Source organism: Saccharothrix sp. NPDC042600 (assembly GCF_040647305.1).
Taxonomy (GTDB): domain Bacteria; phylum Actinomycetota; class Actinomycetes; order Mycobacteriales; family Pseudonocardiaceae; genus Actinosynnema; species Actinosynnema mutabilis.
This window is the reverse complement of record NZ_JBEZBW010000010.1, coordinates 57,672-115,342: the sequence shown is the minus strand read 5'-3', so window position 1 is coordinate 115,342 and position 57,671 is coordinate 57,672. Positions and strand designations below refer to the sequence as shown.

Annotated in this window: 44 protein-coding genes (2 of these 44 cut by a window edge); 11 read left to right on the top strand and 33 right to left on the bottom strand. The window is 73.3% G+C overall.

Features of this window, described 5'->3' with window-relative positions:
- Both AB0A74_RS10230 and AB0A74_RS10225 read right to left on the bottom strand, forming a co-directional pair.
- Positions 1-795 carry the 5' portion of an MFS transporter gene (locus tag AB0A74_RS10230; RefSeq protein ID WP_358248507.1) on the bottom strand. The gene continues 411 nt to the left of window position 1, outside the view, so 795 of the gene's 1,206 nt are visible here — the first part of the coding sequence; the start codon lies at positions 793-795; the stop codon falls past the left edge of the window.
- Between the two features lie 70 nt (positions 796-865).
- Positions 866-2,167: an FAD-dependent oxidoreductase gene (locus tag AB0A74_RS10225; protein WP_358248506.1), complete on the bottom strand. Its 1,302-nt coding sequence runs from the start codon at positions 2,165-2,167 to the stop codon at positions 866-868.
- A 99-nt stretch (positions 2,168-2,266) separates the two neighbouring features.
- On the opposite strand from AB0A74_RS10225, the gene AB0A74_RS10220 reads away from it, so the two are divergent.
- On the top strand, positions 2,267-3,118 hold the full coding sequence (locus AB0A74_RS10220) for a metalloregulator ArsR/SmtB family transcription factor (protein WP_358248505.1): 852 nt from the start codon (positions 2,267-2,269) through the stop codon (positions 3,116-3,118).
- 3 nt (positions 3,119-3,121) lie between these two features.
- Here the strand turns inward: AB0A74_RS10220 and AB0A74_RS10215 are convergent, their stop codons facing one another.
- Positions 3,122-3,817, bottom strand: coding sequence for a flavin reductase family protein (locus AB0A74_RS10215; RefSeq protein ID WP_358248504.1), 696 nt, complete (start codon positions 3,815-3,817; stop codon positions 3,122-3,124).
- A gap of 162 nt (positions 3,818-3,979) precedes the next feature.
- Here AB0A74_RS10215 and AB0A74_RS10210 point away from each other — a divergent pair, with 162 nt between their 5' ends.
- Positions 3,980-5,377, top strand: coding sequence for an ATP-binding protein (locus tag AB0A74_RS10210; RefSeq protein WP_358248503.1), 1,398 nt, complete (start codon positions 3,980-3,982; stop codon positions 5,375-5,377).
- A 44-nt stretch (positions 5,378-5,421) separates the two neighbouring features.
- Here the strand turns inward: AB0A74_RS10210 and AB0A74_RS10205 are convergent, their stop codons facing one another.
- Genes AB0A74_RS10205 through AB0A74_RS10170 form a run of 8 tightly spaced genes read right to left on the bottom strand, consistent with a single transcriptional unit; the run spans position 5,422 to position 14,048 of the window.
- Positions 5,422-6,069 (bottom strand): class I SAM-dependent methyltransferase, encoded by a 648-nt coding sequence (locus AB0A74_RS10205; protein WP_358248502.1) that lies wholly within the window; start codon positions 6,067-6,069, stop codon positions 5,422-5,424.
- Positions 6,066-7,274, bottom strand: a complete 1,209-nt coding sequence (locus tag AB0A74_RS10200; protein ID WP_358248501.1) for a hypothetical protein — start codon at positions 7,272-7,274, stop codon at positions 6,066-6,068. The genes AB0A74_RS10205 and AB0A74_RS10200 overlap by 4 nt, the downstream gene beginning before the upstream one ends.
- Positions 7,271-8,455 carry a glycosyltransferase family 4 protein gene (locus AB0A74_RS10195; RefSeq protein ID WP_358248500.1) on the bottom strand — a complete coding sequence of 395 codons (1,185 nt, stop codon included), beginning with the start codon at positions 8,453-8,455 and terminating at the stop codon, positions 7,271-7,273. The genes AB0A74_RS10200 and AB0A74_RS10195 overlap by 4 nt, the downstream gene beginning before the upstream one ends.
- Positions 8,452-9,378, bottom strand: a complete 927-nt coding sequence (locus tag AB0A74_RS10190) for a UbiA prenyltransferase family protein (protein ID WP_358248499.1) — start codon at positions 9,376-9,378, stop codon at positions 8,452-8,454. Before AB0A74_RS10190 ends, AB0A74_RS10195 begins: the two co-directional genes overlap by 4 nt.
- Positions 9,378-10,508, bottom strand: a complete 1,131-nt coding sequence (locus tag AB0A74_RS10185) for a glycosyltransferase family 4 protein (protein ID WP_358248498.1) — start codon at positions 10,506-10,508, stop codon at positions 9,378-9,380. Before AB0A74_RS10185 ends, AB0A74_RS10190 begins: the two co-directional genes overlap by 1 nt.
- 21 nt (positions 10,509-10,529) lie before the next feature.
- A complete protein-coding gene (locus tag AB0A74_RS10180; protein ID WP_358248497.1) occupies positions 10,530-11,597 on the bottom strand; it encodes an endonuclease/exonuclease/phosphatase family protein in 1,068 nt (355 codons plus the stop codon).
- A 1-nt stretch (position 11,598) separates the two neighbouring features.
- The gene (locus AB0A74_RS10175) at positions 11,599-12,627 is read right to left on the bottom strand and encodes an NAD-dependent epimerase/dehydratase family protein (protein ID WP_358248496.1); all 1,029 of its coding nucleotides are present in this window, start codon (positions 12,625-12,627) and stop codon (positions 11,599-11,601) included.
- Positions 12,624-14,048, bottom strand: coding sequence for an aspartate aminotransferase family protein (locus AB0A74_RS10170; protein WP_358248495.1), 1,425 nt, complete (start codon positions 14,046-14,048; stop codon positions 12,624-12,626). Before AB0A74_RS10170 ends, AB0A74_RS10175 begins: the two co-directional genes overlap by 4 nt.
- Before the next feature lie 117 nt (positions 14,049-14,165).
- Between AB0A74_RS10170 and AB0A74_RS10165 the strand changes: the two genes are divergently transcribed.
- Positions 14,166-16,424, top strand: coding sequence for a tetratricopeptide repeat protein (locus AB0A74_RS10165; protein WP_358248494.1), 2,259 nt, complete (start codon positions 14,166-14,168; stop codon positions 16,422-16,424).
- On the opposite strand, the gene AB0A74_RS10160 is transcribed toward AB0A74_RS10165, so the two are convergent.
- The 7 genes from AB0A74_RS10160 to AB0A74_RS10130 all read right to left on the bottom strand — a co-directional run bounded on the left by AB0A74_RS10160 (position 16,403) and on the right by AB0A74_RS10130 (position 27,140).
- Entirely contained in the window at positions 16,403-17,095 is a 693-nt protein-coding gene (locus AB0A74_RS10160; protein ID WP_358248493.1) for a glyoxalase, read from the bottom strand. The genes AB0A74_RS10165 and AB0A74_RS10160 overlap by 22 nt on opposite strands.
- A gap of 55 nt (positions 17,096-17,150) precedes the next feature.
- Complete coding sequence (locus tag AB0A74_RS10155) at positions 17,151-17,909, bottom strand: maleylpyruvate isomerase N-terminal domain-containing protein (protein WP_358248492.1); 759 nt, start codon at positions 17,907-17,909, stop codon at positions 17,151-17,153.
- A gap of 41 nt (positions 17,910-17,950) precedes the next feature.
- Positions 17,951-19,321 (bottom strand): HAMP domain-containing sensor histidine kinase, encoded by a 1,371-nt coding sequence (locus AB0A74_RS10150; RefSeq protein WP_358248491.1) that lies wholly within the window; start codon positions 19,319-19,321, stop codon positions 17,951-17,953.
- Positions 19,318-19,989, bottom strand: coding sequence for a response regulator transcription factor (locus AB0A74_RS10145; protein ID WP_358248490.1), 672 nt, complete (start codon positions 19,987-19,989; stop codon positions 19,318-19,320). The genes AB0A74_RS10150 and AB0A74_RS10145 overlap by 4 nt, the downstream gene beginning before the upstream one ends.
- Positions 19,990-20,164: 175 nt before the next feature.
- Positions 20,165-22,210, bottom strand: a complete 2,046-nt coding sequence (locus AB0A74_RS10140) for a ThuA domain-containing protein (protein ID WP_358248489.1) — start codon at positions 22,208-22,210, stop codon at positions 20,165-20,167.
- 11 nt (positions 22,211-22,221) lie between these two features.
- Positions 22,222-25,023 (bottom strand): PQQ-dependent sugar dehydrogenase, encoded by a 2,802-nt coding sequence (locus tag AB0A74_RS10135; RefSeq protein WP_358248488.1) that lies wholly within the window; start codon positions 25,021-25,023, stop codon positions 22,222-22,224.
- A gap of 137 nt (positions 25,024-25,160) precedes the next feature.
- Positions 25,161-27,140: a hypothetical protein gene (locus tag AB0A74_RS10130; protein WP_358248487.1), complete on the bottom strand. Its 1,980-nt coding sequence runs from the start codon at positions 27,138-27,140 to the stop codon at positions 25,161-25,163.
- 155 nt (positions 27,141-27,295) lie between these two features.
- On the opposite strand from AB0A74_RS10130, the gene AB0A74_RS10125 reads away from it, so the two are divergent.
- Complete coding sequence (locus AB0A74_RS10125) at positions 27,296-27,787, top strand: Gmad2 immunoglobulin-like domain-containing protein (protein WP_358248486.1); 492 nt, start codon at positions 27,296-27,298, stop codon at positions 27,785-27,787.
- A gap of 114 nt (positions 27,788-27,901) precedes the next feature.
- Here AB0A74_RS10125 and AB0A74_RS10120 read toward each other — a convergent pair whose 3' ends face one another.
- Complete coding sequence (locus tag AB0A74_RS10120) at positions 27,902-28,477, bottom strand: dihydrofolate reductase family protein (RefSeq protein WP_358248485.1); 576 nt, start codon at positions 28,475-28,477, stop codon at positions 27,902-27,904.
- Between the two features lie 497 nt (positions 28,478-28,974).
- On the opposite strand from AB0A74_RS10120, the gene AB0A74_RS10115 reads away from it, so the two are divergent.
- Positions 28,975-30,516: an acyl-CoA carboxylase subunit beta gene (locus AB0A74_RS10115; RefSeq protein ID WP_358248537.1), complete on the top strand. Its 1,542-nt coding sequence runs from the start codon at positions 28,975-28,977 to the stop codon at positions 30,514-30,516.
- A gap of 31 nt (positions 30,517-30,547) precedes the next feature.
- Here the strand turns inward: AB0A74_RS10115 and AB0A74_RS10110 are convergent, their stop codons facing one another.
- Complete coding sequence (locus AB0A74_RS10110; protein WP_358248484.1) at positions 30,548-31,273, bottom strand: TetR/AcrR family transcriptional regulator; 726 nt, start codon at positions 31,271-31,273, stop codon at positions 30,548-30,550.
- A gap of 85 nt (positions 31,274-31,358) precedes the next feature.
- Here AB0A74_RS10110 and AB0A74_RS10105 point away from each other — a divergent pair, with 85 nt between their 5' ends.
- Positions 31,359-32,492 carry a carotenoid oxygenase family protein gene (locus AB0A74_RS10105; protein ID WP_358248483.1) on the top strand — a complete coding sequence of 378 codons (1,134 nt, stop codon included), beginning with the start codon at positions 31,359-31,361 and terminating at the stop codon, positions 32,490-32,492.
- Positions 32,493-32,667: 175 nt separating this feature from the next.
- Here the strand turns inward: AB0A74_RS10105 and AB0A74_RS10100 are convergent, their stop codons facing one another.
- Together AB0A74_RS10100 and AB0A74_RS10095 are read right to left on the bottom strand one after the other, a co-directional pair.
- Positions 32,668-33,459 (bottom strand): TIGR03084 family metal-binding protein, encoded by a 792-nt coding sequence (locus AB0A74_RS10100; RefSeq protein ID WP_358248482.1) that lies wholly within the window; start codon positions 33,457-33,459, stop codon positions 32,668-32,670.
- Positions 33,460-33,538: 79 nt separating this feature from the next.
- On the bottom strand, positions 33,539-34,012 hold the full coding sequence (locus AB0A74_RS10095) for a flavin reductase family protein (RefSeq protein ID WP_358248536.1): 474 nt from the start codon (positions 34,010-34,012) through the stop codon (positions 33,539-33,541).
- A 480-nt stretch (positions 34,013-34,492) separates the two neighbouring features.
- On the opposite strand from AB0A74_RS10095, the gene AB0A74_RS10090 reads away from it, so the two are divergent.
- Entirely contained in the window at positions 34,493-35,491 is a 999-nt protein-coding gene (locus tag AB0A74_RS10090; protein ID WP_358248481.1) for a DUF1702 family protein, read from the top strand.
- A gap of 221 nt (positions 35,492-35,712) precedes the next feature.
- Here AB0A74_RS10090 and AB0A74_RS10085 read toward each other — a convergent pair whose 3' ends face one another.
- Positions 35,713-36,498 carry an AraC family transcriptional regulator gene (locus AB0A74_RS10085; RefSeq protein WP_358248480.1) on the bottom strand — a complete coding sequence of 262 codons (786 nt, stop codon included), beginning with the start codon at positions 36,496-36,498 and terminating at the stop codon, positions 35,713-35,715.
- A 328-nt stretch (positions 36,499-36,826) separates the two neighbouring features.
- Between AB0A74_RS10085 and AB0A74_RS10080 the strand changes: the two genes are divergently transcribed.
- Together AB0A74_RS10080 and AB0A74_RS10075 are read left to right on the top strand one after the other, a co-directional pair.
- Positions 36,827-37,318 carry a DUF5987 family protein gene (locus tag AB0A74_RS10080; RefSeq protein ID WP_358248479.1) on the top strand — a complete coding sequence of 164 codons (492 nt, stop codon included), beginning with the start codon at positions 36,827-36,829 and terminating at the stop codon, positions 37,316-37,318.
- Positions 37,315-38,949 carry a GMC family oxidoreductase gene (locus tag AB0A74_RS10075; RefSeq protein WP_358248478.1) on the top strand — a complete coding sequence of 545 codons (1,635 nt, stop codon included), beginning with the start codon at positions 37,315-37,317 and terminating at the stop codon, positions 38,947-38,949. The genes AB0A74_RS10080 and AB0A74_RS10075 overlap by 4 nt, the downstream gene beginning before the upstream one ends.
- A 49-nt stretch (positions 38,950-38,998) precedes the next feature.
- Here the strand turns inward: AB0A74_RS10075 and AB0A74_RS10070 are convergent, their stop codons facing one another.
- The 7 genes from AB0A74_RS10070 to AB0A74_RS10040 all read right to left on the bottom strand — a co-directional run bounded on the left by AB0A74_RS10070 (position 38,999) and on the right by AB0A74_RS10040 (position 48,207).
- Positions 38,999-39,802: an AfsR/SARP family transcriptional regulator gene (locus AB0A74_RS10070; RefSeq protein ID WP_358248477.1), complete on the bottom strand. Its 804-nt coding sequence runs from the start codon at positions 39,800-39,802 to the stop codon at positions 38,999-39,001.
- A gap of 769 nt (positions 39,803-40,571) precedes the next feature.
- Positions 40,572-41,618: a carboxymuconolactone decarboxylase family protein gene (locus tag AB0A74_RS10065; protein ID WP_358248476.1), complete on the bottom strand. Its 1,047-nt coding sequence runs from the start codon at positions 41,616-41,618 to the stop codon at positions 40,572-40,574.
- A gap of 13 nt (positions 41,619-41,631) precedes the next feature.
- A complete protein-coding gene (locus AB0A74_RS10060; RefSeq protein WP_358248475.1) occupies positions 41,632-42,804 on the bottom strand; it encodes a class I SAM-dependent methyltransferase in 1,173 nt (390 codons plus the stop codon).
- Positions 42,805-42,838: 34 nt separating this feature from the next.
- Positions 42,839-44,218 carry a cytochrome P450 gene (locus AB0A74_RS10055; protein ID WP_358248474.1) on the bottom strand — a complete coding sequence of 460 codons (1,380 nt, stop codon included), beginning with the start codon at positions 44,216-44,218 and terminating at the stop codon, positions 42,839-42,841.
- Positions 44,215-45,243: an enediyne biosynthesis protein gene (locus AB0A74_RS10050; protein ID WP_358248535.1), complete on the bottom strand. Its 1,029-nt coding sequence runs from the start codon at positions 45,241-45,243 to the stop codon at positions 44,215-44,217. Before AB0A74_RS10050 ends, AB0A74_RS10055 begins: the two co-directional genes overlap by 4 nt.
- 8 nt (positions 45,244-45,251) lie before the next feature.
- Positions 45,252-47,213, bottom strand: coding sequence for a CRTAC1 family protein (locus tag AB0A74_RS10045; RefSeq protein ID WP_358248473.1), 1,962 nt, complete (start codon positions 47,211-47,213; stop codon positions 45,252-45,254).
- A gap of 4 nt (positions 47,214-47,217) precedes the next feature.
- Positions 47,218-48,207: a DUF1702 family protein gene (locus tag AB0A74_RS10040; RefSeq protein ID WP_358248472.1), complete on the bottom strand. Its 990-nt coding sequence runs from the start codon at positions 48,205-48,207 to the stop codon at positions 47,218-47,220.
- Between the two features lie 293 nt (positions 48,208-48,500).
- On the opposite strand from AB0A74_RS10040, the gene AB0A74_RS10035 reads away from it, so the two are divergent.
- Together AB0A74_RS10035 and AB0A74_RS10030 are read left to right on the top strand one after the other, a co-directional pair.
- The gene (locus tag AB0A74_RS10035; RefSeq protein ID WP_358248471.1) at positions 48,501-54,323 is read left to right on the top strand and encodes an SDR family NAD(P)-dependent oxidoreductase; all 5,823 of its coding nucleotides are present in this window, start codon (positions 48,501-48,503) and stop codon (positions 54,321-54,323) included.
- Complete coding sequence (locus tag AB0A74_RS10030) at positions 54,323-54,766, top strand: acyl-CoA thioesterase (protein WP_358248470.1); 444 nt, start codon at positions 54,323-54,325, stop codon at positions 54,764-54,766. The genes AB0A74_RS10035 and AB0A74_RS10030 overlap by 1 nt, the downstream gene beginning before the upstream one ends.
- Positions 54,767-55,093: 327 nt before the next feature.
- Here AB0A74_RS10030 and AB0A74_RS10025 read toward each other — a convergent pair whose 3' ends face one another.
- The 3 genes from AB0A74_RS10025 to AB0A74_RS10015 form a co-directional block, all read right to left on the bottom strand.
- Positions 55,094-56,119: an NAD-dependent epimerase/dehydratase family protein gene (locus AB0A74_RS10025; RefSeq protein WP_358248469.1), complete on the bottom strand. Its 1,026-nt coding sequence runs from the start codon at positions 56,117-56,119 to the stop codon at positions 55,094-55,096.
- Positions 56,120-56,191: 72 nt separating this feature from the next.
- Entirely contained in the window at positions 56,192-56,605 is a 414-nt protein-coding gene (locus AB0A74_RS10020) for an SgcJ/EcaC family oxidoreductase (protein WP_343936516.1), read from the bottom strand.
- A 34-nt stretch (positions 56,606-56,639) separates the two neighbouring features.
- Positions 56,640-57,671, bottom strand: the 3' portion of a protein-coding gene (locus AB0A74_RS10015; RefSeq protein ID WP_343936641.1) for an acyl-CoA dehydrogenase family protein. 150 nt of this gene lie beyond the right edge of the window; only the last 1,032 of its 1,182 coding nucleotides appear in the window; the start codon falls outside the window, past its right edge; it ends in the stop codon at positions 56,640-56,642.

Here is a 57,671-nt window from a genome sequence, read left to right as displayed (position 1 = left end):
CCCGACGCCGGCCAGGCCCAGCGCCCACGCCGCGACGGTCGTCGGCATCCCGCGTTCGGCGAACAACGGCACCGTCGCGACCACCACCGCGTACACCGCGACCCCGCCCAGGCTCATCGCCACGACCAGCACCGCGAACGGGCGGCTGCGCGCGATCACGGTCGGGTCCTCGGACCGGTGCGCCGCGACCGGCGGCGCGGGCCACGGCCGGCGCAGGCCGAACAGGTGCGCCGGCACGGTCAGGACGGCGAGCACACCGGCCAGCAGCAGGTAGGTCCGCCGCCAGTCGAGGTGTTCGGCGAGCAACGCGGTCAGCGGCGCGAAAACCGTGCTGGCCAGCCCGCCGACCAGCGTCGACACGGTCAGCGCCGCGACCCGCCGGTCGCCGTGCCAGCGGGTCAGCGCGGCGAACGCGGGCTGGTAGAGGGTCGCCGACATGCCCGCCCCGACCAGCACCCACCAGGCGAAGAACCACGGCAGCGACGGCGCGGACGCCATCCCGACCAGCGCGCCGACCGCGACCAGCGACCCGGCCGTCATCACCGGCCGCGGACCGACCCGGTCCAGCAGGCGGCCGACCGGCACCCGGGCCGCCGCCGACACCAGTTGCGCCACCGAGAACGCCCCGATCACGGCGGTGGCCGACCAGCCGGTGTGCGCGGCGATGCCGGGCGCCGGCACGGGGAAGGCGTAGAACAGCACGCCCCAGGCGGTGATCCGGGTCAGGCACAGCACCGCCAGGACCCGACGCGGCCCCACCACCGCGCCGGGCCGCGCGTCCTCAGCCGCCCGCACGCCACGCGCCTTCAGCGAGCCGCGCGCCGCGCATCCCCGGCGCGCACCGCGGCGCATCCCCGGCGCGTCCTCAGCAGCGCGCGCCGGGGGCGGACAGGGTCAGGACCTGCGGGGTGCCGCAGCAGCCGCCCGACGAGGCCTCGGGCTCGGCGTCGAACACCCCGGACCCGCCGCACACCCCCGTCTCGGGCAGCGTCAGCTCCACCCGCCCGGCGGACTCGTGGTCGCCCGCGATCTCCGCGACCACGCTGCGGACCTGCTCGTACCCGGTCAGGGTCAGGAACGTCGGCGCGCGCCCGTAGCTCTTCATCCCCACCAGGTACACGCCCGGCTCCGGGTGGCGCAGCTCGTTCGCGCCGTGCGGGTAGACCGTGCCGCACGAGTGGACGTTCGGGTCGATCAGCGGCGCGAGCCCGACCGGGGCCTGCAACACCGGGTCCAGCTCCAGCCGCACCTCCGACAGCCACGACAGGTCCGGCCGGAACCCGGTCAGCACCACGACCTCGTCCACCGGCTCCAGCCGGTGCCCGTCCTGCGACTCCAGCACCAGCCGCTCCCCGTGCCGCTCGACCACCGCCGTGCGGAACCCGGTGACCACCTCGACGTTGCCCGCCTTGGCCGCGGCCTTGGCCCGCAGCCCCAACGCGCCGCGCGCCGGGAGCTGGTCGGCCTCGCCGCCGCCGAAGACGTTGCCCACCGCGCCCCGGCGCAGCAGCCACGTGACGTGCGTGCCGGGGTGCCGCTCGGCCAGCTCGGCGAGCACGACCAGCGCGGTCAACGCCGAGTGCCCGCTGCCGGCCACCGCGATCCGCTTGCCGGCGTACCGCTCGCGCTCCGCCGCCAGGTCCGGCACCCGGTAGGCGATCCGGTCCGCGGCCTCCCGCTCCCCCAGCGCGGGCAGCCCGTCGCCGCCCAGCGGGTTGGGGTCACCCCACGTGCCGGACGCGTCGATGACCGCCCGCGCCGCGATCCGCTCCCCCGCCAGGTGCACGGTCAGCGGCTCGGTCTCGCGGCCCGCGTCCACCACCCGGTCCCGCCCGCGCCGGGCCACCCCGACCACGCGCGAGTCGTACCGGACGTACCGGTCCAACTCCTCGGCCAGCGGCTCCAGGTAGTCCGCGACCCACTCGCCGCCGGTCGGGTACCCCTCGGGCGCCCGCCACCCGGTCGGCTCCAGCAGCCGGCGCGCCGCCGGGTCCACCAGCTCCGACCACCGCGAGAACAGCCGCACGTACTTCCACTGCGCCACCGCCGCGCCCGCCCGGGGACCGGCCTCCAGCACCAACGGCCGCAGACCCCGCTCCAGCAGGTGCGCCGCGGCGGCCAACCCCACCGGACCCGCACCGACCACGACCACCGGAAGCTCGCTCACGCCACTACCCCTTTCATCGACGTCCTTCTATCAATGCAAGGGGACTCTATAGACCGACATCTATGGGCGCAACCTCTCCGGCCCTCTATAGTCAGCACCATGACGACCACGCTGACGCCCGCCACCCTGCCGGTCGAGGACGCGACGACCTACGCCCAGTGGTTCGCCTGCCTGGCCGACCCGACGCGGGTCCGCCTGCTGCACACCGTCGCCGTGTCGCCCGGCGAGATCGCCGTCGGCACCCTGGCGGAGGCGATCGGCGTCAGCCAGCCCACCTGCTCCCACCACCTGCGCAAGCTCGCCGAGACCGGGTTCGTGCGCCTGCGCAAGGAGGGCACCCAGACCCTCGTGTCGGTCAACCAGGCGTGCTGCACCGGCCTGCCGCACGCCGCCGACGCCGTCATGGGCACCGTCGTCACCCGACCGTGCTGCCCGAGCGACCTGCCCGCCGACGTCACCGTCCGCGCGATGACCGAGGACGACTGGACCGACGTCCGCCGCATCTACGGCGAGGGCATCGCCACCCGCAACGCCACGTTCGAGACCGAGACCCCGAGCCGCCGCACCCTGGACGCCAAGTGGCTCCCGGACCACCGCTGGGTCGCCGAGATCGACGGCGAGGTGGTCGGCTGGGCGGCGGCCACCCCGGTCTCCGCCCGGGAGTGCTACGCGGGCGTGGCGGAGACGTCGGTCTACGTGGGCGACGGCGCGCGCGGTCGCGGTGTCGGGAAGTCGTTGCTGCACAAGCAGGTCACCGCCGCCGACCAGGCGGGGCTGTGGACGCTGCAGACGGCGGTCTTCCCGGAGAACCGGGCCAGCATCGCCCTGCACCACGCGGCCGGCTTCCGCACGGTGGGCGTGCGCGAACGCATCGCCCAGCACCACGGCGTGTGGCGCGACACCGTCCTGTTGGAACGCCGCAACGACACCGCGGCCGACTGCGCCTGCTGAGGTTCACGCGCGGGCCGGCACGCTCCGGGCGCGCTCGATGTCCGGTCCCCGGTAGAGCCGTTCCGGGATCCGGGCCAGCGTGGACGGGTGCACCTGCGGGCCGAGCCCGTAGAACTTCTGGAAGCTCATGATCAGCGGGCGCCAGCGGTCGGGGTCGATGCGGTCCGCCGACCCCGGCGCCCTGATGTCGTCGTGCACGAACACCCGCTGCACCCGCACCTCGACGGCCAGGATCGACCCGCGCTGCCGCTCGTCGCGGTCGGCCACCGGGTGCACCGCCTCGACCACGACCTCCATGGCCACCGGGCACTCCGCCACCCGCGGCGGCCCGACGGTCTCCGACGCCACCGCCGTGAACCCGGCCCGCGCGAACTTGTCGGCCACGTGGGAGTACCCGCGCTCGACCTTGCCCGGCGGCACCGGGTCGGCCCCGGTGGTCAGGGCGAGCCGGTCCACGTGGGCCGCCAACCGGTCGGAGGGCAGGTTGAGCACGGCTTCGCCGGTGCGCAGGAGGTTGCGCGCGGTGTGCGCCCTGGCCCCGATGCCCAGGACCGCCCGCCAGCCGAGCCAGAAGGCGGAGGAGATGGGGGCGAGGTTGGGCGTGCCGTCCTCGTTGTCGGTGGAGACCAGGATGACGGGCGTGCCGAAGTACAGGATGCCGGGCTCGATGGGCTGGTGGAGGGGGATTTCCGAGGTCACGGGCACCAGTCTCGACGTCCGCGACGGCCCGCGGCCGGCGGGAATCGGCCCTTGGGCCGGGGAGCCCCGTGGCGGTGACGCACCAGGGAACCGGGGGTGTCTCGGGGTCTTCCCGGATGCACCTCGACCGTTCGACGCAAGAGACTCACGCTCGTGGAGGACATGGGGGATGTGAATCCCGAAGATGTGAAAGCGCTGGCCCTGGGGTTGCGGCGGCTGCTCGCCCTCGCCGACGGGCTGGTCGAGGCCGACGACCGACCACCGCCGCTGATCGCCAAGGTCCTCGAACACCTCGGGTGCGACATGGGCGAGGTCGTGTCGGTGGTCAGCCGGTTCGAGGTGTGGGAGCACGTCAACCTGCACCGCGGCGTGGAGGCGTATCTCGGCGACCACACCCCGGACCCCGAGTGGTTCGGGATCAGCGGGCAGCAGCGGGGGCACGAGGACATCGTGGACATGCTCGTCTCGGCCCGGCACCAGAAGGTCTACGACCTCGGGGCGGCGGAGTTCGCGACCACCGCGGTCGGGCCCGACGAGAGCGTGGACGTCGTCCAGCTCGGCCTCGCGCCGACCCGCGCGCCCGACGGCACCCCGGTGTTGGTGGGCATCCGCGGCTACAACGAGTACGGGCCGCCGGCGTGCAAGCTGGAGGTCCTGGCCGCCGACCGGGCCGCCGCCCGCGCCACCGGCGTCGAGGTCGAGCGGCTGATGCGGGAGCACAACGCGCTGCGCGGCCAGGTGCTCGCGTTCGGGGTGAGCGAGCACCGGGGCAACGACCTGGTGACGTTCCTGCCGCGGCCCGCCCTCGGCCCCGACGACGTGGTGCTGCCCGAGGGCCTGCTCGACTCGATCGAGCGGCACGTGGTCGGCATCGCCGAGCACTCGGAGCAGCTGCTCGCCGCCGGTCAGCACCTCAAGCGCGGCCTGCTCCTGCACGGCCCGCCGGGCACCGGCAAGACCCACACCGTGCGCTACCTGATGAGCCGGCTGCGCGAGTGCACGGTGATCCTGCTGACCGGCCCGGCGATGCGCTTCCTCAACCAGGCCGCCGCCCTGGCCCGGCGGCTGCAACCGTCGATGGTCGTCATCGAGGACGTGGACCTGATCGCCATGGAACGCGGCCACGGCCCGACCGGCTCGTCCCCGCTGCTGTTCGCCCTGCTGGACACGATGGACGGGGTGGGCGCGGACGCGGACGTCACGTTCGTCCTCACCACCAACCGGGCGGACGAGCTGGAACGGGCGCTGACCGACCGCCCCGGCCGCGTGGACCTGGCGGTGGAGGTGCCCCGACCGGACGCGGAGGGCCGGTCGCGGCTGCTCCGCCTCTACGGCCGGGACGTGGACCTGCGCGCCGACCTCGCCCCGGTGGTCGAGGCGACCGAGGGCGTGACGGCGAGCTTCATCAAGGAACTCCTGCGCCGGGCGGTCCTGGAAGCGGTGCGGCGCGACGGTTCGGCCGTCCCGGTGGTGGGTGACGAACTGCTCGACATCGCCCGTGAGATGACCGACCAGCGCCAGTCGCTCACCAGCGCGTTGCTGGGCGGCAGGACGACCTGATCCGGCGGCCGTGGGGGCGGGCCGCGTCCCGCCCCCACGGGGCCTCACCCGTTGCGCAACCGCAGCCCGGTGTAGAGCCGCAGGGCGCTGCCGCCGGCGTTGGGCACGCGGACCTCCCCGACCACCCGGAACCGGCTGCGCAGCGCGGGTTGCAGCGTCTGCCGCCGGTCGCCGTACTGGCCGGGGCCCTGCCGGGTGAGCAGCCGCAGCGGCAGGTCCCACACCGAGGTCGCGCCCGGCGTGCACACGACCAGCGTGCCGCCGGGCCGCAGCACCCGCCGCATCTCCCGGCACGCCGCGTCGATGTCGGGCACGTACTCCAGCGTGCTCACCGACACCAGGCAGTCGAAGTACCCGTCGTCGTAGGGCAACGACTCGACGCCGGCGGTCGCCAGGGACGCGACCACGCCGTGCCGCGCCAGGTTCGCCGCCACCCGCTCGCGCATCGGGTGCGGGTCCACGCCGTGCAGCTCGTCGCAGTGCCGGGCCAGTTCCGGCAGGAACACCCCGCTGCCGTACCCGATCTCCAGCAGCCGCCCGAAGCGCGTGCCGCCGAGCAGGTCCACGACGATCCGGAACCGCCGCCGCTGGACCGCGCGCAGCACCGGCAGGTGGTTCCACTGCGGGTGGTCCACGTCGCTGGTGGGCGTCAGCCCCGCCCTGGGCAGCAGCTTGAGCTGTGGTGACATCATCGGTTTCCCCTTGTGGTAGAAGCGATCGGCGAGCGGCGGAGCACCGCCAGGAACCACCACGCCAGCACGGTGTTGACCGCGGCGAAGGCGGCGATCATGCCCGGCGCGCCGGCCAGGACGGCCCCCGCCGCCTGCACGCCCAGTCCGGGCGCGAAGGCCACGGCCAACGCCCGGCGGACCCGGGCCAGCCCCAGGTCCGGCTGCACGGTGAAGACGCAGAACACCACGATCACCACCGCGTGCGCGGTGCACCCGACGGCCGTGAGCACCAGCCATCCGACGACCAGGTGCTCCAGCGCGTCCGCGGCGGCCAGGCCGACGACGACCAGCGCCGACGCCCCGAGCACCGACGCCGCGACCAGGCGGGGCGCGTGCCCGAGCACGGCCCGCCGGCCGGTCGCGGCGTCGCGCCGGGCCAGCCGCGAGATCAGCACCGACGCCAGCGAGTCGGTGAACAGCACCCCGACGACCCGGCGGCAGGCGCCGACGTACAGGGCGTAGACGCCGACCGCCGCCGGGCCGGCCGCCTGCGCCAGCAGGATCACGTCGAACCCGAACAGCAGCGCCAGCAGCGACTGGCCCGTGCTGTACGCCCACCCCTCGCGCAGGAACGTCCGGGCCAGGCCCGCGTCCCCGCGTTTGGGCGCACAGCCCAGACCGGCCATCATCAGCGCCGCACAGGCGGTGTTGCCACACATGATCAACACCGAGTAGAGCGCGGGACTCCCCTGTCCCGCGACCACGAGCACCGCGGCGAGGTACGCCGCGCCGTACCCCAGCCGCAGCCCGGACGCCAGCGCCTGCCGCCCCCGGATCCGCAGCAGCGACTCCGCCAGCGTCATCACCGCCGCCGACGCCCCGAGCCCCGCGGCGTGCCACAGCGGCGCAGCCGCGCCCACCACCGCCACCACCGCGAGGTACGCCCCGGCCGTCAGCACGCAGGCCGCCAGGACCACGGCCACCGCCGTCCCCACGACCACGCCCGCGTCGGACCCGGCCGCGATGGCGCGGCTCGCGCCGACGTGCACGCCCCACAGCATCGGGATGCCGAGGACCACGCCGACCGCCTGCACGGCCACGAACTCGCCGAACACCGCGAACCCGTCGTGCCGGGCGATGAGCAGACTGGCCGCGGTCACCAGCACGCTCGCGCCGGCGGACACCAGCGCCGGGGTCCACGACCGGGCTCGGACCAGGACGGTCACCGGCCGACCGCCCCGGCGTAGGCCCGCAGCGTGCGGGCAGCCGCCGCCTCCCAGGAGTGGTGGGCCAGGACGTACCGCCGGCCCCGGTCGCCCGGGTCCTCCTCGAACGCCCGGACGATCGCCCCCGCCAACTCCCCCGGCTCGACGGTCGCCGTGCGCAGGCACGCCCCCTCCGCGCTGCCCACGACGTCCGGGTCGAACCCGGGTCCCACGACGGTCCGGGCCCGCAGCGCCATCGCCTCCAGCGCCACGAACCCGAACGGCTCGTAGGTCGAGGGGAACACGCACGCGTCGGCGGCGACGAGGTGGTCCCGCAGGTCGTCGGTGTCCAGGAACCGCCCGAGCACGTGCACCCGGTCGTCCAGGCCCAGCCGCCGCACCCGGTCGTGCACCCGGTCGTCGAACACCGTGTCCGGCCACCCGGACCCGGCCAGCACCAGGGTCGCGTCCACGCCGTCGTCCAGCACCCGCCGGAACGCGTCCAGCAGGTCGAGCACGCCCTTGTGCGCCGCGTACCGACCGGCGTACACGACCAGCCGCCGCCCCTCCCCGACCCCGTACAGCGCCCGGACCTTGTCCCGCACCACGGCCCGCTCGTCGTCGTCCGGGCACGCCATCCGCCACGCCTTGCCCGCGCCGTGCGACACCACGGCCACGTCGTCACGGCCGGCCAGGTGCGGCACGGCGGCCACCGTCTCCGCCGACGGGACCACGACCAGCCGGGCGCACCGGCTCAACGCCCGGTTGAGCAGCCGCCCGAGCGCGGCGACCGGCCCCCGGCTCCCGTCGCCGTGGAAGGTCTCGGCGGAGTGCACGTGGTAGCAGACCGGGACGCGCAGCAACACCGCGCAGACCAGCCCGGCGGGCGCGCACATCCAGTCGTGCACCGCGACGACGTCCACCGCCTTCCGCAGCCGCCAGACCTCCGCCACACCGGCGAGGTTGAGCCGTGCGACCGCGACCGCCATCCCCCACCGCGACCCCGGCAACCCGGTGGGCACCCGCCGGACCGTCACCCGACCGTCCCGCGACACCAAGGGCAGGTCGCGGTGCCGGGACGCCCCGACCAGGTGCACCTCCGCGTCCGCCGAGGCCATCCCCCCGAGCAGCCCTTCCACGTACGTCCCGATCCCGCCGAGCGGATCGGGCGGCGCGCCCGTGGCGACCACCACCACCTTCACAGCAGCCTCCCCAGAGCCAGACAGGCCAACCACAGCACCGCGTTGACCACCAACGGCACGTCGGTGAGCACGTCCCTGCCGGGCTCACCACCCCGGTGCTCCGCCAGCAGGTAGGCGTACCGGCACAACGCGAACACCACGAACGGCACCGTCACCACCGCGAGCACCGCCGCCCCCGGTTGCGGCCCGGACAGCACGAACATCTCGTAGGACACCAGGGTCGCCGCCAGCAGCACGGCGATGAGCTGGTCCAGCAGCGGCACCGAATACCCGGTCAGGGCGGGCCGTTGCGCCGCTGCGCGCCCCCGCAACCCGGCCAGCTCGTGCCGCCGCTTGCCCAACGACATCAGCAGGCACGTGAAGTACACGCAGAGGATCAGGGCCGGGTTGAACGGCGCGGCCACCACCAGGCACCCCGCCACCGCGCGCAACACGAACCCCAGGGCCACCGCGCTCACGTCCACCAGCGGGTAGTGCTTCAACCGCAGGCAATAGGCCAGGTTCAGCACGGCGTACCCGGCGACCGCCGCCTGCACCGGCGGCGGCAGCAGCGCCCCGCACCCCACCAGCGCCGCGAGGCACCCGGACCCCAGCAGCGCGGCCCGCACCGGCCCGACCCGGCCGCTGGCGACCGGCCGGTGCCGCTTGACCGGGTGCAGCCGGTCCTTCTCGCGGTCGAGCCAGTCGTTCAGCACGTACACGGCCGCCGAAGCGGCGGTGAAGGTGACCATTGTGGACAGTGCGGGCACCAGGTGCGCCCACAACGCCACCGGGTCCACCGCCAGCGGCACGATGAGCACGAAGATGTTCTTCACCCATTGCCGTGGCCGCAACAACGCCAGCGCCGGTAATCGCGACCGCGCGGGCACCACCAGGGCCGGCGTCCGGTGGCCGGCCGCGAGGTCTTCGCCGCTGAGCCCCATCACGGCCGCCCCCGCAGCCGCGCGAACGCCTCTTCGTGCGCGTCCAGGGAGGTCTCGCCGCCGAACAGCTTCGTCGCGGCCTCGCGTCCCGCCTCCCGGTCCTCGGCGGGCAGCCGCGCCATCTCCAGCACGGCCGCGCGCAACGCCACCGGGTCGCGCGGCGGCACCAGCTTCCCGAACCCCGTGGCCAGCACGGGGTGGTCGGCCCCGGGGATCGCGGTGGTCACCGGCGGGACCCCGGTCATCATCGCCTCCACCTGTACGATCCCGAACGACTCGGCGATCGACGGCAGCGCGAACACGTCGATGGACGCGTAGAAGTCCCGCACCTCGTCGCCGCGCAACAACCCGGTGAACCGGATCCGGCGGTCGTCACCGGCTTCGTCCCGCAGTTGCGCGATGTTGCTGCCGCCGGCCACGGACGTGCAGTCCCCGGCGACCAGCAGCCGCGCGTCCGGGTCCGGGATGGACCGGAACGCCCGGATCAGGTACTCGATGCCCTTCTCCACGGTGATCCGGCCCATGAACCCGACGTGCAGGCCGTCGCCGTCGCGCAGCCGCGGCGTGCCGCCGGTGCGGTCCAGGCACGGGGACGGGATCGGCAGCAGGGCGCGGCGGCGGATCGTCGGCCAGATCCGCGAGCCCCGGGCCTGCTCCTCGCTGTTGGTGATGACCAGGTCCGCCCTGCGCACGGCCGCCGCGCACACCCGGTCCACCAGCCACAGCCCGAAGCGGTTGACCACGCCCTCGGGCAGGAACGCGTCGATGTGGTAGGTCACGACCAGCTTGGCGTTCCCCCGGCCCGCGGCCACGAACGCGGCTTCGGGGTTGGGCAGGTGCACGTGCAGGATGTCCGAACGGGCCGCGAGCCGCTTGGCCAGCAACGGAAGCTGCGGGCTGAGGAACCCGCGGCTGACCCGCGCCAGCACCGGAGCGCGGAACACGTGGACGCCGTTGAGCACCTCATGGCGCGGCAGCGCCGGGTCGTGCCGGGCGCACACCACCGCGACCTTCCAGCCGCGCCGGGCGAGCCCTTCGGCGGTCAACCGCGCGGACTCGGTCAGACCGGAGACGTAAGGGGCGTAGTAGTCGAGCATCACCGTCACGTCGAACCTGTCGGGTTGCAACACGGTGCTCCTCTTCCTCGGAAGTCATCGCGGCGCGGGCGGGACGACGACGCGGACCTCCTGGGCCGCGTGGTCGGAGAACGCCTCGCCGCCGCCGAAGCGGTAGCCGGGGACGGCCAGGTCCCCGGAGGTGTAGAGCCAGTCCAACCGCCACAGCCGCGGGAACGGGTAGTCGGAGACCGGCCAGGACGGGGAGGACGCCACGCCGTCCCCGGGGTGGTGCGCGCGCGTGCCGCCGCCGATCCCGGTCAGCTCCATCCAGGGCGAGTTGAAGTCGCCCGCCACGACCGCCGGGTTCGGGTTGCCCGCCAGGTCCGCGCGCAGCCGTTCCAGCTCGCGCAGCCGCCAGGTGCCCTGGTCGTGCAGGAACCGGTGGAAGCGGGCGCTGAACGGGTGGTCGCCGATCCGGAACGGCACCGGCAGGTGCACGTTGTAGAAGGAGACCGTGCGGTCGCCCACGCGCAGGTCGGTGCGCTGGGACTTCGTGCCCTGCCAGTACCAGCCGGTGTCGGTGCCCGGGTCGGGTCGGTGGTGGGTGGCGACCACGGGCAGCCGCGTGAGCGTCAGCAGCTCGCCGTCCACGGACAGCTCGTAGCCGGGGAACTCCGCGCGCAGCCGGGCCGTGTCGTCGATCCGGATCGGGTTGTCGCCCTCCCAGTACAGGTATTCCTGCAACAGGTAGACGTCGGCGTCCTGCTCGCGCAGGTAGGCGTAGAAGGCGTCCTTGTCGTCGGACATCTGCCAGTAGTCGGTGGACCAGGCGAAGACCTCGACCTCCCGGCCCGGCGCGGCGGCGACGCTGCCCGACCACGGGGGCACGTAACCGGCCAGGTGCGCGCCGACCAGCAGCAGGACGCCCAGGACGGCCGCGAGGCGGCGGCGGACCGGCCGCGCGAACCACGTGACCACCAGCAGCAGCGCGGGAACGACGACCAGGGCCGGGGGCGGGGTCGCCTCCAGGACCAGCCACGGCCACCAGCGGCCGGCCAGCAGGACGTGCAGGAGCAGGAACACCGCCCACACCGCCGTCGCGGCCACCACCAGCCGGGTCCCGAGGCACCACCGCCGCCGGGTCGACTCGGGCGCCGCCATGTCAGAAGAACACCTTCGCCAACCCCAGCACGCCCTGCCGCCACGGGTCGCGGCTGGTCCGCCCGCCGGTCCCCGGCGCGGTGGTCCGCCGGCCGCGCCACCAGTCGTAGGTCTGGAGGATGGCGGCGCGGTTGGACATCCGCGGGCGGAAGCCGAGCCGGTCGCGGGCCTTGTCCACGCTGACGTACGAGTCCGCGAGCAGCTTGTGGACCAGCCGGCCGTAGACGGGCGACAGCTTCGTGCGCTCCAGCGCGCGCAGCACCGCCACGGCGGGTCCGCTGGGCACCGACACGACCCGCTTGCCGTGCCCGGCCGCGTCGAGCACGGCCTGGAAGTCCTCGCGCAGCGTGCCGAACTCGGCCGCGCCGATGTTGTAGGTGTCGCAGGCGACGTCGTCCGGGGCGTCCAGCACGGTGACGACCGCGTCCACCAGGTCGTCCAGCGCCAGCATCTGGATGCGCACGTCCCCCTTGCCCAGCACGGGGAAGTCGCGGCCTTCCTCGGCCCACTGGAAGAGCATGTCGAACAGCCCCATGCGGCCCGGCCCGAGGAACGTCTTGGGGCGCAGCACCGGCAGGCACACGCCCTCGGCGCGGAACCGTTCGGCGACCACCTCGGCCGCCGCTTTCGCCGCGCTGTAGGTGTCCACGGGCTCGTGCGGGTGGTCCTCGGGCGTGGGCACCCGGCGGGGCAGGCCGTAGACGGCGGTCGAGGAGATGTGCACGACCCGGGCCACGGCCGCCGCCCGTGCGGCCTCCAGCACGGTCGTCGTGCCCTCCACGACGATGGAGGTGATGTCGGCGGCCGGGTAGCTGGGCAGCGCGGAGGCGCAGTGCACCACGGCGTCCACCCCGCCGAACGCCCCGGCGAGCGCGCGCGGGTCGCGGATGTCGCCGGTGGACGGCTCCAGGCCGGGCCGGGCGGCCACCGGCCGCAGGTCGAACGCGCGGACGTGGTGGCCCTCGCGCAGCAGGCGCTCGGTGAGGTGCGCGCCGAGCACGCCGGCGGCCCCCGTGACGGCGATGGTCACCACGACGTCACCCGCTCCCGCACGAACCGGCCCAGCAGCCGGGTCATGCCCTCGGCGAGGGTGGCGTCCAGGGCGTCCACGAACCGCTCCGCCTCTTCCGGTTCGGCCACCAGGGGCGGGCTGACCACGAGCGGGCTGCGGCCGTTGAGCGTGTTGTAGGTGTAGATGTCGTGCTTGCGGTACAGGGTGTGGATGACCGCCGCGGTGATGATCTTCGTGCGGATCAGCGGGTCCTTGGCCAGGCCCGCCGGCAGCTTGCCCACCAGGTCGAGCACCTTCGGCCCGCCGGCCAGGAAGACGCCGAACAGCGCGCCGGCGCCCCGCACGTCCGCGATGAGGTCCGGGTGGGTCTTGCGGACGCGCTCCAGGCCCGGCTCCAGCACGGCCTCCAACGCGCGGGCGCGGGCCGGGTAGTCGTCCTCGACGGCGATGGCGACGGCCTCGATGGCCGTAGCGGTCTCCTCGCCGAACCCGTAGTAAGTCGTGCTGGTGCTTTGCGTCATCGCGTCGGACATGTTGTCGTAGGCCTTGCGGAACACCGGTTCGCGCGCGATGTAGGCCGAGATCGACGATTTCCCGCCGCCGAACGACTTCGACGTGGTGACCACGTCGGGCACCAGGCCTTCGTGGCGCATGAAGTAGAACATGCTGCCCGTCTTGCCCCACCCGGTGTAGATCTCGTCGAAGATCAGCACGATGTCCTCGGCGGTGCACAGGTCGCGCAGCCCGCGCAGGAATTCCTCCGAACACCGGCGCATCGTGGACGCGCTGAACGGTTCGACCAGCAACGCGTAGACATCGCTTCGGCCGCGCGCGTCCCTGGCTTCGGCGAGGACCTTGCGCACCGAGTCCAGGTCGTCGTAGGCGAACGTGCGGATACCGGGAATGGTGGGGAACTCGAAGCGGTTCTGCGCGCTCCCGGTGAGGCCTCCCGAACCGAGAAGTTTTCCGTGAAAACTGTTGTCCGCGCGTAATATCTGCTTGCGCCGGCCCCCGTGGTACTTGTAGGCCAGCTTGACCGCGCCCTCGACCGCCTCCGCGCCGGAGTTCGGCAGGAAGGATCGGTTCAGATCACCGGGCAGGACCGCCGCGAGGTTGTGGCCCAGCGCGGCGAGGTAGGGCGAGAAGTACGTCTTGTGCACCTCCATGCGCTTGCGTTCCTGGAAACGCCTCCGGGCGGCCAGGATGCGCGGGTGGTTGTGCCCGTGGTTGAGCACGCCGACGCCGCCGGTGAAGTCCAGGACCCTGCGCCCGTCCCGGGTGTGCAGGTAAGCGCCTTCCGCGTGGTCGACCAGTTCCCGGCCGAAGCCGAACGAGGTCATCAACCGGACCTGGCTCTTGTTGATGTGCGCGCGGTAAAGCTCGTGCACCTCCTCGATCCCCAGTTGTTCGGCCTCGTCGAGACCAATGAGAGCGGTCACCTGTCCCCCATTCGATTTCCCGCGTGATCCACGGGTCGCGTCACTAGACTCTGCCGGGGCCGCGGAGGGGTGGACAGGTCCGCGACCGGACATTGACCGGACACTCTCGGGGGGCTGATGTCCGACGACCGGGTGGGCGCGCTCGTGCGCGAGTGGCGGGACCGCGCCCTGCTCACCCAGGAGGAACTCGCCGCCCGGGCGGGCCTGAACGTCCGGACGATCCGCCGGTTGGAGAACGGCGACCTGCGCCGGCCGCGCAGCGCGTCGGTGCGCCTGCTGATCGAGGCGCTCGGGCTGGACCCGGCCGAGGCCGACCTGCTCACCGCCGCCGCCACCGGCCGCGCGCCCGGTCACCCGCCCACCGGCCCGCGCCAACTGCCCGCCGCCATCGCGGGCTTCACCGGCCGCGAGGCGCAGCTGCGCCGCCTGGACGGCCTGCGCTCCGACGAGGGCGGGGCCACCACGATCGCCGCGATCTCCGGACCGGCCGGGGTGGGCAAGACGTCGCTGGCCGTGCACTGGGCGCACCGGGCGGCGCACCACTTCCCCGACGGGCAGCTGTACGTGGACCTGCGCGGGTTCGACCCGAGCGGTGCGGCGGTGCGGCCGTCGGAGGCGTTGCGCGGGTTCCTCGTCGCCGACGGCCTGACCCCCGAGCGCGTCCCGTCCGGCGTCGAGGCGCAGTCGGCCCTGTACCGCAGCCGGTTGGCGGGGCGGCGCGTGCTGGTGCTGCTGGACAACGCCCGCGACGCCGACCAGGTCCGCCCGCTGCTGCCCGGCGGCGGGCGGTGCATGGTGCTGGTGACCAGCCGGACCCCGTTGTCCGGCTTGATCGTCAACGAGGGCGCGCACCCGGTCCTGGTGGACGTGCTGAGCCACGCCGAGGCGCACCGGTTGCTGTCGCGCCGCCTGGGCCCGCGCCGGACCGCCGCCGAGCCGGCGGCGGTGGCCGAGATCATCGAGCGCTGCGCCCGGCTGCCGCTGGCCCTGGCGGTGGTCGCGGCCCGCGCGGCGATCCGCCCGGGTTTCCCGCTGGCGAGCTTCGCCGCCGAACTGCGCGCGGGCCTGGACGCCCTCTCCGGCCGGGACGCCCGAGCCGACCTGCGCAGCGTGTTCTCGTGGTCCACCCGGGCGTTGACCCCGGCCGCGGCCCGCCTGTTCCGCCTGCTGGCCGCGCACCCGGGCCCCGACGTCAGCACGGCCTCCGCCGCCAGCCTGGCCGCCTTGCCGTTACCCGAGACCAGGTCTTCGCTCACGGAGTTGGCCGACGCGTACCTGGTCGTGGAACGGAGCCCGGGCCGCTTCACCTGCCACGACCTGCTACGCGCCCACGCCGCCGAGCTGGCCGGTGCCGACGAGCCCGAACACCGGGCGGCGACCCTGCGCGTCCTGGACCACTACCTGCACACCGGCCTGACCGCCGCCACCCTGCTCAACCCGCAGCGCGCCGCCATCGACCCGTCCCCACCCCACCCGGGCGTCCAGCCGGAGCCGGTCCCGGACTACGCGTCCGCCACCACGTGGTTCACCGCCGAACACCGGTCCCTGCTGGCGGCCGCCGACCACGCCGCCCGCCGGGGCCACCACCGCCACGCCGCGCACCTGGCCTGGATCACGTCGGGCTTCCTGGACCGCCACGGCCACTGGGAGGACTGGATCCGCTGCCAGCGCACGGCGTTGACCGCCGCCGGCCACCTGGGCGACCGCGCCCTGGAGGCCGACGCCCACCGCAACCTGGGCCGCGCCCACGCCCGCCTGGGCCAGGTGGACGAGGCGTACGAGCACTACAACCGCGCGCTGGAGCTGTACCACCAGGTGGAGGACCAGGGCGGGCAGGCCAAGACGCACACCAACCTGGCCCTGCTGCTGGAGCAGACGCAGAACCACGCCGAGGCCCTGACCCACGCCCTGCACTCGCTGACCATCCACCGCGGCCTCGACGACCAGGGGGTGGGGCACGCCAACGCCCTGAACACGGTCGGCTGGTGCTACGCCCTGGTGGGCGACTACCGCCAGACCCTGGTCCACTGCCAGGAGGCGATGGTCCTGCACCGCCGGATCAACGACCGGGACGGCGAGGCCGCCACCTGGGACACGCTGGGCTACGCCCACCACCACCTGGGCAACCACCGCCAGGCGACGATCTGCTACCAGGCCGCGATCCGCCTGTACCGCGAACTGGGCGACCGCTACTACGAGTCGGTGAGCCTGATCCACCTGGGCGACCTGAACGCCCACCACGGCGAAGCCCGCACGGCCCGGGAGAACTGGCGACGGGCCATGACCATCCTGACCGACCTGAACCACCCGGCGGCGGACGAGGTCCAGGCCCGCCTGCAGGGCGAACCCACCGCTCACTCCACCACCACCCGCTGACCCCCGCGGTGGGGGCTTCGCGGGCGCGGGCCGGCCTGCCTCTCCCAGGCCGCGGCGGCGCGGGTCGAGGTCGTCCAGGCGAACCCGTCGAGGTCGGTGAAGGCAGGCAGGTCGCCGCCGATCGCGAGGCCGTGCGAACCGTCGCCCTCGGGAGCGACACCGACGTCCTTGGCCAGGGCGCGCCGCCGGTACAGGGCGAGCTTGACCGGGCCGGTGGCGAACTCCACGTACATCCGGCCGAAGCTCTTGCCGACCGTCAGACCCCGGCCCGCGTAGAACTTCTTCGCCGCCACCACGTCCGCGACCCCCAGCAACAACACGACCTCGTCGACCTCCCGCGCCGCGGGCCCCGTGTCCTTCTTCGCCGAGGTCGCCACCTTCCAGATCGCCCCGTCCGGGGCCTGCACGACACCGCCGTAGCCCCACAACGACTTCGCGGCCGGCTTGAGCACCGTGGCGCCCGCGGCCACGGCGGAGTCCACAAAGCTGTCCACAGTAGACGGCTGGGACACCGTCAGGGCCAACACGAAGCCGCGGAAACCGGACGCGACCGCGTCGGTAGCGTCGGAAGCACGGAAGTCGAGGACGTCCAGGCCGAACGCGGCGGTGTAGAAGCGTTCGGCGGCCTCGGTGTCGGCCACGTCCAGGGTGAGGGAGGCGATGTTCGTCATGGCCCCAACGCTAAGCGCCGGCGGCCGCGGGGAGCTTCTCGAAACCTGATCGGTTCTACTCCGGCTCCCACGCCACCAAGCGGTCGAACACGCGCACGTCGCCCTCCAGCTCCAGCGAGTCCACCGGGTTGCGGCCGTACAGCACCGTGATCAACTCGTGGGCCGAGCCGCGGGCGGAGGCGTCCGGCGGGGCGTCGGCGGCCAGGCGGGCGGCACGGGCGCCGGCCGCGGAGAGCCACAGCCGCCACGAAGGGCCTTCCGTCGTGTGGTAATCGACCACCGCCGGCTCGTGCGGCCACGGGGACGTCGTCGCGCAGCACGTGAACAGGAAGTCCTCGACACCGTCCAGCGCGACCTCCGTCGGCAACGCCTGCGGGTTGCCCGCCGTCACCTGGGCGTCGTAGGTGTGCACGGCGATCTCCGGCAACTGGTGGCGCGCCGCCGCCCCGCTGGTCCGCGGCGACTGGGACGTGCTCCACCACGTCCAGCACTCGCGGTCCGGGCCGTACTCGCGCAACGCGTCCAGCAGCGCCCGCGTCGAGTCGGCCATCCAGTCCAGCAGCGCGGGCAGCTCCCGGGGCGCGGGAGGCGCGCCCGCCGGCACGGCCTTGGCGTCGGCGGGACCCGCGGCGATCGTCGCGGCCCACGCGCGGCGGCCCGCGCCCAGGTGCTGGACCAGGTCGAACAACGTCCACCCGGGGCAGGTCGGCACCGGCGCGCCCAGCCCGGGAGCGGCGGCGACCGCGGCGCAGAAGGCGGCCGACCGCTCGTCGATCAGGCGCAGCAGATCGGCGAACTCAAGGGTGTTGTGCACGCGGCTGTCTACCACCCCGTTCCGACTGGAGGACAGCGATTTCACCGCCGCGGACGCAAAGGCAGGTGGGCGGTGAACCAGGCACCCTCCTCGTGTTCCCGGGCGACGAGCGTCCCGTGGTGGGCGGCGGCGATGCGGCGGGCGATGGGCAGGCCCAGGCCGGTGCCGCCGTCGTCGCGGGCGCGGGCCTCGTCCAGGCGGGTGAACCGGCGGAAGACGTGCTCACGCTGGTCGGCGGGGATGCCGGGGCCGTCGTCCAGCACGTCGAGGCGGGCCCGGTCGCCCTCCCGGGCCAGGCGCACGGTGACGGTGGTGGCGGCGTGGCGCAGGGCGTTGTCGAGCAGGTTGCCCAGCAGCCGGGCGAGCAGGGCCGGGCGGCCGGCCACCGGGAGCGGGTCGTCGGGCAGGTCCGCGACGACCCGGACGCGGTCCGAGCGGGGCAACGCGGAGCGCACCACGGCCGTGAAGTCGACGGGCTCGGCCGGCACCGGGGGCGGCGCGTCGAGGCGGGCCAGCAGCAGCAGGTCGGTGGACAGCTGTTGCAGCCGGTAGGTGTCCTCCAGCGCGCTGTCCACGACCCGCCGCCAGTCGGCCAGGTCGGGGTGGGCGGTGGCGATCTCCAGTTCCGCGCGCAGCGCCGCGATGGGGCTGCGCAGCTCGTGGGACGCGTCGGCGACGAACCGGCGGTTGTCCTCGATCGCGGCCTGCAGGCGGTCCAGGGTCGCGTTCAGGGTGGTCGCCAGGCGGGCGAACTCGGTGCGGGCGCGCGGCACCGGCACCCGGCGGGTCAGGTCGTGCTCGGTGATGTGGGCGACCTCGCGGCGGATCGCCTCGACCGGGCGCAGCACCCGGCCGGTGGCCGACCAGACGACCGCGCCGAACAGGCCGGTCAACGCCGCCGCGCCGCCCACCAGCAGCAGCACCCGGTCGTTCAGGGTGGTCTGGGCGCGGGCGAGGCTCGCCCGCTGGACGCGGCCCAGCGGGGTGGTCGCGGTCGCCGGGTAGCGGTCCCCGGTGTCGGTGACGTGGGTGAACGCGACGCTGTCGGGGTCGGTGAACGGCCACAGCGACAGTTCCGGGATCTCGGCGGAGGAGCTGTAGTGGGCCTCGCAGCGCACGACCTTGTCGGCGTCGGCCACCCCCGGCACCACCACGTCGCCGATCCGGGTGGCCGGTGTCGCGGTGTCGTGCCCGTTGCCCTCGCACCGCTCGCCGAACGCGATGTCCCCGACCACGTCGGCCGTCAGCCGCCCGGTCACGCAGACGACGCTGAACTTGGCCGGCGAGCTGTCGAACCGCATCGCCTCGGCCCGCAGGAACACCGCCGCGAACACCGCCATCGCCGCCAGCGGCACCGCGACCACGACCGTGGCCACGACGGTCACCCAGACCCGCAACCTCCCGCGCGTCACCGGTCGCCGTCCTTCGCGGACACCTGGTAGCCGACGCCGCGCACGGTCGTGATGGTGTCCGCGCCGATCTTGCGCCGCAGGGCGCTGATGTAGACCTCGACCAGGTTGGGGTCGGGTTCGCGTTCCTCGTCCCACACCCCGTGCAGCACCTCCGTCTTGGTCACCACCTGGCCGGCGCGCCGCAGCAGGAACTCCAGCACCGCGAACTGCTTGGCGGTCAACGCCACCACCTCCCCGCGCCGCCGGCAGGTCCGCGTGGCCGGGTCGAGTTCGAGGTCCCCGGCGGTCAGCACGGCCGGCCGCGCGGGCGCGCCGCGCCGGACCAGCGCCCGCAGCCGGGCGACCAGGACCAGGTAGGAGAACGGCTTGGTCAGGTAGTCGTCGGCGCCGGTGTCGAGCCCCTCGGCCTCGTCCCACTCGCCGTCCTTGGCCGTGAGCATGAGGATCGGCGTCCACACGCCGGCCGCGCGCAGCTCCGCGCACACCCGGTAGCCGTTCAACCCGGGCAGCATGATGTCCAGCACGATCACGTCGTAGGACCGCTCACGCGCCCGCCACAACCCGCCGCGCCCGTCGCGCTCGACCTCCACGACGAACCCCTCGGCCGCCAGCCCGCGCACCAGCAACTCGGCCAACCGCCGATCGTCCTCGACCACCAGAACCCGCACCCGCCCCACCTTGCCGCAAGAGCGGTCACGGCACCTGAAACCGCCTTCAGGTCGCTACAGCGGGACTTCAGGCGTCAGCGGGCAGAGTGGGTGCCGGGTCGCCGGGTGCGAGGGGGAGGCGGCGACCGGCGCCAGGCCCTTCCCCGGGCCGTCCGACCCGGGGAAGGGCCTGTGCTCACGCCGGAACCGTCCACCTCTGGTTGGCGCCGCCGTGGCAGGTCCAGACGAGCAGCTGCGTGCCGTCGGCCGTGGACCCGCCCGAGGCGTCCAGGCACTTGCCCGAGTTCGGGTTCACCAGCGCACCGCCGGCCCCGACGGTCCAGTTCTGCGCGCCCGACCCGTTGCACGACCACAGCTGCACCTTCGTGCCGTCGGCCGTGCCCGCGCCGGACACGTCCAGGCACTTGCCCAGCGCTCGCCAGGTCTGGCCCGACCGCGTCCACGTCTGCGCCGCCGACCCGTTGCACGTCCACAATTGCACCTTCGTGCCGTCCGCGGTCGCGCCACCCGCGACGTCCACGCACTTGCCGCCGGCCCCGACGATCGGGCCCGACCCGGCCGTTCCCGGCGCCACCGCGAAGTCGTCCACGTCGAACAGGCCCGTGCCGCTCCCGGTGAAGGTCAGGTACAGCCGGTGCCGGCCGGACGGCGCCCCGCCCAACGCGGTCCGCACGTCCGCGAACGTGGTCCAGCCCCCCGTGTTCGGCACGGCCACCCGGCCCAGCACCGGACCGGTGGCCGAACCCGTGCGGACCTCGATCGTCCCGCCCGGCCCGCCGGACACCACCCGGGCCTGGAAGACGCCCGCGCCGGTCAGGTCCACGTCGTCGTACGCGGCCCAGTCGCCCGGGTCGACGAACCCCAACGTCTGGCCGTTGTGCGCGCCCGCCTTCGCGAACGCCTGCACCCCGCTCGCCTGGCTGAACGACTCCGCCTGCACGGTCCGGTCCAGCTCGCGCACCCGGACGTCGCGGAACGACACCTCGTCGCCGTCGCCGTGGTTCTGCAGGCCGATGTGACCGGCCAACGACCGGTTCGGGTCCGTGTTGGTGAAGTCGTTGACCAGCACGCCGTTGAGGTACACGCGGAGCCGTTCGCCCTCCACGAGCAGCTCGAAGGCGTTCCACTCGCCGGGCGGGTTCAGCGCCGCGTCCCGCGCCGCCACGTCCGGGGACTTGAAGCCGTAGACCGCGCCGGTGGTCCGGTCGGGGCTGTCGGTGGCGTCGATCTGGACCTCGTAGCCGTTGTCCACCGCCGACCACGGGTCGGTCGAGGGCGGGAACCCGAGGAACACGCCGGAGTTGTCGTCGCCGGCCATCCGCCAGTCCAGCTTGAGCGAGTACGACGTGAACTGCCGCCCGCTGTACCAGAACAGGCCCAGCCCGCCGAAGCTGGTCAACGTCGCGTCGGTGGTGGTGAACCCGCCCGGGCCGGCCTGCGACCACCCGTCGACCGCCCCGGCGAACAGCCTGGTGTAGCCGCTCTCCGGACGGCAGTCCATCCGCGTCTGGCCCGCGGCGTACCGGATACCGCCCAGCAACAGGCCCTTGAACGCCGGTTCGGCGTAGGAGGACGCCGTGTGCCCGCCGCCCACGTAGAAGCTCCGGCCGCCCTGGTGGGTCTTGCACCAGACGTGCGGATGGTCGGCGCCCATGTTGCCGCCCGTGTAACCGCTTTCGTCGAGCGTGGCCAGGACGCGGGCGCTCGACCTGGGGTTGGTGCGGTAGTTGTACCACTCGTCGGTGCGCGTCCAGGTCGCCGGCAGGTGGGCGGTGGCGGCGGTGGCGCGGTTCTCCACCTTCACCGGGGCCTGCTGGATCGCGGGGTGGGAGTGGAAGTACCCGCCGACCAGCTCGCCGTAGAACGGCCAGTCGTACTCGGTGTCCGCCGCCGCGTGCACGCCGACGAACCCCCGCCCGGACTTGACGTGGTTCTCGAACCCGGTCTGCTGGGACGCGTTGAGCACGTCCCCGGTCGTGTTGAGGAACACCACGGCCTCGTACCGGCCCAGCGTCCCGTCGGTGAACACCGCGGCGTCCTCGGTCGCGGTGATGGTGAACCCGTTGGCGGCGCCCAGGTCCTTGATCGCCTGGACGCCGGCGGGGATGGAGTCGTGCCGGAACCCGGCCGTCTTGGAGAACACCAGGACGTCGTAGGTGACGGCCGACGCGGGCACGGGCACGGCCACCGCCAGGAGCGCGGCCGTCAGGAGTGCTTTCACAGCATGCGTTTTCACGGGGTCGTCCACCTCTGGTTGGCGCCGCCGTGGCAGGTCCAGATGATCAGTTGGGTGCCGTCGGCGGTGCCGCCGCCGGACGCGTCCAGGCACTTGCCGGAGTTCGGGTTCACCAGCGCGCCGTTCGCGCCGGCCACCCAGTTCTGGGCCCCGGTCCCGTTGCACGTCCACAGCTGCACCTTCGTGCCGTCGGCCGTGCCCGCGCCGGACACGTCCAGGCACTTGCCCAGCGCCTGCCACGTCTGCCCGGCCCGCTGCCAGCGCTGCGCGCCCGTGCCGTTGCACGTCCACAGCTGGACCTTCGTGCCGTCCGCGGTGGCCGCGCCGGAGACGTCCACGCACTTGCCCCCGGGCCCGACGACCGGACCGGTGGGGCCGTTGAGCGTGAAGGAGTCCACGTCGAACAACGCGCCCGCGCCACCGCTGAACGTCAGGTACAGCGCGGTGGTGCCGGTCGGCGGGCTCGTGACGCTCCCGCTGACCGTCGTGAACGTCTCCCACCCGCCGGTCACCGGCACCGCCACCGACCCGAGGACCGTGCCCGTGGGGGAACCGGCGCGGAGCTGGAGCGTGCCGCCGACCCCGCCGGAGGACACGCGTGCCGCGAACCCGCGGACGTCGCCCAGCGCGTACGGGGTGAACGACACCCAGTCGCCGTTGTGGACGTCGCCGACCGTGTAGCCGCCCTCGGCCTGCGACTTGGCGATCCGGGCGATGCCCGAGGACGTGGTGAAGTGCTCGGCCTGGCGGTGCCGGGGCTGGGTGACGCTCTTGGCGTGCGTGGTCAGCGCGGGCTGGCCGTTGGCGCCCAGGTCGGTGTACTCGGCGTCCCACACGCCGAACACGTTCGCGGCCTCGTCGTGCTCGCCGTCGGCGGCCACGGTGATCGAGCCCGTGCAGCCGGTGCGGGTGGTGATGACGTGGCCGTGGTTGTCGTGCCCGATGCCGTAGGTCATCTTGACCCGGTTGCAGTCGATCGCGCCGTCCTCGGGGTCGGTGACGGTGATGCGGAAGGGGATCGTGTCGCCGTAGGAGAACGGCACGCCGTTGACGGGCAGCTCGATCGTCACCTTGGGCGCGGTGTTGCCGACCGTGACGTAGACGCCGGCCGACGCGGTCGCGCCGCCGGCGTCGGTGACGGTCAGGGTCGCGGTGTAGGCGCCGTTGGCGGTGTAGGTGTGCGCCGGGTTGGCCGCCGTGCTGGAGGTGCCGTCACCGAAGTCCCAGCGGTAGGTCAGCGGCGTGCCCTCCGGGTCGCTGGACCCGGCGGAGGAGAACGCCACGGCCAGCGGCGCGTGCCCCGAGGTGACGTTCGCCGCGGCGCGGGCGGTGGGGCCGCGGTTGGTGCCGGCGATGTACTCGATGCGGTAGAGCGCGGAGTTGTGGTCGCCGTTGAAGTAGCCGGTGCCGTAGTCCAGCACGTACAACGCGCCGTCCGGGCCGAACGCCAGGTCGATGATCTGGGTGCCCGACCACGGCATCGCCTCGATCGCGCCCGCGGACCCGTCGGCGTTGACCGCGATGTCCTTGATCCAGCGGCGGCCGTACTCGGCGGCCATGAAGTGCCCGTCGAACGACTGCGGGAACTTGACCGTCGAGGTGGAGGCGGGGTCGTAGCGGTAGACCGGGCCGCCCATGGGCGACTCCGAGCCCGAGCCGAACTCCGGGGGCGACCCGGCGTCGCCGCCGTAGCGGATCCAGCTCGGGCGCGCGGCCGGGAGGGTGGACCGGCCGGTGTTGCGGAAGGAGTTGTTGGCGGGGCTGCCGCAGTTGTACTTCGGCCCGGTGGCGCCGGTGGCGAAGTTCCACTCGTTGTAGGTCTCGGCGCTGGTGTTGGTGCCGGTGCAGTACGGCCAGCCGTAGTTGCCGGGCGAGGTGATCCGGTTGAACTCGACCTGGCCGGACGGGCCGCGGTTGGCGTCCGTGGTCGCCGCGTCGGGGCCGTAGTCGCCCAGGAGGACCGCGCCGGTCGCCTTGTCGACGGTCATCCGGAACGGGTTGCGGAAGCCCATCGCGTAGATCTCGGGACGGGTGTTCGGGGTGCCGGGGGCGAACAGGTTGCCGCCGGGCACGGTGTAGGAGCCGTCCGCGCCGACCTTGATCCGCAGCACCTTGCCCCGGAGGTCGTTGGTGTTGGCGGAGGTGCGCTGGGCGTCGAAGGCGGGGTTTCGGTCGGCGCGCTCGTCGATCGGGCTGTAGCCGCTGGACTGGAACGGGTTGGTGTCGTCGCCGGTGGACAGGTAGAGGTTGCCGGCGGCGTCGAAGTCGATGTCGCCGCCGACGTGGCAGCACATGCCGCGGTCGGCGGGGACGTCGAGCACGGTGCGTTCGCTGGCCGTGTTCAGCGTCCAGTCGGCGTTGAGGGTGAACCGGGACAGCCGGTTGACGCCGCGCCAGGTCTCCCACGTGCTCGCGGTGCCGGTCGCGGGCGCGTCGCCGGTGGGCGTGGACAGCTTGGGCGCGTAGTAGAGGTAGATCGCGCGGTTGGTGGCGAAGCCCGGGTCCACGCCGACGCCTTGCAGGCCTTCCTCGTCGTGGCTGTAGACGGGCAGGGTGCCGACGACCTTGGTGGTGCCGGCGGCGTCGGTGCGGCGCAGCACGCCGTCCCGGGCCGTGTGCAGGACGGACGTGTCGGGCAGGACGGCCAGGGAGATCGGCTCGCCCATCTCGGCGACGCCGCGGGCCAGTTCGACCTGCTGGAAGTCGGCGGGGTCGTGGTGCGCGCGAGCCGGCGGCCCGACTGAGAGCAATCCGGCGGCGAGCAGCAGGGCGCCGCAGACGCGTGGGGTTTTGGGCATGACGGTGTCGCGCCTCCTTGAGCGATCCGGCAGGGGTGTTGCCCAGGTCACAGCAAGGTAGGCCGCACTTTTGGAGCGGGTCAATCAAAAGTCAACTATCGGACACCGGTCATTGGTCGTCTTTCGCCGTAAGTGGGTCAGAGGTGCGCTTCCACCGCGCTCAGCGCGGCCAGGACCGGCGTCAGGAGGTCGGCGGTGTCGGGCGCGAGCCGGACGTGCGTGGACACCGGCACGTCCCGCGCCTCGCCCGGCACCTCCTCGCGACCCGGCTCGACCGCCGGCACGCTGACGCGGCGCACCGCGTCCCCGTAGCGGACGGTCACCGTGGCCACCAGCGAGTCCGGCACGAGGTCGGCGGGCGGCAGCTCGGGCGGCGCGTCGTCCAGGAGGCCGGCGTCGCGGGCGGCGTCGAACACCCGCCGGGCGGTCTCCGGCGGCACGGTGCCGGTCGAGTCCGCGTCCGGTTCGGCGGAGAACTCGTCCACCAGCACGCGTCGGGCCGCGCCGGAGCCGGACACGGCCAGCCGGTACTCGTAGCGCTCGCCGGGCGCGCCGCCGGTCACCTCGAACGACACCTCTGCCCCCTCGTCGGCCGACCGCAGCCGCTGCAGCACCTCGGCCCGGTGCGCGGTCGCCATCCGGTCCAGCAAACGCAGTTCCACCGCCGCACCCTCCACTTCGGACGGTCCTTCGCCGGGCGCCGCGGCCGGGGTGTGGCCGCAGTGGAAGGACGCCAGGCGGTTGTAGAGGCGGGCGACGGTCTCGGTGTTGTCGTCCATCACCGTGCCCGTGCTCACCGGGCTGCGAGCCGGGCACGCCGACGTCGCGTACTCGTCGGGGTGGCCGAGCATGTGCCCGAACTCGTGCGACGCCACGTCACCGGTGTCACTGGTGTCCCAGGTGGTCATGTTGGACCGGTCCGGCCCCGGCCGCACGCGGACGACGTGGTGGGCGCCGCTGGTGACCCACTGGACGTCGAAGGTGAACCGCTTGCGCTGCCCGTTGCCGACGCAGTCGAACCGGTCGGACCACTTGCCGATGATCCCGTTGCGCCAGGTGGTGCGCAGGGTGTTCATGGTGGCGTCGCTGATGCCGCTGTCGGGGTTGAGCTGGATGCGGATGGTCACGTGCGTGTCGGCCTGGTGGTAGGCGGCGCGCCAGCCGAACGTGCACTCGCTGACGGAGAACCCGATCTCCGCGCCGACCCGGAACGGGCCCGACCACGTCCACGGGGCGCGGTCCATCCGCCAGAAGAAGTCCACGTCACCGGCTTGCGTGGTGGCCAGCACCTCCAGGTTGCCGACCGAGCCGTAGTTGGACTGGACCAGGGCCGCGTTCACGTACCGCGCGCCGCCGCCGAACCGGCCCGGCGCGCTCCACGCCATCCCGGCGTCGTTGTTGCGCCACAGGTGTGCCAGACCGCCGTCGCGGTGCGGGACCACGACCTCGAAGTTGCCCTTCGTGCCGTGCCTGCCCTGCACCAGCGACGGCGTCCCGCGCAGTCCGCTCGCGACGCGGAACGGGCCGGACCACGTCCAGGGGGCGCGGTCCATCCGCCAGAAGAAGTCCAGCTCGCCGGCGTCGGTGGTGGCCAGCACCTCCAGGTTGCCGACCGAGCCGTAGTTGGACTGGACGAGCGTCGCGCCCGCGTACCGCGCGCCGCCGCCGAACCGGCCCGGCGCGCTCCACGCCATCCCGGCGTCGTTGTTGCGCCACAGGTGCGCCAGACCGCCGTCGCGGTGCGGGACGACCACCTCGAAGTTGCCCTTCGTGCCGTGCTTGCCCTGGATCAGCGCGGGTGCGCCCCGCACGCCGGTGGCGATGCGGAACGGGCCCGACCACGTCCACGGGGCGCGGTCCATCCGCCAGAAGAAGTCCAGCTCGCCCGCGTCGGTGGTGGCCAGCACCTCCAGGTTGCCGGTGGTGCCGTAGTTCGACTGGATCAGCGTGGTCGCGAGGTAGGGCCGTGGTCCGCCGAAGCACGTCGGGCCGCTCCACGTCATGCCTGCGTCGTTGTTGCGCCAGAGGTGGACCAGCCCGCCGCCGTGCGAGGACGGCACCACCGCTTCGAAGTTGCCCTTGGTGCCGTGCCGTCCTTGGACGAGGAAGCCGCTCATGGCGCACCCACCCCTGTCGGTTGCCGGGATGCCCGTGAGGTCGCTCGCCGGGTGGCTCCGGTTAGCCACCCCGCCCGCACCGAACGGGTGAATCACCCCCTGAATCCACCCCACTACGGAGTGACGTGGGTCACTACGGGCTTACCCTGCCGGCCATGACGATCGATGTGCAGCAACCCAGACCCCACGACCTGGTGGACAACCTGATCCGCATCGGCGGCGTGGCCGGCGGCGCGTTCGAGGCGAACTTCAACTACCGGGTGCACGAGGGGCACGACGAGGTGACCGGGTTCTTCATGGCCGGTGACGGGGCCGGTGGGCACGGCCAGTTCCAGCTCACCGTGGACGTGAGCGGGGCGGCGTTCACGCTCGAACGGCTCTTCGTGGAGGTCTTCCACGTCTCGCCGAACGACGGGTCGGAACTGGACAAGGTGGTCGTGCCGGTGGTCCACGGGCCGCGCATCCTGCCCGGGTACCGGGTGTACGTGGAGCACGTGGTGCAGGCGGGCGAGACGCTGTGGTCCATCGCGACCCACTACTACGGCTCCGGCAACCTCTACCACCGCCTGGTCGCCGCCAACCCGCACACGATCACCAACCCGAACGTCATCCACCCGGGCGACGTGATCCGCGTGCCGCAGACCTGATCAGCGGCCGGCGTCCGACGGCGAACGGTTCAGCGCCGCCGTGCGCGTCGACCCGCCCGCCGTCGCCGCGGCCCCGGCAAGCACCCGACCGGCCGCCGCCACCCCACCGCGCCATCACCGGGCCACGTCGTACACCAGCTTCTGGATGCCGTTGCCGTAAGCCCGCGAGTCCACCAGCTTCAGGCTCTGCTTGTCCTTGTCCGTCGCGCTGAACAGCCGCTTCCCCGCACCCAGCAGCACCGGGAACACCAGCAGGTGGTACCGGTCGATCAACCCGGCGTCCGACAGCGACCGGTTCAGCGCGGCGCTGCCGTGCACGATGATCGGACCGCCGTCGCCCTCCTTCAGCGCCGCCACGTCGTCCAGGGAGCGCAGGATCGTCGTCTCGCCCCAGTTCGACACCAGGTCGTCCTCGCGCAGCGTGGTGGACACGACGTACTTGGGCATCGCGTTGTAGCCGGCGAACTCCTCGGTCATCGTCGGCCACACCGGCGAGAACGCCTCGTAGCTGACCCGGCCCGTCATCATCGCGGCGGCTTCGTCCTGCTCGCGCGCCTTGATCTCGTAGGCCTCCGGGAGGAACTCGATGCCGTTGAACGTCCAGCCGGTGTTGCGGTAGCCGGGCTCCCCACCGGGCGCTTCGACGACGCCGTCGAGGGAGACGAAGGCGGTGGTGATCAGGGTGCGCATGGGGTGCTCCTCGGTTGTTCCGCGTTGCTCTCGTGCAGTGCGTCGAACACTGCCGCACAGGATCGACAACCGCTCGATGTGACGCGCACCACACCCCCGCGTGGCCGGCGGCACGGCGCTCTCGGAGAAGACACCGGGGAAGGGCCCGTGCAGGCTGGGACGGAACGGTCGGCGTGAGCGGGGATGTGGTCGGATGCTGCGGAGCGTGACCGGTGCGGGCGGGATCGGCCGCGCCACCCGGGGACGCGTCCGGCCGCCCGGACCCCGCACACCGACCGACACCACGTCCGCCGCCGCGCGCCGACCGCACCGCGCGGGAGGGCGAGCGGGTTCCCCCGGCGACGCGCACCTCCTGGGAGACACGGATGACTGACCTGTCGGATTTCCGGATCCTGCGGCAGAACACCTCGCCCGAGGTGGAGTCGCTCGACTTCGTGCCCGAGCCGGTGCCGCTGCGCCCCGTCCCCCCGGCCGCCCCCAAGACCGCCCGACGCACCATGGCGTCGGTCCGCAAGAGGCTCGACGAGCTGCGGCGGCGCGTGCTGGCCGGGGACCCCGCGGGCGTGGAGCGGCAGCACTCGCTGGGCAAGAAGACCGCGCGCGAACGGCTGGACCTGCTGCTGGACGAGGACTCCTTCGTCGAGATCGACCTGTACCGGCAGCACCAGGCCAGGGGCATGAAGATCTCGGAGAACCGACCGTACTCCGACGGCGTCGTGGCGGGCTCCGGCACGATCCACGGCCGCCGCGTCTTCGTGTACTCGCAGGACTTCTCCGTCTTCGGCGGCTCGCTCGGCGCGGCGCACGCGGCGAAGATCCACAAGGTGATGGACCTGGCCATCGCGACGGGCTGCCCGATCATCGGGCTCAACGACAGCGGCGGCGCGCGCATCCAGGAGGGCGTCATGGCCCTCGACGGCTACGGCGGCATCTTCCGGCGCAACGTCGAGGCGTCCGGCGTCGTGCCGCAGATCAGCGTCGTGATCGGCCCGTGCGCGGGCGGCGCGGCGTACTCCCCCGCGCTCACCGACTTCACGTTCATGGTGCGCGACACCGCGAAGATGTACCTGACCGGTCCGGACGTGGTGGAAGCGGTCAACGGCGAGCGGGTCACGCACGAGGAGCTCGGTGGCGCGGAGGTCCACGGCAGCCTGTCGGGCGTGGCGACGTTCGTCCACGACGACGAGGAGTCCTGCCTGGAGGACGTGCGCTTCCTGGTCTCCCTGCTGCCGGGCAACAACCTGGACGGTCCGCCGGTGAGCGAGCCCGTGGGCGCGACGTCGGACGTGCGGCCCGCGCTGGCCGACATCGTCCCCACCGAGCCGAACAAGCCCTACGACATGCGCGCGGTGCTCGGCGAACTCGTGGACGACGGCGAGTTCCTGGAGGTGCACGAGAACTGGGCGCGCAACATCATCTGCGCGCTGGCCCGGATCGACGGCCGCGTGGTGGGCGTGGTCGGCAACCAGCCGATGGCGCTCGCGGGCGTGCTGGACTCCACGGCGGCCCAGAAAGCCGCTCGCTTCGTGCGCTTCTGCGACGCGTTCGGCATCCCGCTGGTGACCCTGGTGGACGTGCCCGGGTTCCTGCCGGGCAGCGAGCAGGAGCACGGCGGCGCGATCCGGCACGGCGCCAAGCTGCTCTACGCGTACTGCGAGGCGACCGTGCCGCGCATCCAGGTGATCATCCGCAAGGCCTACGGCGGCGCGTACATCGTGATGGACTCCCGCTCCATCGGCACCGACCTCTCCCTGGCGTGGCCCACCAACGAGATCGCGGTCATGGGCGCGGAGGGCGCGGTGAACGTCCTGTTCCGCCGGGAACTGGCCGCCGCGGCGGACCCGGCCGCGCTGCGCGCCGAACTCATCGCCGAGTACACCGAGCAGCTCATGCACCCGCGCTACGCCGCCGAGCGCGGGCTGGTGGACGACGTGATCGACCCGGTCCAGACCCGCGCCGCCGTCGCGCGTGGACTGCAGATGATGGCGACCAAGCGACGCGGCGTGCCGGCGCGCAAGCACGGCAACGTCCCGCTGTAGCCGCCCGGGACGGTCGCACGGGCGGGCCGGCCTACCCGAGGGCGCTGGACCGTCCCGTGGGCGACTTCCGTTTGACCGCAACGGCATCGCCGACGCCCGCCAGACCGCCCAACTCCCCCGCGACGCGCCGCCGCGACGAGCGCACCGACTTCGCCGCCGCGTCCGGCGCGTCGCCCACGCCGACCATCAGCGCCACGAGCTGCGACTCGAACAGCCCCGACACGTCGAGGTCCGCGGTGAAGTAGTCGCCGAGCTCCAACGTGACCAGGCCGTGCGTGGCGATCCACATCTGGTAGGCCACCAGTTCCGCGTCGGCGCTGCCGAAGCGGCCGGCCTCGACGCAGCGGGCCGCGCACGTGACGACGTTGGACAGCGTGTAGCGGCCGTGCTGGCGGTCGTCCTCGGTCAGCGAGAAGCCCGCGAGCGACGCGCCGCCGAACATCACCCCGTACAGGTGGGAGTTCTCCAGGGCGTTGATCCGGTACGCCCGGCCGAGCAAAGCCATGTCCGACACCGGGTCCGCGGTTTCCCGGACCGCCGTCAGGTAGCCCTGGAGCCGCGCGAAACCCTCGTGCACCATCTCCCGCACGAGCCCGGACATCCCGCCGAAGTGGGTGTAGACCGCCATGGTCGAACTCCCGGCGTCGGCGGCGATCCGCCGCGTCGACAGCGCTTGCGGCCCCTCGGCGGCCAGCAGACGGGCGGCGATGTCGATGAGTGCGGTGCGGGCGGTCGGGTCCGATCGGCGTGGGCTCACCTTGACAAGGTTACATAACACCGATATTTTGATCAACGGCATCGTCATGCCCTCCCGGTTTCAGCACCCGGCTGGAGGTACCACCGTGTCGTCCAGGACCAGGAACCTCGCCGCGGTCGCACCACTCGCGCTCGACCGGCTCGGCCCCGCCGACGAACTGCCCGTCCGGGGCGCGCTGCCCGGGGAACTCCGGGGCTGCTTCCTGCAATCCGGCCCGCGACCGCCGGCCGGCGAGGTGATCACCGGCGTGCGGATCGGCGACGGCGTGGCGCGGTGGTACCGGACCCAGGACCCGGAGGGGTGCCTGCCCGCCGGGCCGGTGCCCGCGCTGGCCCCGCGCGTCCGCCCCGCCGCTTCGGGCACGAAGCTGCTCGCCCACCCCGTGCAGGACCCGGCGACGCGCGAGTGGCACACCATCGCCACCACACCGGGTTCGCCGGAGGCCGAGCACCTCGTGATGGCCACGTCGGGCGCGGTGAGCCGGGGACGGTCGTTCGCGCTCGGCGCGCCGACGCTGGTGACCACGCTCGCCCTCACCCGCGACCACGTCGTGGTGTTCGACCTGTCCCTGGTGCACGACCACGGGGCCGAACCGCGCGGCCTGCACCACGCCCACACGTGGCGGGCGGACAAGCCCGCTCGCCTCGGCCTGCTGCCGCGCACGCCCGGGACCGGCGAGCTGCGGTGGTTCCCGGTCCGGCCCGGCGCCACTTTCCGCGCCCTGAACGCCTTCCAGGACGGCGCGACCGTCGTCGTGGACGCCCTGCGCCACGACGGCCCGCTCGACGCCGAGCAGGCCCCCAGGCCCTACCTGGGGCGCTGGACGCTCGACCTGGGCACGGGCGCGGTGACCGAACGCCGGGTGATCGCGGCGGTGGACTCCGCGACCACCGACCCGGCCGCGTGCGGCCGTGAGCACCGGCACGTCTTCGGGACGACCGGTCGCCTGGTGTTCCACCACGACCTGGACACGTCCACTTCGGACGCTTACGACCTCGGTGCGGGCCGCCGCGGCGGGCAGCCGGTCTTCGTCGGCGGCACGACCGGCGAGTGGCTGCTGGTGTTCGCGGAGAACCTCGGCCGGCGCGGCAGCGAGGTGCTGGTGTTCGACGCGCGCCGGCTGGGAGCCGGTCCGTGCGCGTCGGTCCTGCTGCCCGGGGCGGTCCCGGCGGCCGACCGGGCGACGTGGCAGCCGTTCGCGGAGCACGGTCCTCTGTAGAGGGTCCGGACGCGCTTCGACCACCGCTGCGCGCGACAGGGCCCGTGGTGAGCGCGCGGCGGTGGTCGAAGGCGTCCCGGAACGACGGGCCGCCAGGGGGAAGCGGCCCGTCGTGGTCCGGGTCGGGTGCCGGCCGGGTGGTCCCGACCAGCGTGGACCGGGGTGTGCCCGGCGGTCAGGACGTGAACTGGCCCGGTTTCCGGCCCTCGCCGGCGGGGCCGCGGTAGGCCTGGGCGATGTCCAGCCAGGCGTCCGCGTCCGGGCCGGTCGCCGTGAGCGCGAGGTCGTCGCGGTGGCGGCGGCGGGTGGCGAGCAGGCACAGGTCCGCGGCCGGGCCGGTGATCTTCTGCTCGGCGTCGGCCGGGCCGAACGCCCACGTGGCCCCCGACGGCGCGGTGACCTCGAACCGGAACGGCGCGGCGGGCGGGTTCAGCCGCCGCGACTGGTAGGCGAAGTCCCAGGTCAGGGAGACGAACTGGGCCACCCAGAACAGGCGGTCGGTGCGCTCGCGGACCACGCCGAGCGCGTCGGCGACGTCCTGGCCGTGGGCGAACATCTCCATCATGCCCGCGGAGGCGAGCACCATCGGCGGCAGCGGCCGGACCAGCCAGGGCACCACCTGGTCGGCCGGGACCGCGGCCAGCGCCTTGATCGCGGTGTCGGTCTCGGCGCGCCAGCGCGCCCGCAGCGCGTCGGGCGTGTAGCCGGCGTACTCGGCCAGCGCGGCGTTCACCGCGCCGTCGAAGTTCGCCGCGGCCTTCGCCGCCATCTGCCCGAACAGCTCCGGGTCGGACGCGGCGGTGCCCGCGAGGCGGAAGATGAACGCCAGGTGGGCGACCTGGTCGGCCACCGTCCACCCGGGAGCCGGGGTCGCGCGCTGCCACGCCGCCTCGTCGGCGCCGGTGATGAGTCCCTCGAACTCCGCGGCGTCGTCGGTCAGGTCGGAGATCACGTCTCGCTGAGTCACACGCCTTGTCCTTTCGCCCGTGCGTCCACCCAGGATGGTCGGCGGTGGAACGCGCTGTCTTCTCGGTGGGTGCCCTGTCTCAGGCCGACTTGGCCGCGGACGGCGGGTCGTACCGGTGCATGCCGCCACCGAGGAACAGCAGCGCCTGGCCCGTGCCGCAGCTCGCCTCGCGCACCAGGCCCAGGAAGATCGAGTGGTCGCCGCCGTCGTAGACCGCCTCCAGGTCGCACTCCAGCCACGCCAGGGAACCGGTGAGCAGCGGCACGCCGGTGTGCCGGCCCGGGAACCAGTCGACCTGGTCGAACTGCGCCATGCCGGTCGGGCGACCGCGGGTCGCGAAGTACCGCGCCAGCCCTTCCTGCTCGCCGCCGAGCACCGAGACGCCGAACGCGCCCGCGTCCAGGATCGTCTGGTGCATGCGCGCCGTGCGGGCCACGCAGCACAGCACCATCGGCGGGTCGAGCGAGACGGACGTGAACGAGTTCGCCGTCATGCCGTGCGCGTCCGCGCCGTGCGCGGTGAGCACCGTGATGCCGGTGGCGAACCGGGCCATCACGTCGCGCAGCTCGCGCTTGGCCGCCTCCTTGTCGGCAGCGGTGTGCAGCACGGCCACCGGGTCGCCGCCCTGGTGCCGCTCGGGCTGCCCGGCGCTCACCGGGCGTCCCGCGAGCCCGCGGCGGCGCTCGGGAGCACCGCGTCGGTCGTGGTCGCGCGCGTGCACGCGTTCCGCTGCTTGGTCCTGGCCACCAGGCCCTCCCGCCGGTCGACTCCTCCGCACGCAGTCGGGGGCGGGCCCCACCGGCGTCGGCGTGATCCGCCTACCGCGAGCAGGTGCGGCCCCGGTGCTCGCGCACCGCCCGACTGACGCACCCCAGCGTGCGGCAGCGCGCGGGCACGCGGCCACTCTCCCTGTGCGGTGGGGGGAACGTCGGCGCACTCCGGGATATCCCCGGCGACCGCGTCCGGCCCTACCCTCGGGGGCAGGCCCGCCGCCGCGTGCCGCGGGAGGTCGAGACGAGCGGGGAGGACCGAAATGCCGCCGATCCTGGGAGCGTTGCGCAGGTTCGCGCTGACGCCGAAGCTGCGCTCGGTGACGTTCGCCGAGCGCGGGTTCCCGGCCGCGGGCACGCCCGCCGCCGAGCACCTGGAGTCGATCCCGCAGTCGGTGGTGTGCGGTTTCGAGTGGGGCATCGAGCAACCGACGCTGTGGGACGTGGAGCGGCGGCTGGCGACCGTGTCGCCCGAGCTGCGCGGGTTCGCCTACGAGGGCGCGGCGATGGCGTTCGCGGTGCGCGACGCGATGGCGGGCGGGAAGGGCACCAGGACCAAGGAGTTGTTGGAGGGTCCGGGTCTGCCGCACCTGTTCCTGACCTACATCGGCATCGGCTTCGCCATGGCGCGGCTGCCGAGGGCGTTGTGGCGCAACATCATGCCGGACCTGGAGGGCGTGCCGTTCTTCCCGACGATGAGCTGGTTGGCCGTGGACGGCTACGGGTTCGACGAGGCGTACTTCAAGACCAAGCGGTTCGTCGGCGCGCAGGAGCCGTTCAAGCCCTACCCGTGGACCGGTCGCGCCGACTACTTCCCGCGGGCGGCCGACCAGGGGGTGGGGCGCGCGCTGTGGTTCATCGAGGGCGCGCGGCCCGAGGAGGTCGCCGCGGCGGTCAACGCGTTCCCGCCGGCGCGGCGCGCCGACCTGTGGAGCGGGGTGGGGCTCGCGGCGACGTTCGCGGGCGGGTGCCCGGAGGAGGGGTTGACCCGCCTGGTCGCGCTCGCCGGCGACCACGCCGACGAGGTGGCGCTGGGCGCGGTGTTCGCCGGCACCGCGCGCACGGCGGCCGGGCACGTGCCCGAGCACAGCGAACTGGGGGTGCGGGTGTTCACCGGCGGTTCGGTGCAGGACGCTGTGGTGCTGGCCGCCACGGTCGCCGTCGAGCCGGAGGACGTGGGGCCCGGCGACAGCCCGGCCTACGAGCTGTGGCGCGAGCGGATCAGGGAGCACTTCCGGAAGGGCGCGTCCAAGGCCGCGTGATCGCCCTTCGCGCGAAGGGGAACGCCCCGCCCGGCGAGCTGCCGGGCGGGGCGTGCTCGTCGGGCGGGGCGTGCTCGTCGCGGTGCTGGTCGGGCGGGGCGTGCTCGTCGGGCGGGGCGTGCTCGTTGCGGTGCTGGTCGGTTAGGGCGTGCCGGTCGCCGTGTTCGCCGGCTGGGGCGCCCCCGCCCGGGGTTGCCGGGCGGGGCCGTTCCCGTCGCGGGTCAGGCGACCGTCGAGGCGGTTTCCAGGGTCCGGCCGTAGGACTCCGCGCTGATGGCCAGCATCGCCTCGTCCAGGTGCGCCAGCAGGGCGGGCGGGTCGAAGATCGACTTGCGGCGCAGCCGCACGTCCACCGGGCGCACCGGCCGGCCCTCGGTCACCTTGATCGGGCCGGACACCGCCACGTACGTGTCGTGCTCCGCGTCCACGCCCAGGCCCACCGCCCGCGCGATGAGGTACCAGGTGCCGTCCGGCACGTCGGCCACGCCGAACTCGCCGGCGCCGTCGAGCGTGGTGTGCCGCACCGGGAGACCGCGCGCGATCCGCTCGGGGAACAGCCCCAGCACGACGCGGCGCGGCCGGAACTCCGGCGGGTGCTGCACGCTGCCGCGCAGCACCGGGTGCCGGTCGGCGCGCGGGTGCTCCGCCAGCGGCGGCACGTAGCCGCAGTGCTTGCGGTAGGTCGTCGGCGAGACGCCCACGCTCAGGCTGAACCGGGAGCTGAACGTGCCGATGCTGTTGTAGCCGACCACGTGGCTGATGTCGGCCACGGTCAGCGAACTGGTCAGCAACAGCCGCTTGGCCTCCTGCAGCCGCAGGGCGGACAGGAAGCGGCGCGGCGACACCCCGGTCACCCGCAGGAACATCCGCGAGAAGTGGAACTTGCTGAACATGGCGGTGCGCGCCATGTCGTCGATCGTGATCGGTTCCCCCAGGTTGCCCTGCATCACGCGGATCACGCGCTCGACCGATTCCACGATGGCCTCGTCCATGCTGCCGCCGATCACTCGAGAGATTCGACTCAAACGTTCGGGCCGGTCGAACGTAAGTTGGGGTGAAATCGGCGGCAAGGATGTTCCGCGGCGACTCGACGACCGAACCACCACCGCTTGAGCGCCGGTCTACTTCCGCTCTACGTCCGCTCATCTTCGCAGGTAGGCGGCACCGCGCCGACAGGGTCGCACGGGAGGAGATGCACCTGGGCCAATTCCGCACCCAGAATTGCGGAATTGGTTCGCGGCACAGACAGGAGGAGCCGTGGAAGCGGTCGGGAAAACCGACGACCAGATCCAGACAAGCACCTTGGAAGCCTTTGCGGACACGATTCTCCCGGGCGTGAAGCGCAGTCCGGACGACCGGGCGATCGCCGGTGTCTGCGACGACCCCGGCGCGGTGGAGGCCGGTGCCCTCGACCTGCTCAACGACCCCGCGACGGGCGTCGCCGCCGGGCTCGGCCCCCTGTCGCAGGCGCTCAACGCGCACGCGGTCGCGTACGCCGAGGAGCGCGGGCTGCGCCTGGACGCCGACGTGCCGCCGTTCGTGGCGCTGGACTACGAGGACCGCGTGGCGCTGGTCGACCGGCTGACCGCGCCCGGGCACCCGGAGCAGAGCGGCTGGGTGCTGCTGGCGATGTTCAGCAACATGGCCTTCGACACCGCCGCGCACATGAGCACCGGCGAGGCCCTCGCCCAGGGCCACCCCGGCCTGCTCCAGATGGGGTTCGCCAAGCCGGACAGCGACGGGCTGTGGCGCTTCCCCGACTTCAGCTACGGCCGCGAACTGGCCAAGCGGCACCCCGAAACGACGGAATCCGGGAGTCCGGCATGAGCGCGGTGGAGAGTACCGACGTCCTGGTCGTCGGCAGCGGGTTCGGCGGGTCGATCACGGCCTACCACCTCGCCGCCGGCGGCGCGAAGGTCGTCGTGCTGGAACGCGGCCCCTGGTTGGAGGGCAAGGACTTCGACCACGACTACCTGCTCGGCAAGTCCTACACGCGGGTGTTCGACTTCGTGGCCGGGGAGGGGATGAGCGTCCTGGGCGGCAACTGCGTCGGCGGCGGCAGCGTCGTCTACTTCGCCGCCCTGCCGCGCGCGCCCCGGTACGTCTTCGAGAAGCAGGGCTCGATCGGCCGCCGCATCTGGCCGGAGGCGATCAGCCGCGACACGCTGGAACCCTGGTACGACCGGGTGTCCGACGTGCTGCCGGTGAGCCAGCAGAGCTGGAACGACATCTCCTACGCGGGCGGGTTGTGGGCGGCGGCGTGCCACCACTCCGGGCACACGGCGAACCCGGTGCCGGTCGGCATCGACACCGCGAAGTGCACCAACTGCAACTGGATGATGGCCGGCTGCCGGTTCGACGCCAAGAAGTCCATGCTGTTCAACTACCTGCCCGCGGCGCTCGCCCACGGCACGCAGATCCGACCGCTGCACGAGGTCCAGAAGATCACGCGCAACGACGACGGAAGCTACCGCGTGCACTTCAACACCATCGACGAGGTCGATTACCGGATCAGCACCGGCAGCGGCGCGATCGACGCGAAGATCGTCGTGCTCGCGGCGGGCGCGGGCGCCACGCCGGTCATCCTCCAGCGCTCCGAGGCGGAGCTGGGCGCGATGCCGCACGGCGTCGGCCGCTACTTCTCCGGCAACGGCGAGCGCCTCAACACCGCGATCATCAACGAGGAGCGCGTCGGCGAGGTGCTGGGCCTGCGCCGGCCCAACGGGGCGGTGTACGAGGCCAACCAGATCGGCAAGGGGCCCGTCGTCGCGTGCTGGGACCACGTGGACGGCGACAAGCCGGAGTACTCCCGGTTCAGCATGGAGCAGCTCTACTTCCCGCCGGGGCTGGGCACGATCCTCGCCCAGGTGCCGGGCAAGACCGGGGCGACCTGGTTCGGCAAGGAGAAGAAGGAGATGCTCAAGCGCTGGAAGTCGTGGTTGACGATCTTCCTGATGACCGAGGACGACAACGAGGGCGTCTTCGGCCCGCCGCCGCCCACCGGCAACGCCTACCGCATCTCCCAGCAGATGCTCGGCAAGGGCCCGCTGCGCTACGACCCGACGCCCAACACGTTGCGCGGCTGGGCGGAGGCCGACGCGGCGGCCAAGCAGATCCTGGAGAAGGACGGCCTGGCCACCGTCGCGCCGTGGACCAACGACCTGGTGGGCGCGTACACGGTGCACCCGCTGTCGTCCTGCCGGATCGGCGACGACCCGGCGACCTCCGCGCTGGACGACCGGCACGAGCTGCGCGGCCACCCCGGCATCTTCGTCACCGACGGCTCGTCCGTGCCGACCGCGCTGACGGTCAACCCGGCGCTGACGATCGCCGCGCTCGCCGAACGCGCGGTGCCCGGCATCGTGCAGGCGGCCCGGGACCGCGGCGTCGAGGTGACCTACGGCGCCCCGCTGCCCAACGGGGCGGCCTCGCGCCCGGTGACCGGTTCGGCCGCGTGACCCCCGCGCCCGCAGGAGCCGGCTCACGGGCCGGCTCCTGCGCGGCGGGTCAGGCGCGGAAGAGCACCGACCGGTCCTCCACCGACGCCTGGCCGGTGAGGATGGCGTGGTGGAGCTGGCGCACCCACGGCGACGGTTCGACGCCCGAGTGCTCCACCATCTGGTCGCGCAGCCTGCGGTAGACCGCCAGCGCCTGGCTCTGCCGGCCGCTGCGGCACAGCGCGATCATGTGCTGCACGTGGAAGTTCTCCTGCATCGGGTACCGCGCGCACACCGTCGCCAGCTCGCCGAGCAACTGGTGGTGGCGGCCCAGCGCGAGGTCCGCCTCGATGCGCAGGTACAGGTCCCCGAGCCGGTTCTCGTCCAGCCGCATCGCCTCGATCGCGAGCTGCGGCCCCAGCGGCACGTCGGCCAGCGCCCGGCCGCGCCACAGCCGCAGCGCCTCGCTGAGCGTGCGGGACGCGCGCTCGTGGTCGCCCTCGTTGACCGCCTGGCGGCCGGCCGCCGACAGCTCCTCGTAGCGGACCGCGTCCACGGCGGTCGGTTCGACGTCGAGCAGGTAGCCGGTGCGCCGGGTGATCAGGATGTCCTTGGAGGTCTTGTCGCCGTGGTCGGCCAGGGCCATGTCCAGGTTCCGGCGCAGCTTCAGGATGTAGGTGCGCAGGGTGGACACCGCGGTGCGCGGCGGGCGGGCGGCCCAGATCTCCTTGATCAGGGTGTGGGCGGGCACGACCCGGCCCGCGTTGAGCGCCAGGAGCGCGAGCAGCTGGCTCGGTTTGCTCGCGTTCGGCACGATCGAGACACCGCCCAGATCGACCATGAGCGGACCGAGCACGACGATTTCGATGCGCATGAGCTTTCTCTCCCCAGTTTTGTCTTGCGGACGGATCTCCGTCGAGACATGAAGAACCCTTCGCGCGGCGGGCGCGAAGGAATGCGTGGTGCCCGGGTAAGCCGGGGTTCACGAGCGAGCCGGACGCGCCCCGGCCCCGGTCCCCGACGACCGGACCCGGTGCGGCTCGCGGCCCACGCCGGCCGCGGCCGGACCCTGCGGCGGCCCGGCCCCCCCGGACGCGCGGGTCCCCCCCGCCGCGGCCGGACCCCGCGGCGACGCTGCCCGCTCCCCCAGCCGGGTCCCGCGGCTCGGGCACACCCCCCGCCCGGTCCCGCGACGACTCTTCCCCCCGGGGCGTGTCGGCTGCGGCCCGGCTGTCGTGCGGGGGCTGAGCGGGTCGGGGATCGCCCGTCCACGGCTCGTCGCCCCCACCACCCCGGCGGCCCCCCAGCGGCCCCCCAGCGCGGTCCCGGCGGTCGGTTCGCGGCAGGGGTGGGCGCACGGCGCGCAGCGCTGCGCTGCCGTCCCCCGCGCCGAGCCACCCGACCGCGCCGACCACCACGCTCGCCCCCCATCGCAGACCCGACGATCACATATCTTCCGGAATCCGCTACTGACTTCCCATCGGTCCGCTATCGCCCACCAATAGGAAACGCGAAGTACGAAACCATCCATTCCGGCCTGCCCCGAACGGGCGAGTTCCGCCCATTTCCCGAAGCCGCGCAGCAGCGTACCGGCCGGCGCACAAGGCGCCGGCCGGACGTTTTCGGGAAATCTGGTTGAACAATCACCTTTCCGGGTGCAGCGCGGCCCCGCGGGCCGGACCTCCCTCCGCGAGCCACGAGCCGACCCGGCGCGCCGCCGCCAGCCCCGCCCACGCCGCGAGCTCCACGAGCGTGTCGTCACCGGGCGCGGTGCGGCGGAAGTCCTCCACCACCGCGTCGTCGACCTGGTAGGAGGCCAGCGCCACCAGCAGCGCCAGCCGGCCCGCCGCCCGGTCCTCCGGCGGCAGCGTCGCCACCGGCTCGTCCAGCCACGCCCGGCTGATCCCGGGCGCGGCGCCGTCCCACTCGGCCAGCCGCGCCGTCACCAGCGCGCGGACGCTGTCCGGCACCGACCGTGCACCCGCCGCCTCGACGGCCGCGTAGGCCCGGGCGAACGCGTCGGCGACCACCGGGTTCGAGACCGCCCAGACCAGGTCGTCGGTCACCGGCGCGGCGGGGAGCAGGTCCAGCGACTCCCCCGCGGCCGGGCCGCGCGCGTCGGGCCGCAGCACCCCGCCGAGCACCTTGCGGGCCCGCGGCTTGGCCGACTCCGGGACGTGCGACGGGAACGGCGACTCGCTGAGGAACACGTTCACGACGCGGTTGTAGTAGTGGAACGCGACGGCGACCCCGACCAGTTCGGCCGTCTGCTCCGGCGGGAACGGGGCGGCCACCGGCGTCCCGGCGGACGCGGTCGCCCGCGCCCACTCGATGAGCGCGTCCCGCTCCGCGCTCGCGTGCGGCACGGCGTCCAGCGTCATGCCGTGCACGTCCGCGCAGTACGGGCAGGAGTTGGCCAGCGACACCCCGGTCGCCACCGCCTCCTTGGCCACCCGCTCGGCGGACCCCTCCGCCAGCAGCGTCTCGCGCAGCACCATCCACGCGGCCGCCAGGGTCTCCGGGGCCGCCGAGTGCAGCGCGACCGGCGGCGCGAGCATCTTGAAGTCCCGCTCCACCTGCCGGTACACCCGGGCGACCAGGCCCGTGGCGTGCCGCCGCTTGACCACCCGCACGTGGCGGGTGTCGTTGAGCGACCGGCGCACGGCGAAGCGGACCAGCTTGGCAACCATCGACGCCCTCCCCTCACCCCGAGGCGCGGGCCAGCACCGCGCCGACGACGAAGTCCGGGTACTCCTCGGCGATCGCGTCGACGTCGGGCAGGATCGTCACGTCGCCGAGCCCGGCGGCCTCGAACGTGGCCCGCCAGGCGGCGGGTGTGAGGAAGCCGTGCGTCGGCCGCCGCACCGGGTCGGTGGCGACGTCGGTGAAGCTGTCCAGGAAGTCGAAGATGATCTCGGCGTGGATCGGGCGCGCGGCCTTGGTCGGGCGCACGCACTCCGACACCACGACCGTGCCGCCCGGCTTGAGCGCCTTCGCGGCCTCCTTGACGACGAAGTCCATGTCGTGCGCCACGTGGAAGCAGTTGACCGCGTAGACCACGTCGTAGGTGCCCGGCACGATGCCCTGCGGCTCCCACGGCAGCGTCATGTCCACCCGGTCGGGCTCGACGACCGTGGTCGGCGACGCCGCCGCCTTGGCCGCCCGCTCGCCGTGCCGCGCGAACGTCTCCGCCACCTCGGTGAAGCGGTAGCGGGTGATCGCGGGCCCGAGGGTGCGCAGCGCGTGCTCGGCCGCGCTGCCGCAGCCGCCGCCGATCTCCAGCACCTCGAACGGGCCGCCGTCGGCCGGCACCAGCCGCGACAGCGCCTCGGTGCCGACCGCGTTGTTGATGGCGTAGAGCAGGTTGTCGTTGGAGAAGTACTTCAGCCACAACGGGAGCTTGTCGGGCGCGAAGAGGATCTCGTCGCCCGCCGCCTCGCCGGCGAAGAACCGCTTGGCCTCGTCCACCAGCGTCCGCAGGATCTCCACCGCCACGGCCGCGCCCGGCTCGCGCTCGGACAGCTCGGCCGCGACGGTGTCGAAGTCCGGGGCCGCCGCCGGGCCCGCGTAGTAGCGCCCGTCCTCGCGCTCGAACACGCCCGAGGACGTGAGCTTCTCGTACAGGAACGCCAGCGGGACGGTCCGCCGCCACGGGATCGACAGGTCCTTCTTCGCCTGCTGGACCGTGATCCCCGACGGCCGCGGCAGCGCGTCGATCGAGCCGAGGATGCGGTGCGCGGTCGCGTCGACCAGGCGCGAGAACGCCTCGTTCGCCGCGAGGAACCGGAACGTGAACAGGTCGCGGACGCGTTCGTCGGCGATGGCGGCGCGGAGCTTCGCGAACTCCGCCGCCTTCGGGTGCTCGGGGTTGGTCATGGTGTTCACCGCCCCTTCCGGGAGGTCGACGCGCTCAGGCCGCCCGGTTGGCGGGCTCGGACCAGTCGCGCACGGTCATGGGCAGGCCACCGCCGAGGCGCAGCGACATCATCGGCTCCGGCTTGACCCGGAACCCGGGCACCGCGACGAGCTTCAGGTCGCGCATCAGCGTGGAGATGATGAAGGTGGCCTCCATCGTGCCCAGGTGGTTGCCGACGCAGAACCGGGGGCCCGCGCCGAACGGGATGTGCGCGTAGCGCGGCCGGTCGGACGGCGTCTCCGGGTCGAACCGCTCGGGGAGGAACCGGTCGGGCTCCGGCCAGTACCGCGGGTGCCGGTGCAGGGTGTACGGGCAGATCAGCACCTCCGCGCCGGCCGGCACGTGCCAGCCGCCCACCTCGTCCTCGGCCAGCGCGCGCCGCGGCAGGATCCACACCGGCGGGTGCAGGCGCATCGCCTCCTGCAGCACCATGTTGGTGTACCGCAGCTTGATCAGGTCCTCGTAGGCCGGGCGGCGGTCGCCGTAGACCGCCACCGCCTCCTCGTGCAGCTTCCGCCGGACCTCGGGGTGCTTGGCCACCAGGTCCAGCGTCCAGCCGACCGTGCTGGCCGTGGTCTCGTGCCCGGCCAGCAGCAGGGTCACCAGCTCGTCCTGCATGCGGCGGTCGGCCACCCGGCGGTCGCCCTCCTTGGCGGTGGACGCGATGAGCCGGGTCAGCACGTCGTCGCCGGACGCGACCGGGTTGGCCTTGCGCTGCGCCACCAGCAGGCCGACGATCCGCTGGAGGTCGGCGCGCGCGTGGCGGAAGGCCCGCTGGCCCTTGAGCGGCAGCCACCGCGGGACCATGCCCATGGTCTCCATCTCGAACATGGCCTGGTCCTGCACGGCCTCGAACGAGTGGCCCACCGAGTCGAACTCGCCGAGGTCGGCGTCGAGCAGCGCCCGGCCGAGCACGCCGAGCGTGAGCGCGGTGACCTCGGAGAGCACGTCGACCGGCCGCTCCGCGCCCAGGTGCGGGCGCAGCCGCTCGACCAGCCCGAGCGCCTCCTCCACGATGACGTCGGCCTGCGCCGCGATCCGCTTGTGCTGGAACACCGGCTGGATGGTGCGCCGCTGCTCCTTCCACAGGTCGCCCTCGCTGGTCAGCAACCCGTCGCCCAGGGCGCGCTTGGCCTCGGTGTAGCCGATGCCCTTGTGGTAGTTGGCGGCGTTGTCGGCGAGCACGTGCTTGGCGTGGTCGGGGTGGTTGAAGATGTAGAGCTTCATCGGGCCGATGGCCACCCGCACCGCGTCCCCGTACTCGCGGACCGCCTCGCTCATCAGGCCGAGGCGGTCCGCGCGCAGCTGGCGCAGGATCCCCAGGGCCGCCCGCCGGGGCGGCCCTGGAGGCACTCGGCCACCGCTGGTGGTCATGCCACTGCCGTGCGGGCGGCGTGCTTGCCCGCCGCCTCGCCGTTGTGGTTGACCGAGATCGCGAGCGCGGCCTCGTCCTTCTCCCGCTCCAGCCGGGCCCGCTCCGCCGCGGCCTTGTTGACGAAGTGCAGGCCCCACAGGAACATGCCGCGGATCAGGCAGACCAGCGCGGTGGCGATGAACAGGCCGTAGGCGATGTGCATGACCATGAACAGGCCGTACGCCAGGGCCACGCCGGCGCCGAACGCGAACTGCGCTCCCGGCCTGGACGGCGTCGTGCCGGGGTCGGTCACCATGTAGTTGGTGTAGAGGATGAACGCGACGCCGGTCATGACCGCGAGCCCGCCGGGGATCGAGGTGTCGAACAGGATGCCGCGCACGATCGCCTGGAGCGCGAAGAAGGTCAACCAGCCGAAGATCAGCCACATCCGGTCGGTCAGCTTCGCGTTGAGCATGGTGCCGGTGATGATGATGATCCCCGGCAGGATCCAGCTTCCCCAGTCGTTCAGGCCCTCGGTGAAGTGGTACGGCGGCGCGATGCTGCCCCACGGGAACAGGATGAGCACCATCAGGATCCCGAAGTTCGACGGGTTCATGTAGTGCCGCAGGTTGCCGCGCACCGGGGCGCGCAGGACCCACTTCGCCGCCACCGCCAGGGTGACCGCGAACATCATCACCCAGATCCGGTCGTTGACGTAGATCAGCATGTTCAACGCGATCGAGGTGATGTGCGTGGGCAGCAGGAACTCCGCGAGGCCGCGGAACCCGTTGCCCGCGTACCGGGGCGCGCGCCCCTCGACCCGGGCGCCGATGGTCTCCAGTACCAGCTCGACGAAGTAGCCGGTGGCGATGGCCACCAGCGGCCAGGTCCACGGCTGCTCGAACCCGAGGAAGATGTACCCGGCGATGTTGAAGACCGTGATCGAGATGGCGAACCGCTTGAGCGCCTTGATCACCTTGGCGTGGTGCGGCGGAGGTCCCCCCGCGGGCGGCTTCGCGTCGGCCTTTGCTTCCTGGACAACCATTTCCGTCCTCACTTCTCCTCGGCCGTGTCGCCGAGCACGAACTCGTGCCTGCCCTGGTCGAGCTTGAGCTCCTGCTTGTGGACCTCGCCCTGGCGGTCGCGCCACTCCAGGGTCACCGCCACCGCGCCCTTCGCGTCGCCGAGCCCGATGTGGACCTCGGTGCTGCGCTTGCCGCCGTGGCCGCTGCCGCCGTCCACCCGCTGGACGTACTTGCGGCCGTCGGAGGTGGTCACCGTGACCTGCGCGCCGGTGGCCGGGGACCCGGCGGCCTTGGCCGAGCCGGTGGCCTGCGCCTGCTCGCGGGTCAGCTTGAGGTTGAGGAAGCCGCCGGGGTCGGGGGCCTCGTTGTGGTAGTACACCGGCTCGCCGTACTGGCGGGCGACCGCGAAGTCGAGCAGGCCGTCGCCGTCCGCGTCGCCGGTGGCGATGCCGCGGGTCGGGATCGGCACGGCCAGGCCCAGCTCGGGGGCCAGGTCGGTGTAGCGGCCGTCGTCGCCCTTGACGAAGAAGTGCAGCGTCTCGCTGCCGGCCAGGTCGTCGCCGGCGTTGGCGTTGGGCCAGTAGAACGGGTTGGCCACCACGGCGTCGTTGGCCATGGCCAGCTCCTGAAGCTGCGGCCAGCGGTTGGTGGCGCCGCGGATGAAGCCGTTGGTCACGGTGATGTCCAGCTCGCCGCGGTTGCTGAAGTCGGCGAGCTTGTTGTCCCACGACCAGCCCGACCAGGCGGTGCCGTTGCCGCCGCTGATGTCCTCGAACGGCGCTTCGCCGTCGCGCAGCCGGGTCTGGAGGTCGGCCTTGTCCTTGGCGGTGTTGACGTAGTGGAAGTTGCTCTCGACGATGCCCCACCCGACGGTCAGGTTCGACACGAACATGTCGTACAGGCCGTCGTGGTTGGTGTCGCCGAAGTCGACGCCCATGCCCTTGAACGAGTCGTCGCCGATGCGCTTGGACTTCGGCGTGCCAGGGGTGCGGTCGGTCCGGACGGTGGCGAAGCTGACCTTGCCCGGCTCGGACCGGTTGTGCAGCAGGCGGTCCTGGCCGAAGTCGTTGGCGATGTAGAGCTCCGGCAGCAGGTCGCCGTCGAGGTCGTTGGCGCTGACCGCGAGCGTCCAGCCGTTGCGGGCCTCCTCGGGCAGCGCGTCGGCCGGCAGCGCCTCGAACCGCGCGGTCGGGTTCGCGCCCGCCGTGCCGCCCTTGCCCAGCAGGATGTGCTTGCCGCCGCCGTTCTGCGCGTGCGACAGCGAGTGGTTCATCACCACCCCGCCGTTCTTGCTCGGGTCGATGACCGGGCTGTCGGGGAAGTAGTTGCCGACGAACACGTCGTCGTGGCCGTCACCGTCGAAGTCGGCGACCGTGGCGGCGTTGGAGTTCCACTGCGGACCGTCGTAGCGCCCGTCGGAACCCTTGTTGTCGCCCGCCACCGCCTCGACCGCGGTGAACGCGGACGCCGAGAGCCCGGTGTGGTCGGCCTCCTGCAGGTGGATGACCGGCGTGCGGCCCCACATGTAGATCAGCAGGTCCAGCCGGCCGTCCTCGTTGAGGTCGGCGGGCACGCAGCCCATCGGGGCCATGACGTCGTTGACCGGCAACGGGTCCGGCTTGAGCTCGAACGGCGCGTAGCGGTCGCCGCGCGCGTCGGGGACCGGGGTGACGATCACCTGGTCGGTGCGCGGATCGACCACGCACAGGTCGTTGGGCAGGCCGTCGCCGTCCAGGTCGTTCATGGCGACCGCGGCGCCGACCGAGGAGATCCAGGCGTCGATGTGCTTGTACGCCTGGTTCACCGGCCGGATCGACTGCTGCTTGTCCGACGCGGGCAACGCGACGCCGTGCTCGGCGAAGGAGTACTTGGCCGCCATCGCGTTCCGGGTCTCCGCCGAGCTCTGCGGCAGGCTGACCACGAAGTAGGAAACGACGACGACGACCAGCGCGATGACACCGGTCAACTGCCTGCGCAGCATGCCAAACATCTGTTCACACCTCCGTGGGGACGAGTGCGTCGGCGAGCCGTTGCCGCCACAGCTCGTAGGCCGGCTCGGCGCCGGCGGGCTGGTGGTCGGGGCGGCACTGGTCGGTGAGGGCCGCCGCCTCCTGCGGCGTCAGGCCGCACAGCACCCAGGTGGCCAGCGCCGAGTGCGCGGGGATGATGTCCGCCCGCACCCGCGCGTGCGCGGCGAACGCGCTGCCCTGCGCCAGGTTGCCGCGGTACTGGCCCGCGCGGGCGACGAGGGTGCGCAGCTCCCGCTCGGCCTCGACCGGGTCGCCGCCGCCCGCGGCGTAGGTGGCCGCGAGCCCGACGCCGCTCCACAGGTCGGCGCGCCGGCGGGCCGGGAACGCGTCGACCAGGTCGGCGACCAGGTCGGGGTCGGTGCCGCGGACGAACCACGCGGCGCGGCCGATGCCCTGGTCGATCGCGTGGTTGGCGTAGCCGCCGTGCGGTCCGCCCGGCCACGGGAACGCCGGGTCCTGGTACTGGCCCTCGACGTAGCGCGCGGTGTGGAAGTAGGCCTGGTGGAAGCCGTAGCCGTCGAGGACCAGCGGCGCGAGCACCGGGTCCAGCGACGACGCCGCGGGCCAGCGGAAGCGCGGCAGCCGCGCCATCGCCCAGCCGATCCCGACGTAGGCGAGGTACTGGTACTTCCGCCCGGTCGCCGTGGCCAGGAACCGGTGGACGTGGTCGGAGCGGCCGAACGGCAGCCCGTCGAGCATCGCCAGGCCCATGCCCGCGCCTTCGTAGGCGAAGCCGCGCAGCCAGTCGGGCAGCTGCTCGATGCGCTCCTCCGCCTCGGCGGGCGTGCGCGCCTCGACGGCGTGGGCGTAACCGGTGAGGAATGTCTTGCCGACCGTTTCGAGCCGTTCCTGGGCAGCCGGACTCTTTTTGTGGAATCCACGCTTCTCAAGACTCGTCTCGGCGGTCTTCGGGGTCAGGAGGCGTCGCCGCAGCGCCCGCCAGGAACTGGTCAAGTCTTTCCCCCAACATCATCGTGAGAACAGCGTGTGATTCCGCCGTCGATCGTCACACGCCCACCGGGCGACTTCGTCTCTCGCCGTGCTGCATCCCGGGACCGTCCGGGTGCTCCGGCGCAGGTGGAGGGCAAACGGGAAGATGGCAGGCCCCTCGCCGCTGGGCACACTCGACGGGGCAGAACGCGCGTCGAGGACTGTCGTCTGACCCGGCTTCTTGCCGCGTGTGCGGCGCGGCGCAATTCCGCGCGCCGATTTCCGGCCGAGTGGTCGTCGAGGATGGGCGGTACAGGTTGAGCACCGAGCGGATCGCGATCGTGGGCATCGGGCTTCGTTATCCCGACGCCTCCAGCACCCAAGACCTCTGGGAGAACGTCCTGGCCGGGCGCCGTGCCTTCCGCAGGCTGCCCGACCAGCGCATGAACCAAGCGGACTACTACTCGCCGGACCGGAACGCGCCGGACCGCTTCTACGCCTCGAAAGCGGCGGTGTTGCGCGATTTCGAGTTCGACCGGCTGAAGTACAAGGTGGCGGGCAGCACCTACCGGTCCACCGACCTCACGCACTGGCTGGCGCTGGACGTGGCCGCCAACGCGCTGGCCGACGCCGGCTTCCCCGACGCGGAGGGCCTGCCGAAGCAGACCACCGGCGTGGTGCTGGGCAACAGCCTCACCGGCGAGTTCTCGCGGGCGAACCTCATGCGGCTGCGCTGGCCGTACGTGCGGCGCACGATGGCCGCCGCGCTGGCCGCGAAGGGCTGGGACGACGAGGAGACGGCCGCGTTCCTGCGCGACCTGGAACCGGTCTACAAGGCGCCGTTCCCGCCGATCGACGAGGACACCCTCGCGGGCGGGCTGGCCAACACCATCGCGGGCCGCATCTGCAACTACTTCGACCTGCGCGGCGGCGGTTTCACCGTGGACGGCGCCTGCTCGTCGTCGCTGCTGTCGATCGCGACCGGCGCCAAGGCGCTCAGCGACGGCGAGATGGACGTCTGCCTCGCCGGCGGCGTGGACCTGTCGATCGACCCGTTCGAGGTGATCGGGTTCGCCAAGACCGGCGCGCTGTCCACCGGCGAGATGAAGGTCTACGACGCCGACTCCAACGGCTTCTGGCCGGGCGAGGGTTCCGGCGTGCTCGTGCTGATGCGCGAGGAGGACGCCATCGCGCGGGGCGCGCGGATCTACGCGTCGATCACCGGCTGGGGCATCTCCTCGGACGGCAAGGGCGGCATCACCCGGCCCGAGGCCTCCGGCCACCGCCTGGCCATCAGCCGCGCGTACGGCCGCGCCGGGTACGGCGTGGAGACCGTCGCCTACTTCGAGGGCCACGGCACGGGCACCGCCCTGGGCGACGCGACCGAGCTGGAGGCGATCGGCGCGGCGCGCCGCGAGTCCGACCCGGACGTGAAGCCGGCGGCGATCAGCTCCCTCAAGGCCAACATCGGCCACACCAAGGCCGCGGCGGGCGTCGGCGGGGTGATCAAGGCGGCGCTCGCCGTGCACCACCAGGTGATCCCGCCCGCGACCGGCAACTACGAGACGCACCCGAAGCTCGCCGGCGAGGACGCGGTGCTCTACGTGCCGCACGCGCCCGAGCTGTGGCCCGCGGACCAGCCGATCCGCGCCGGCGTGTCGGCGATGGGCTTCGGCGGCATCAACACCCACATCGCCCTGGAGCAGGCGCCGGGCACCAAGCGGCGCGCCGAGCTGCGCGGCGAGACCGCGACGCTGACCCGCAGCCGCCAGGACGCCGAGCTGCTGCTGTTCGACGCCGCCGACCACGCCGAGCTGCGCGAGCGGCTGACCGGCCTGGTCGAGGTGGTGGCGAAGCTGTCCTTCGCCGAGATCACCGACCTGGCCGCCGAGCTGGCCGGCCGCCTGTCCGGCCGGCGGGTCCGCGCCGCGGTGGTGACCGGCAACCCCGAGGACGCCGTGGCCAAGCTGGAGCGCCTGGTCGCCGCGATCGACGTCGGCGAGCAGCGCCTGGCCACCGCCGACGGGGTGTACCTGGACAACCGGACCACCGCGCCCAAGATCGCCTACCTGTTCCCGGGCCAGGGTTCCGGCCGCGGCGCGATCGGCGCGATCCGCCGCCGCTTCGCCGAGGCGGAGGCCGTGTTCGCCGCCGCGGGCCTGCCGACCGGGGGCGACCAGGTCGCCACCCAGGTCGCCCAGCCGCGCATCGTCGCCGGCTCGCTGGCGGCCCTGCGGGTGCTGCGCGGGCTGGGCGTCGAGGCGGACGTGGCGGTCGGCCACAGCCTCGGCGAGCTGACGGCGCTGTCGTGGGCGGGCGCGCTGTCCGACGACGAGGTGCTGCGGCTGGCCAAGGCGCGCGGCGAGGTCATGGCCAACGCCAGCAAGGGCGGCGGCGCGATGGCGGGCCTGGCCACCACGCCGGAACGGGCCGCCGAGCTGTTCGGCGACGACCCGGTGGTGATCGCCGGGTACAACGGTCCCCACCAGACGGTCATCGCGGGTGACGCGGACGCCGTGGGCCGGGTGTCCGAGCGGGCCAAGGCCGCGGGCATCACGGCGAACCGGATCAACGTCTCGCACGCGTTCCACTCGCCGCTGGTCGAGCCCGCGGCGCGGGCGTTCACCACGCGGCTGGCCGAGTTCACCTTCGCCGCGCCCACCCGCGCGGTGGTGTCCACGGTGACCGGCGACCTGCTCGACCCGGCCACCGACCTGCGCGAGCTGCTGCGCGACCAGGTGCTGTTCCCGGTGCGCTTCCACGAGGCCGCCGCGAAGGCCGCCGGCGACGCCGACCTCGCGGTCGAGATCGGCCCCGGGCGGGTGCTGGCGGGTCTGCTGCGCGACATCGCGCCCGGCACGCCGGTGCTGTCGATCGACACCGACAGCACCTCGTTGGTCCCGTTGCTGTCCATCGTCGGCGCGGCCTTCGCGCTGGGCGCCGAGGTGGACACCCGCGCGTTGTTCGCCGGCCGGGTGGTCCGCCCGCTGCCGTTGGACGGGGCGTTCACCTTCCTGACCAACCCGTGCGAGACCGCGCCGGACGTGGCGCTCGGGCTCGCCGAGGCCGCGACGGAGGTCGCGCCGGCCGAGCGGACCGCCGCGGTGGCCGGGGAGGCGGTCGGCGGCGACGGCCCCAACACGCTCGACCTGCTGCGCGAACTGGCCGCCGAGCGCGTGGAGCTGCCGCTGGAGACCGTGACCGCGGCGACCCACCCGTTGGACGACCTGCACCTCAGTTCCATCACCGTGGGGCAGCTGGTCAACGACGTGACCGGCCGGCTGGGCCTGCCCACGCTGGAGGCCACGACCAGCTTCGCGACCGTGACGCTGGGCGAGCTGGCCGAGCTGATCGACGAGCTGGCCGAGTCGGCGCAGGACGGGGCGACCGGCGGCACCGACGAGGTGGCCGGCGTCGGGCAGTGGGTGCGGCCGTTCTCGGTCGACTACGTGCCGGCGCGGGCGCCGCGGGTGCGGGTCGGCACCGGGCCGGCGGGCACCTGGCGGTCCTTCGCGCCGGCGGGTCACCCGCTGGCCGAGCGGCTGCGGGTCGCGCTGGACGAGGCGGGCATCGGCGACGGTGTGCTGCTGTGCCTGCCGGACAACGGCGAGGAGCACGTCGAGCTGATGCTCGCCGCCGGGCAGGCGGCCACCTCCGCGCGGCCGGGCACCCGGTTCGTCGTGGTGCAGGGCCGCTACGGCGCGTCCGGCCTGGCGCGGACCGCGTTCCTGGAGGCGGAGGGCGTGGCCACGACGATCGTGTCGCTGGCCGACCTCGCGCCTTCGACCGCCGCCGAGATCGACGAGACCGTGCGGAAGGTCGTCGTGGAGGCCGCGGCGACCACGACGTTCAGCGAGGTCCGCTACGAAGCGGACGGCACGCGGACGACGCCGGTGCTGACGGTGTTGCAGTCGCCGGCCGAGCCGCGCACCGGCACCCCGCTGGACGGCACGGACGTCCTGCTGGTCACCGGTGGCGCCAAGGGCATCACCGCCGAGTGCGCGCTGGTCATGGCCAAGGACTCCGGCGCGAAGCTCGCGCTGGTGGGCCGCGACGCCCCCGAGGCCGACGAGGAGATCGCCGCCAACCTGGCCCGCATGACCGCGGCGGGCGTCGAGGTCCGCTACGAGCGGGCCGACGTGACCGACGCCGCGCAGGTCGCCGCGGCGGTCGCCCGGTTCGAGGCCGCGCTGGGCCCGGTCACCGCCGTCATGCACGGCGCGGGCCGCAACGAGCCGACCGGGCTGGGCACCCTGACCGCGGAGCGGTTCCGGCAGACGCTGGACGTCAAGGTCGCCGGCCTGCGCGCGGTGCTCGACGCCGTGGACGAGGACAAGATCAAGCTGCTGGTCACGTTCGGCAGCATCATCGGCCGGGCCGGCCTGCGCGGTGAGGCGCACTACTCGACCGCGAACGACTGGATGAGCGAGCTGACCGTCGACTTCCAGCGCGCCCACCCCGGCGCGCGGGCGTTGGCGATGGAGTGGTCGGTCTGGTCGGGCGCCGGCATGGGCGAGCGGCTGGGCGTGGTCGAGGCGCTCACCCGCAACGGCATCACGCCGGTGTCGGTCGAGGAGGGCCTGCGGGTGCTGCGCCAGGTGCTGGCCGACCCGTCGGCCGGTCCGGTGCTGACCATCACCGGCCGGATGGGCGGCCTGCCCACGCTGCCGCTGGACACCAGCGGTGAGCTGCCGCTGTCGCGGTTCGTGGACCGGGTGCTGCTGCACTACCCGGACGTCGAACTGGTCACCGAGGTGGAGCTGTCCGCGGGCAGCGACCCGTACCTGTCCGACCACGCGCTGGACGGCGACCTGCTGTTCCCCGCGGTGGTCGGCATGGAGGCGATGGCGCAGGTGGCGACGGCCGTGCTCGGCCGCACCGGCACGCCGCTGCTGGAGGACGTCGAGTTCCTGCGGCCCGTCGTGGTCCGGCCCGGCTCGACCACGACCGTGCGGCTGGCGGCGCTGGTCCGCGACACGGAGACGGTGACCGTGGCGATCCGCGCCAAGGACACCGGGTTCAGCGCCGACCACTTCCGCGCGACCCTGCGGTTCCCGCGGCCCACGCCGCCGGAGACCGGTGCCCAGCGGGCGGCCGTCGAGCTGACGCCGGTGCCGCTGGACCCGATCACCGAGCTGTACGGCGGCGTGATGTTCCAGGGCAAGCGGTTCCAGCGGGTGCTGGCCTACCGGCGGGCCAGTGCGCGGCACGCGGTGGCGGACCTGTCCACCACCTCGCCCGCGCCGTGGTTCGCCGCCTACCTGCCGCAGGAGCAGGTGCTGGCCGACCCGGGCACCCGGGACGCGGTGATGCACGCGCTGCAGTGCTGCGTGCCCGACGCGACCCTGCTCCCGCAGGGCATCGAGCGGCTGTACCTGGCCGAGCCCGCCGACCAGCAGGTGGAGTACGTGGTGCTGGACGCGCGCGAACGGTCGCAGGACGGCGACAGCTACGTCTACGACGTGGACGTCCTCGAACCGTCCGGCCGGGTGGTCGAGCGGTGGGAGGGGTTGATGCTGCGGGCGGTGCGGCAGAAGGACAGCTCGGGCCCGTGGGTGTCGGCGATGCTCAGCGGCTACCTGGAGCGGGCGTTGGAACGGGTGCTCGGCGGCAGCCGCGCGGTCGTCGTGGAACCGGACCCGCGCACCGGCGAACCGGCCGACCGCCGCGCCCAGACCCGCCTGGCCGCGAGCCGCGCGCTCGGCCGGTCGGTGGCGGTCCGGTACCGGCCCGACGGCAAGCCCGAGGTGGACGGCGCGTCGATCTCGGCGTCCCACGGCGCCGGCGTGAGCCTGGTGGTGACCGGTGACGGCACGCTGGGCTGTGACGTCGAGGCGGTCGTGGCGCGCACCGAGTGGGAGTGGGCCGGTCTGCTGGGCAAGGAGCTGTTCCAGGTCGGCGACCTGCTGGTGGCCGAGACCGGGGAGGGCCGCGACGCGGTGTCCACCCGGCTGTGGTCGGCGCTGGAGTGCCTGCGCAAGACGGGCACGACGAGTCGGGACCTGGTGGTGGACAGGGTCCTGCCGGGCGGCTGGGTCGTCCTGGCCTTGGGCGACGCCCGGGTGGCGACGTGGGTGACCACGCTGAACGACGTGTCCGAGCCGGTCGTGTTCGCGGTGCTCGCGGGAGGTGGTGAGTGATGTCCGCCGGGTACTACGAGCTGCGCCACCGGGTGGGGTTCGAGGAGACGAACTTCGTCGGGAACGTGTACTACGCCCACTACCTGCGCTGGCAGGGGCACCTGCGGGAGAAGTTCCTGCTGGAGCAGGCGCCCGGGGTGTTGGACGAGATCATGCACGACGACCTGAAGCTGTTCACGCTGAAGGTGGACTGCGAGTTCTACGCCGAGCTGGCGGCGTTCGACGAGTTGAGCGTGCGGATGCGGCTGGAGGAGTTGACGCAGACGCAGATCGCCTTCGCGTTCGACTACGTGAAGGTGCAGGACGGGGTGGAGACGCTGGTGGCTCGCGGGTCGCAGCGGATCGCCTGCATGCGGGGGCCGAACAACGCCACCGTGCCCACCCGGGTGCCCGCTGAGTTGCGGGAGGCGCTGGCACCGTTCAGCACCGCGCAGGTGGTCTAGCGGGTGCGGTTGGTCGGTTCGGTTGGGCGGGGTGTCCGCGGGGTTCCGCGGGCACCCCGCCCGCTTTGGTCGTGGCCCCGACCGCAACCCGGCTCCGGCGGGCCGACATCGGCAGACCGGCTCCGGCGGGCCGGCTCCAGCGGCCAGCCCCGGCGGGCCGGCTCCGGCGGACCGACATCGGCAGACCGGCTCCGGCGGGCCGGCTCCAGCGGCCAGCCCCGGCGGGCCGGCTCCGGCGGCCGGCTTCAGCGGGCCGACTCCGGCAGTCTGGCTTCGGCGGGTCGGGTCACCCCGAGCGCGGAACGCTGGGGTGACCCGGCCCGCCGGTCACACCACCCGCAACCCGGCCGCGATCCCCGCCGCCCGGTCCGACAACAACCCCTCCCGGTGCAGCCACCGCACGGTGTCCGCGAACGTCTCCCCCACCGGCCGCCCCGCCCGGCCGCCGGCCACGTCCTCCCCCACCCACGCCGCGTGCGCGCACGTGTAGATCGCCCCGTACTCCGCCGGGATGTGCCAGGGCCACACCCGCTGCACCACCCCCACCAGCGCCCCCAGCGGCAACATCGCCCGCGCCGGCAGGTGCACCGCGGGCAGGGCCCGCCCGGTCACCTCCCGCAGCACCCCCGCGAACCGCCGCATGCTCAGGTACTCCCCCGGCCCGAAGTGCCGGTTGCCCGCCAACCCGCCACCCACCAACCGCGCGTGCAACGCCGCGGTGTCCCGGACATCGCCCACCGGCAGCCCGCCGGTCGGCCAGATCGGCATCAGCCCGCGCAACGCGTTGCGCACCCGCGTCACCTGGTCCCCCAGCTTGGGGTCGTGCGGCCCCAGCAACGCCGGCGGGTACGAGATCGTCACCGGCGCGCCCGTCGCCTGGTGGCGCCGCGCCACCGACTCCGCCGCGGCCTTGGCCGCCAGGTAGGTCTCCCGCGGCCGGCCGACCGGGGAGTCCACGCCGAGCGCCCGGCCCCGGGACGGCAGCAGCGCGCCGAACGTGGACACGTGCACCGTCCGCCCCACCCCGGCCCGACGGGCGGCGTCCAGCACCAGCTCGGTGCCCTCCACCGCGGTCCGGGCCATCCCGCGGTGGGTCCGGCTGTCGAACGAGAAGACGGCGGCGGCGTGCACGACCGCGTCCGCCCCGCGCACCAGATCCGCCACGCTCGCGCGGTCCAGCACGTCCCCCCGCACGACCTCCACCGCGCCCACGTCCACCCCCAGCGGCCCGAGGGCGCGCTCCACGGTGGACTCGTCCCTAACCAGCAGTCGGACGCGGTGCCCGGCCCGCAGCACCGCGTCGACGGTGTGCGAGCCGACGTAACCGGTGCCGCCGGTGATGCTGACCAGCAAGGCAACCTCCCAGTACGGGAAGGGGCCGTTGCCGGCGGCAACGGCCCCTTCGGGTCCACGAAGAAAATCGGCTCAGGCCGCGTCGGCGTCCGTGAGGTAGCGCGGCGAGTTCTGGTAGGCGGCCAGCTTCCACTCGCCGTCGCGGCGGACGGCGAGCCACGAGGCGCGGATGGCGTTCGCCTCGGTCACCTCGGTCTCACCGGGGTGCAGGACGCCGCCCAGGCTCAGCAGCAGGATCACGTCCGGGCCCAGCGGCCGGATGCTGATCGGCTTGCCGGTCACCTGCGTGCCCTTCCACCGGCCCGCCCACTCCTTGGCCATCTGCTCGCGGATCTCGTCCCGGCCGGTGGCCAGCGACCCGGGCAGGATCATCGTGCCGTCCTCCACGAACACGCTCGCGAACGTGTCCGCGTCGTGGTACGCCCACGCCGCGAGGACCTTCTGGGTCAGGGCGGCGATCGCGGCCTGGTCCGCTTGGTTGCTCATACCGGGGATTCCTCCTGGTCTCGGCGTGACCGTGCTAGATGTAGAGCGTGTTGGGCTCCAGGCCGCACAGGATCCGGCCGTAGAGCTCCAGGTTGGTGTTCGGGTGCATCAGCGCGTGCAGGTTGACCGCCTGGATGTCGCGGTTGATGCGCTGGATCGGGATGCCGCTGTAGATCGAGGACCCGCCGCTCGCGGTGTTGAGCACGTCGATGGCGTCCTTCGCCAGGCGGATCACGCTGCCGACGTCGGCGCGGGTCTTGGCGCGCTCCTCCAGCTTCCACTCGGTGCCCTCGGCGCACTTGCCGTCCACCAGGTTCGCGGTGCGCCAGGCGTGGAACTCGGCCTCGTCGATCTTCAGGGCCGCCTCGGCCACCTGGAAGTGGGTGATCGGCGCTTCGCGCTGGCTGTCGTAACCGGTGTAGGTGATCTTGCGGTCGGGCAGGCGCTCCAGGAAGACGTCCATCGCGCCCTTCGCCATGCCGACGATCGCGCCCGTCGAGGAGGCCGCCGCGACCGGCATCAGCGGGGCGCGGTAGATCGGCGTGTCGCCGTTGCGCTGGGAGGCGGTCTGGCCCGACAGCAGCACCGGCAGCGGGAGCACGCGCGCCGCCGGGACGAACAGGTCCTTGGCCACGGTGCTGACGCTGCCCGTGCCGCGCAGGCCGGAGGTGTCCCAGTCGTCCACGACCAGCAGGTCCGACATGGGCACCAGCGCCATCACCGGGTACGGCTCGCCGCCGGGCGGCACCAGGATCGCGATGATCTCCTGCCACTGGGCGTGGTGGGCGCCGCTGATGAAGCCCCACTTGCCGTTGACGACGATGCCGCCCTCGACCGGCGCGGCCATCGCGGACGGGCTCAGCGTGCCGCACACCCGCGCGTCGGGGGTGGCGAACACCTCCTCCTGCACCTCGTCCGGGAACTGGCACGCCATCCAGGTCGGGATCCAGTACACCGAGGTGACCCACGCGGTGGAGCTGCAGCCCCGGCCGAGCGCGGTGGCGACCTCGGTGAGCGTGCGGGTGTCGGCCTCGTAACCGCCGAAGTGCTTGGGCCGGCGCAGCTT

Coding starts and splice junctions, on each gene's coding strand:
- AB0A74_RS10220 (WP_358248505.1), top strand. CDS start 2,267: ATGACGACCACGCTGACGCCCGCCACCCTGCCGGTCGAGGACGCGACG.
- AB0A74_RS10210 (WP_358248503.1), top strand. CDS start 3,980: ATGGGGGATGTGAATCCCGAAGATGTGAAAGCGCTGGCCCTGGGGTTG.
- AB0A74_RS10205 (WP_358248502.1), bottom strand. CDS start 6,069: ATGATGTCACCACAGCTCAAGCTGCTGCCCAGGGCGGGGCTGACGCCC.
- AB0A74_RS10190 (WP_358248499.1), bottom strand. CDS start 9,378: ATGGGGCTCAGCGGCGAAGACCTCGCGGCCGGCCACCGGACGCCGGCC.
- AB0A74_RS10180 (WP_358248497.1), bottom strand. CDS start 11,597: ATGGCGGCGCCCGAGTCGACCCGGCGGCGGTGGTGCCTCGGGACCCGG.
- AB0A74_RS10165 (WP_358248494.1), top strand. CDS start 14,166: ATGTCCGACGACCGGGTGGGCGCGCTCGTGCGCGAGTGGCGGGACCGC.
- AB0A74_RS10160 (WP_358248493.1), bottom strand. CDS start 17,095: ATGACGAACATCGCCTCCCTCACCCTGGACGTGGCCGACACCGAGGCC.
- AB0A74_RS10135 (WP_358248488.1), bottom strand. CDS start 25,023: ATGCCCAAAACCCCACGCGTCTGCGGCGCCCTGCTGCTCGCCGCCGGA.
- AB0A74_RS10130 (WP_358248487.1), bottom strand. CDS start 27,140: ATGAGCGGCTTCCTCGTCCAAGGACGGCACGGCACCAAGGGCAACTTC.
- AB0A74_RS10125 (WP_358248486.1), top strand. CDS start 27,296: ATGACGATCGATGTGCAGCAACCCAGACCCCACGACCTGGTGGACAAC.
- AB0A74_RS10120 (WP_358248485.1), bottom strand. CDS start 28,477: ATGCGCACCCTGATCACCACCGCCTTCGTCTCCCTCGACGGCGTCGTC.
- AB0A74_RS10115 (WP_358248537.1), top strand. CDS start 28,975: ATGGCGTCGGTCCGCAAGAGGCTCGACGAGCTGCGGCGGCGCGTGCTG.
- AB0A74_RS10095 (WP_358248536.1), bottom strand. CDS start 34,012: ATGGCCCGGTTCGCCACCGGCATCACGGTGCTCACCGCGCACGGCGCG.
- AB0A74_RS10090 (WP_358248481.1), top strand. CDS start 34,493: ATGCCGCCGATCCTGGGAGCGTTGCGCAGGTTCGCGCTGACGCCGAAG.
- AB0A74_RS10075 (WP_358248478.1), top strand. CDS start 37,315: ATGAGCGCGGTGGAGAGTACCGACGTCCTGGTCGTCGGCAGCGGGTTC.
- AB0A74_RS10070 (WP_358248477.1), bottom strand. CDS start 39,802: ATGCGCATCGAAATCGTCGTGCTCGGTCCGCTCATGGTCGATCTGGGC.
- AB0A74_RS10065 (WP_358248476.1), bottom strand. CDS start 41,618: ATGGTTGCCAAGCTGGTCCGCTTCGCCGTGCGCCGGTCGCTCAACGAC.
- AB0A74_RS10060 (WP_358248475.1), bottom strand. CDS start 42,804: ATGACCAACCCCGAGCACCCGAAGGCGGCGGAGTTCGCGAAGCTCCGC.
- AB0A74_RS10055 (WP_358248474.1), bottom strand. CDS start 44,218: ATGACCACCAGCGGTGGCCGAGTGCCTCCAGGGCCGCCCCGGCGGGCG.
- AB0A74_RS10050 (WP_358248535.1), bottom strand. CDS start 45,243: ATGGTTGTCCAGGAAGCAAAGGCCGACGCGAAGCCGCCCGCGGGGGGA.
- AB0A74_RS10045 (WP_358248473.1), bottom strand. CDS start 47,213: ATGTTTGGCATGCTGCGCAGGCAGTTGACCGGTGTCATCGCGCTGGTC.
- AB0A74_RS10030 (WP_358248470.1), top strand. CDS start 54,323: ATGTCCGCCGGGTACTACGAGCTGCGCCACCGGGTGGGGTTCGAGGAG.
- AB0A74_RS10020 (WP_343936516.1), bottom strand. CDS start 56,605: ATGAGCAACCAAGCGGACCAGGCCGCGATCGCCGCCCTGACCCAGAAG.